This is a genomic window from Streptomyces sp. NPDC029164 (genome assembly GCF_055563995.1).
Genome location: NZ_JBVHWW010000007.1, coordinates 56901 through 113498 on the forward strand (window position 1 = coordinate 56901; position 56598 = coordinate 113498).

A 56598-nucleotide genomic window follows, 5' to 3' on the forward strand; every position below is an offset into this window, starting at 1 on the left:
GAGTTCTCGAAGTCCTTGAGGCCCTTGCCCGCGCCCGAGTCGATCCGCGCGACCGTCGCCCAGCCCTCGCCGAGCACCTTCACGTCGCCCTGGCCGTTCGGGCCGCCCAGCAGGCCGTCCAGGCCCGGGAAGGACTCCAGTGCCTTGAACCCCTCGCCCTTGTCGCCCTTGCCCGCCTCGTCCACGCCCTCGGTCAGCTTGGCGCCCTTGGGCGGGGTGAAGGCGAAGGTGTCGGCCGCCGGCTTGGCGAAGTCGACCTTGGTGAAGCCGGCGTCCACGATCGGCTTGCCGCCCTGGGAGGAGAGCAGCTGCACGCGCAGCGGCACGCCGGTCTTGGCGTCCACCGCGATCTGGACCGAGCCGACGGTGGAGCCGCTCTGCTTGGGCTTGAGCACCAGCTGGTAGGCGTCCCGGCCGGCCACCTGCGCGGTGTCGCCCACGCTGACGTCGGTGGTCGGGCCGGCGGCCTTCAGGAGCTCCTCGGCGATCTTCTGGGGGGAGGCGGCCAGCCGGTCGGCCGTCTTGTGCTCCTTGCCGGCGTCCTTGCCGGCGTCCTTGCCGCCCTGCGGGCTCTTCTCGTGGAAGACCTCGTTCGACTTGGAGTCGTAGCCCCACACGTCGTCGCCGTTGTGGATGAGGCTGTACTCGTCCTTGCCGTCCAGGAACGTGAGCTTCTGGCGGTCCGGGCCGTCGGCCGCGACGCGGAAGGTGTGGGTGCCGCTGGCCAGCTGCGCGACCTTGTCCTCCGGGTTGGCGGAGCCGCCGGCGACCCCGCCGCCGCCGAGCAGCCCGGTCGCGATCTTCGGGAGGCCCAGGTCGGTGCTGATCTTGGCCGTGCCCGACAGCTGCTGTACGTCGGAGGCGGCGACCTTCTCGATGAGCTGCTGCGCCGTCACCTTCGGCAGGTCGGGCCCGCCGGCGTTGGCGAAGGCCGGGACCATCGCCACGGTCGCCGCGGCCACACCCGCCACCGCCACCGGTACGGCGTACCGGGCGACCTTGCGAGAAGTCTTCGTGTTCGCTGCCATGTCAGTGCCCTGCCCTCTTGTGTCGACGGCGGCGACCGCCGTGTCGCCGCGCTCACCCGATCTGGTGGGGTTGATGACTCCATCTGACCAAATCACCGGCGCCGGGGCGTCAGTCCCCGGACGCAACTGTGCGTACGACCGTGGGATGACACGGGAAGGGCCCTCCCGCCCGGACCCGTAGGGGTCGCCGGGGCGGAAGGGCCCGTTCCGATACTGCGGGCGCCCGGAGGGCTAGCCGGCGCGGTGCACCACGGCGTCGCAGAGCTCTTCGAGCGCCGACTTCGCGAAGCACTCGGGCAGCGGAGCGAGCGTGGCCCGCGCCTCCTCCGCGTACCGGACGGTGTCGCGGCGGGCCTGCTCCAGGGCGGGGTGCGCCCGCAGCCGGGTCAGCACCTCGGCGTGGCGGGCGTCGTCCGTCAGGTCGCCGTCCAGGAGGCGTACGAGCTCCAGGTCCTCGGGGCGTCCGTCGCGCTCGGCCATCTCGCGCAGCCGCAGCACGGGCAGCGTGGGAATGCCCTCGCGCAGGTCGGTGCCCGGGGTCTTGCCGGACTCGTGCGCGTCGGAGGCGATGTCGAGGACGTCATCGGCGAGCTGGAAGGCGGTGCCGAGCCGCTCGCCGTACTGGGTGAGGATGTCGACGACCGACTCGTCGGCGCCGGCCATGAGCGCGCCGAAGCGGCCGGAGACGGCGATCAGCGAGCCGGTCTTGCCGGCGATGACGTCGAGGTAGTGGGCGACGGGGTCGCGGCCGTCGCGCGGACCGGCCGTCTCCAGGATCTGACCCGTCACCAGCCGCTCGAAGGCCTCGGCCTGGATGCGTACGGCCTCGGGTCCGAGGTCGGCCAGGATGTGCGAGGCGCGGGCGAAGAGGAAATCACCGGTCAGTACGGCGACCGAGTTGCCCCAGCGGGCGTTGGCGCTCTCCACGCCGCGCCGCACGTCCGCCTCGTCCATGACGTCGTCGTGGTAGAGGGTCGCCAGGTGGGTGAGCTCGACCACCACGGCGGACGGAACGATTCCGGGCGCGTAGGGATCCCCGAAGCGGGACGCGAGCATCACCAGCAGCGGCCGGAACCTCTTGCCTCCGGCGCGGACCAGGTGCTGTGCGGCCTCGGTGATGAAGGGGACTTCGCTCTTGGTGGCCTCCAGCAGACCCGCCTCGACGGCGGCCAGTCCGGCCTGGACATCGGTCTCAAGAGCCTGGTCCCGCACGCTCAGTCCGAACGGCCCGACGACGGTCACGAGGGGTACTCCTGTCTGCTGACGATCACGCTGACGATCACATGGATTGTCGATGTGTCGCTGCCATCACTCAAGCCAGCGTATCGGGTCTGTTTTCGATCACCGAGAGCGCCTTCCCGGCCACCACCCGAGCACTGTCCGATACGCACCGGTATGTTCTGAAGGAGCCGAAACAACCGGAGCATACGTTTTGCCCAGAACTGCGACCGACAGGGACGAGCCCGCGGATCCGGCGGACGACCAGCCGCCGCCCCGCGACGACCACGCCATCCCCAGCCACCCGCTCGGCCTCGCCACGCTCTCCGGTCCGGAGGTCTGGGAGCGCTTCTCCTTCCTCGGCATGCAGGCGATCCTCGTCCTCTACTCCGCGGACGCGGTGGCGAACGGCGGCCTCGGCATGGCCCCCGGCACCGCGGCCTCCGTGTCGGCGGCGTACGGGACCATGGTCTACCTCGTCTCCGTCGCCGGCGGATGGCTCGCCGACCACATCCTCGGTTCGTACCGGACCGCGCTCTGGGGCGGCATCCTGATCGCCTGCGGCCACTACGCCATGGCCGCGCCGACCGCCGCCATGACCTGGGTCGGCCTCAGCCTGATCAGCGCGGGCACCGGCCTGCTCAAGCCGAACGTGGCCACCATGGTCGGCAAGCTGTACCGGACGGACGACGACCGGCGCGACGCGGGCCTGGTCCAGTACGTGCTCGGCCGCCGCCACCTGGCCGGACGCAAGCACTCCGCCGAGTACGCCCTGGCGCCCGCGGCGATGTGCGGGGCCGTGTGGCGGATCGTCGGCGGCTGCCTCGCCTTCGCCGCTCTCGCCACCCTTCTGGCGGCCGCCGGCCGGCTGACGACGGACCGCTTCGTGGACCCGCTCACCCTCGTCTCGGTGATCGCCCCCGTCGTCTACTTCGCGGTGATGTTCCGCCAGCCTGAGCGGCGCCGCCGCGGTGGCGGTGGGCCTCGCCGTGATCGCGCCGGCCCCGTGGCTGCGGCGCACGACGCACCCCGTCCACTGAGGTCCATGGAGGTGGCTCAGGCATGATCATCCGTACCGCGTTCCCGTACGAGACCACCCACGAGGATGTCCGGATCCCGATGGCCGACGGCGTGGAACTGTACGCGCGCGTCTGGCGGCCGGTGACGGACGAGCCGGTTCCGGCACTGCTGGAGTACCTTCCGTACCGGCTCACCGACTGGACCGCGCCGCGCGACTGGCAGCGCCACCCCTGGTACGCGGGCCACGGCTACGCCTCGGTACGCGTGGACGTGCGCGGCCACGGCTGCAGCGGCGGCCGTCCCGGCGACGAGTACGACGCCCGGGAGCTGGCCGACGGGGTGGCGGTGGTGGAATGGCTGGCGGCGCAGCCGTGGTGCACGGGCTCGGTGGGAATGTTCGGGATCGCCTGGGGCGGCTTCAACTCCCTCCAGATCGCCGCCCTCGCCCCGGAGGCGCTGAAGGCGGTCGTCACCGTCTGCTCGACGGACGACCGCTTCGACAACGACGTGCACTACATGGGCGGCTCGGTCCTGGCCGTGGACATGCACGCCTGGGCGGCGACCATGCTGGCCTTCGCCTCCCGGCCGCCGGACCCGCTGTTCGTCGGCGACGGCTGGCGGCAGCAGTGGCTGGACCGGCTGGAGGCGGTCGAACCGCCGGTCCACACCTGGCTCTCACACCAGACCCGCGACGCCTACTGGCGCCACGGCAGCGTCTGCGAGGACTACGGGGCGATCGGCGCGGCGGTGCTCGCGGTGGGCGGCTGGCACGACCCGTACCGGGACACCGTGCTGCGGCTGGTCGAACACCTGCCGTCCGGGCGGGTACGGGGTCTGATCGGGCCCTGGTCGCACCAGTACCCGGACCGAGGGCTGTCCCCGGGACCTGCGATCGGCTTCCTCCAGGAGACCCTGCGCTGGTGGGACCACTGGCTGCGGGGCACCGACAACGGGGTGATGGACGAGCCGCTGCTGCGTGCCTGGATCAGCGACTCCCACCCGCCGGCGACGGTCTACGAGGAGCTCCCGGGCCGCTGGGTCGGCGAGAAGGCCTGGCCGTCGGCATCCGTGATCCCCGTCCCGTACGTCTTCCAGGGCGCGCCGGTGGACGTCGCCTCCCCGCAGCACACCGGGATGGACGCGGGCCGCTTCTTCCCCTTCGGCAACGACGCCGACCTGCCGCCGGACCAGCGGGAGGAGGACGCGAAGTCGGCCTGCTTCGAGTTCCCGGTGGGGAGCGGGGAGCCGGTGGAGATCCTGGGCCGGCCCTCGGTGACCCTGCGGCTGCGGCTCGACGTGCCCTACGGGCAGGTCGTGGCCCGGCTGTGCGACGTCGCCCCGGACGGGGCCTCGACGCTGGTCACGCGGGGCGCGCTGAACCTGTCCGCCCGCCAGGGCCGGGACCGGGCCGTGCCGTGGCCGGTGGGCTCCTACGAGGACGTCACCTTCGAGCTGAACGGCATCGGCCACGCCTTCCCGCCCGGGCACCGGATCCGGCTCGCCGTGTCCTCCGCGTACTGGCCGTGGATCTGGCCGCGGGCCGGGTCGGAGGCCGGCTGGACCCTGGACCCGGCGGGCAGCGCGCTGACCCTGCCGGTGCGGGCGGGCTCCGCGGCGGACGGCGGGATCGCCTTCGAGCCTCCGGAGCAGGCGCCGCCGCTGGGGGTCGCCTTCCCGGCCACGCTGGACGAACCGCGCCCGGACCGGCTGGTCGTACGGGACGTCGCGCGCGGGACGTGGCGGCTGGAGGTGGACCCGCGGTACGGGGGCACGCGGGTGTACCCGGACGGCCTGGAGTTCAGCGAGGACGCGGAGGAGGTGTACGAGATCCAGGACGCCGACGCGCTGTCCGCGCGGGCCCGGTCCCAGTGGCGGATCCGGCTCCACCGGCCCGAACTGGGCTGGGACGTGCGGGTGGAGACGCGGTCGGAGATCTCGTGCGACGAGGGCGGCTTCGTGACGTCGAACGAGGTGGTGTGCCGGGAGGGGGGCGAGGTGGTCTTCCACCGGACGTGGGAACGCCGGTTGCCTCGGGCGGCGGGCTAGGCGGGTCCAACCGCCCTGGCGGGCGGCCCTGGGGCTCCGCCCCGGACCCCGCGCCGCAAACGCCGGCGAGGCTTCGAGACCGGGGCCGGCGGTCAGCCGTAGAGGCGCTCCAGGACCACCGCGATGCCGTCGTCCTCGTTGGACAGGGTGATCTCGTCGGCTACCGCGACCAGCTCGGGGTGGGAGTTGGCCATGGCCACCCCGTGCGCGGCCCACGCGAACATCGGGACGTCGTTCGGCATGTCCCCGAAGGCGATCGTCCCGGCCGGGGACGCCCCCAGGACTTCCGCCGCCCGCGCGAGCCCACTGGCCTTGTCGATGCCCGGCGGCTGGAGTTCCACCGTGTGCTCCCCCGCCATCGTGACGTTCACCAGGTCCCCGACCACCGCCCGCGCCACCCGCGTCAGCTCGTCGTCGTCCAGCTCCGGGTGCTGGAGCAGCACCTTGTTGATCGGGGCGGTCCACAGGTCCGAGCGCCGCGGCACCGACACCGTCGGCAGGTGCGGGTGCCACATCCGGTAGCCCGGCCCTATCAGCATCTCCGCGTCCAGTCCCTCCTGGTTGACCGCCGCGTAGACCTCGCCGATCTCCGCCTCGATCTTGCCGAGGGCCACCTCGGCCAGTTCCCGGTCCATGGAGACGGAGTGCAGCAGGCGCCCGCGCGCCGCGTCGTACACCTGCGCGCCCTGCCCGCACACCGCGAGCCCTGTGTACCCGAGGTCGTCGAGGACGTGTCGGACCTGTGGGACCGGGCGGCCGGTGACGATGATGTGCCGGGCGCCGGCCGCGCGGGCCGTCGCGAGGGCCGTGTAGGACCGGGCCGAGACGGTGTCACCGGCGCGCAGCAGAGTCCCGTCCAGGTCGGTGGCGATCAAGGCATAGGGGAGGGCCGGAGGCGGCGCGGAAGTCACGGCGCCAAGGATACGGACCCCTTTGGACAAGTCCTACAAATAGAGCGCGAATCCGGCCTCCCGCACGCCCCATCCGTCACTTTGACGCGCTCCCGCGTCGAGCAGGACAGGGGCGGGGCAGGGAAGTGCACAACCCCGACCGTAGAGCCCCCGCTCGACCGCACGTACCAAAAGATCAGATATGACCGGAACTGTGGATACCTGACCACGAGCGTCGTCCCGGGGTGTGTTCCATCTCCGCCCGGGTGCCCGCGCTTTCCCGCAGGATCCTGAGTAGCGTGTCCCGCACCGTGTCTACCGGGACACCCCCGGACCGCGTCGAAAGCGAGGCAGTACCCCATGCCCCAGCAGAGCCCCCTCGATGTCCCCGAGGGCGACCCGTTCGGGCCGCACAACCTCCCCTACGGCGTCTTCTCGACCGCCGCGGACGACCGGCGGCGGGTCGGCGTCCGCATCGGCGGATTCGTCCTCGACGCGGGGGCGGCCGCGGCCGCGCTCGGCTCCCCGTTCGCGGGACTGCTCGGGCGGTCCTCCCTCAACCCGCTGCTGGCCGCCGGCCACACCGCCTGGCGCGACGTGCGCCGCGCGCTGACCGCCTGGGTCACCGACCCCGGCCACCGCCCCACCGTCGAGCCGCACCTGGTGCCGCTCGACGAGGTCACCCTGCACCTGCCGTACGAGGTAGCCGACTACGTCGACTTCTACGCCAGCGAGCACCACGCCACCAACGTCGGAAAGATGTTCCGCCCCGACGGCGACGCGCTGACCCCCAACTGGAAGCACCTGCCGATCGGTTACCACGGCCGCTCCGGCACGATCGTGGTCTCCGGCACCGACGTCGTACGCCCCAGCGGCCAGCGCAAGGCGCCCACCGACCCGGCGCCCGTCTTCGGCCCGTCGGTCAAGCTCGACATCGAGGCCGAGGTCGGCTTCGTCGTCGGCACCCCCTCCGAGCTGGGCCGGCCGGTGGCGCTGGGCGACTTCGAGGAGCACGTCTTCGGGCTGTTCCTCCTCAACGACTGGTCGGCGCGCGACATCCAGGCCTGGGAGTACGTGCCGCTCGGCCCCTTCCTCGGCAAGTCCTTCGCCACCTCCGTCTCCGCCTGGGTCACCCCGCTGGAGGCCCTGGACGCGGCCCGGGTCGCCCCGCCCGCACGCGACTTCCCGCTCCAGCCCTACCTGGACGACGCCGACCTCGACCGCCCCGGCGGCTTCGACCTGCGCATCACCGTCTCGATCAACGGGCAGGAGGTGGCGCAGCCGCCCTTCGCCACCATGTACTGGACGGCCGCCCAGCAGCTCGCCCACATGACCGTCAACGGCGCTTCCCTGCGCACCGGCGACGTCTTCGGTTCCGGCACCGTCAGCGGCCCCGAGGTCGGCCAGCGCGGCTCGCTGCTGGAGCTCACCTGGAACGGCCGCGACGCCATCGAGCTCACCGACGGCAAGCGCACCTTCCTGGAGGACGGGGACACCGTTACCCTCACCGCCTGGGCCCCCGGCCCGGACGGCACCCGCGTCGGCCTCGGCGAGGTCGCCGGACGCATCGTGGGATCGCGCTAGTCCGACAGCGTACGCCGGGACGGCGGTGGCGGCCCCGGCCACCACCGCCGTCCGCGCATGTGCGGCCCCCGTTCGGAGGCGCGCCGCGTGCGCCCGGCGGGCGCGGCCGGGATGGTGGACGGACGAATGGAAGCGGGAACCCGTACCCCGTACCCCCACCGCCAGGAGCCGCCGCCATGTCCGTACGCAGCCTGAAGACCCTCGTCACCTGCGCGGCCGCCGTGTCGCTCGGCCTGGCCGCCGTTGCCCCGGCTCACGGGGTCGAGGGCCCGGCTCCCGATCCGCGCGACGCGAAGGCGATGCGGGACATGGCCACGGCGATCGCGGTGACGGCCAAGTACGCGGACGAGCGGGAGGCCCTCAAGGACGGGTACGTCCCCCACGGCGAGGAGTGCATGACCAACCCGTTCGGGGTCGGCGCCATGGGCTACCACTACGTGAAGCAGGCCAACTGGGGTTCGAAGGACCCGGCCAGGCCGACCGCGCTCCTCTACAGCAAGGACAAGGACCGGAACGGCCGCCGCAAGCTCCAGACCGTGGAGTGGATGTCCACCGACCGGGACCAGGACCTGAAGACCGCCGACGACCGTCCGAGCATGTTCGGCCTTCCCTTCGACGGGCCCATGCCGGGCCACTGGGCGGGCATGCCCAAGCACTACGACCTGCACATGTGGGCGTACAAGGAGAACCCGGCGGGCCGCTTCCACAACTGGAACCCGGCGCTGAACTGCCCGAAGAAGGCGCCCACCCCGGCGAACCCCGGGCACGGGCACGGCCGCTAGTCCGCACCTGCGCAGTCAAGTGCCATGCGCATATGACTCACCCATAAGGACGGCTTCTCCGGGAATCCCGGGCGATACGCTGGTCGGACTCGCGAGAGTCCGTGGCATGGGAGCACTACCGATGAGCGTCGATCCCGAGACCCCCGAGCAGGAGCCCGCCCCGCGCTGGCCCGTCCCGCCCTCGGGCGGGTGGACGGCCGACGACCTTGACCGGCTTCCCAACCTGCCTCCGCACACGGAGCTGATCGACGGGAGCCTGATTTTCGCGAGTCCGCAAACCCGTTTCCACATGCGGGCCCTGCGATTCTTCGAATGGCAACTCGAATCACTGGTTCCGGACGGACTCGAAGTGATGAGAGAGTTCACCATCGACATCGACCGGCTGAACCGTCCCGAGCCGGACGTCCTCGTCGTCGATGAGGAACTGGCCCGGGGCCCCGAGCAACAGACACGGATCCCCGCCGCGTCCGTCCGGCTGGCCATCGAGGTCGTCTCCCCCGATTCGATCGGCCGGGACCGCGAGACCAAGCCGGCCAAATACGCCCGGGCAGGAATCCCCCACTACTGGCGGGTCGAGAACAAGAACGACCGAGCAGTCGTCTATGTGTTCGAATTCGAACCGGCCACGCGTGTCTACGTCGCAACGGGCATCTTCCACGACCGGCTGAAGGTCGCGGTTCCCTTCCCCATCGACCTGGACCTCACCACCATCAAACCGAAGGGGCTACCGGAGTAGACCCGCGCACAACCAAGGGCCCGGCCCCCCGAAGGGGGCCGGGCCCTTGGCCATTGCACGGACCGGTCAGCGGACGAACGTGCTCGCCTGCCCCGCCAGGTCCAGGAAGTACTGCGGGGCCACGCCCAGGACCACGGTGACCGCGACGCCCACCGCGATGGTGGTCATCGTCAGCGGCGAGGGGACCGCCACCGTCGGGCCGTCGGCCTTCGGCTCGCTGAAGAACATCAGGACGATCACCCGGATGTAGAAGAACGCGGCGATCGCGGACGAGAGGACACCGACCACGACCAGCGCGCCCGCGCCGCCCTCCGCCGCCGCCCGGAACACGGCGAACTTGCCCGTGAAGCCCGACGTCAGCGGGATGCCGGCGAAGGCCAGCAGGAACACCGCGAAGACGGCCGCCGTCAGCGGCGAACGCCGGCCGAGCCCCGCCCACTTGGACAGGTGCGTCGCCTCGCCGCCCGCGTCGCGCACCAGCGTGACCACCGCGAAGGCGCCGATCGTCACGAAGGAGTACGCGCCCAGGTAGAAGAGGACGGACTGGACGCCCTGCGCCGACGTCGCGATCACACCGGCCAGGATGAAGCCCGCGTGCGCGATCGAGGAGTAGGCGAGGAGCCGCTTGACGTCGGTCTGGGTCACGGCGATCACCGCGCCCGCCAGCATCGTGACGATGGCGATCGCCCACATCACCGGCCGCCAGTCCCACCGCAGGCCCGGGAGCACCACGTACAGCAGCCGCAGCAGGGCGCCGAACGCGGCGACCTTCGTCGCGGCGGCCATGAAGCCGGTGACCGGTGTCGGGGCGCCCTGGTAGACGTCCGGGGTCCACATGTGGAACGGGACCGCGCCGACCTTGAAGAGCAGGCCCATCAGGATCAGCGCGCCGCCGATCAGCAGCAGCGCGTCATTGCCCATGGTGGAGGCCAGCGCCGGGTCGATCTTCGTGACCGTGCCGTCGACCACGTCGGCGATCACCGCGTACGAGACCGAGCCCGCGTACCCGTAGAGCAGCGCGATGCCGAAGAGGAGGAAGGCGGAGGAGAAGGCGCCCAGCAGGAAGTACTTCACCGCGGCCTCCTGCGACATCAGCCGCTGGCGGCGGGCGACGGCGCAGAGCAGGTACAGCGGGAGGGAGAAGACCTCCAGCGCGATGAACAGCGTCAGCAGGTCGTTGGCCGCCGGGAAGATCAGCATCCCGGCGATCGCGAACAGGGCCAGCGGGAAGACCTCGGTGGTGGCGAAGCCCGCCTTGACGGCGGCCTTCTCGCTCTCGCTGCCCGGTACGGACGCCGCCTGGGCGGCGAAGGAGTCCACCCGGTTGCCGTGCGCGGCCGGGTCGAGGCGCCGCTCGGCGAAGGTGAAGATCGCGACGACCGAGGCCAGCAGGATGGTGCCCTGCAGGAACAGCGCCGGACCGTCGACGGCGATGGCGCCCATCGCGGCGATGTGGGCCTTGGTCGACCCGTACCCGCCGGCCGCGAGGCCGACGACCGCAGCGAAGGCCGACGCCAGCGCCGCGACGGCGAGGAACAGCTGCACGTAGTAACGGGACTTGCGGGGCACGAAGGCCTCCACGAGGATCCCGAGGACCGCCGCGCCCACCACGATCAGCGTGGGCGCGAGCTGTGCGTACTCGATGGTCGGTGCCGGGATCCGGTCGACCGGTGCCTCGGCCGCCAGTGTCCACAGGCTGTGGGCGGAAGTCAGTGTGCTCACTTCGCCGCCTCCCCGTTCTTCGCTTCCACGTCCACCTCGGGCTGCGGGTCCGTCTGCTTCACGTCCGACATGGTGTGCTCCACCGCCGGGTTGACGATGTCGGTGAGCACCTTCGGGTAGACGCCCAGCCCGATCAGCAGCGCGATCAGCGGGGCGACCACCAGCAGCTCCCGCAGGCGCAGGTCCGGCATCGTGCGGACCTCCTCCTTCACGGGGCCGGTCATCGTGCGCTGGTAGAGCACCAGCGTGTAGAGCGCGGCGAGCACGATGCCGATGGTGGCGATGATGCCGACGACCGGGTACCGGGCGAACGTGCCGACCAGAACCAGGAATTCGCTGACGAAGGGTGCGAGGCCCGGCAGCGAGAGGGTGGCGAGGCCGCCGATGAGGAAGGTGCCGGCGAGGACCGGGGCCACCTTCTGGACGCCGCCGTAGTCGGCGATGAGCCGCGAGCCGCGCCGCGAGATCAGGAAGCCGGCCACCAGCATCAGCGCCGCCGTCGACAGGCCGTGATTGACCATGTAGAGGGTGGCGCCGGACTGGCCCTGGGAGGTCATCGCGAAGATGCCCAGGATGATGAAGCCGAAGTGCGAGATCGAGGCGTAGGCGACCAGCCGCTTGATGTCCCGCTGGCCGACCGCGACCAGCGCGCCGTAGACGATGCTGATCAGGGCCAGGACCAGGATCACCGGCGTGGCCCACTTGCTGGCGTCCGGGAAGAGCCCGAGGCAGAAGCGGAGCATCGCGAAGGTGCCGACCTTGTCGACGACCGCGGTGATCAGGACGGCCACCGGGGCCGTGGACTCGCCCATCGCGTTCGGCAGCCAGGTGTGCAGCGGCCACAGCGGGGCCTTCACCGCGAAGGCGAAGAAGAAGCCGAGGAAGAGCAGCCGCTCGGTGTTGGTCGCCATGTCGAGCGTGCCCGCGGCACGGGCGGCGGTGATCTCCTGGAGCGAGAAGTTCCCGGCGACCACGTACAGCCCGATGACCGCGGCCAGCATGATCAGGCCGCCGACCAGGTTGTAGAGGAGGAACTTGACCGCCGCGTACGAGCGCTGCGCGGCCGCGTTCTCGTCGGTGCCGGAATGGGCCCGGTCCCCGAAGCCGCCGATGAGGAAGTACATCGGGATGAGCATGGCTTCGAAGAAGATGTAGAAGAGGAAGACGTCGGTGGCCTCGAAGGAGATGATCACCATCGCCTCGACCAGCAGGATCAGGGCGAAGAAGCCCTGGGTCGGCCGCCACCGGGAGCTCTTGGTCTCCAGGGGGTCGGCGTCGTGCCAGCCGGCCGCGATCACGAAGGGGATCAGGAGCGCGGTGAGCCCGATGAGCACCACCCCGATCCCGTCGACGCCCAGTTCGTAGCGGACGCCGAAGTCGGCGATCCAGGGGCGGGATTCGGTGAGCTGGTAGCGATCACCGCTCGGGTCGAAGCGGACCGCGACGAGCACGGCCAGGGCCAGCGTCGCCAGCGAGAAGAACAGCGCGAGCCACTTGGCGGCGGTCCTGCGGGCGGCCGGGACGGCCGCCGTCAGGATCGCGCCGACCGCGGGGACCGCGGCCGTCACCGTCAGAAGCGGGAAACTCATTTCACACCGCCCTCATCAGCAGGGTCGCGGCGATCAGGACCACCGTGCCCCCGAACATCGAGACCGCGTAGCTGCGGGCGTAGCCGTTCTGCAGTTTGCGGAGCCGGCCCGAGAGCCCGCCGACCGAGGCGGCCGTCCCGTTGACCACACCGTCGACCAGGCTGTGGTCGACGTACACGAGCGAGCGGGTCAGGTGCTCCCCGCCGCGCACCAGCACGACGTGGTTGAAGTCGTCCTGGTACAGGTCCCGGCGGGCCGCCCGGGTGAGGAGCGAGCCGCGCGGGGCGACGACCGGGACGGGCCGGCGGCCGTACTTCGCCCAGGCGATGCCGATGCCGACGACCAGGACCACCATGGTCGAGGCGGTCACCGTCATGGCACTGACCGGCGGGTTGCCGTGCTCGTAACCGGTGACGGGCTCCAGCCACTTGAGGAAGCGCTCGCCGATCTCGAAGAAGGCGCCGGCGAAGACCGAGCCGAAGGCCAGGATGACCATCGGGATGGTCATCGACTTCGGGGACTCGTGCGGGTGCGGCGGGTGGCCCTCGGCGTCCGGCTGCCAGCGCTTCTCGCCGAAGAAGGTGAGGAGCATGACGCGGGTCATGTAGAACGCGGTGATGCCGGCGCCCAGCAGGGTCACGCCGCCGAGGATCCAGCCCTCGGTGCCGCCCTTCGCGAAGGCCGCCTCGATGATCATGTCCTTGGAGAAGAAGCCGGACAGGCCCGGGAAGCCGATGATGGCCAGGTACCCGAGTCCGAAGGTGGCGAAGGTGACCGGCATGTACCTGCGCAGGCCCCCGTACTTGCGCATGTCGACCTCGTCGTTCATCCCGTGCATCACGGAACCCGCGCCGAGGAAGAGGCCGGCCTTGAAGAAGCCGTGCGTCACCAGGTGCATGATCGCGAAGACGTAGCCGATCGGGCCGAGGCCGGCGGCGAGGATCATGTAGCCGATCTGCGACATCGTCGAGCCCGCCAGGGCCTTCTTGATGTCGTCCTTCGCGCAACCGACGATCGCACCGAAGAGCAGCGTGACCGCGCCCACGACGGTCACCACGAGCTGCGCGTCCGGCGCCCCGTTGAAGATGGCGCCCGAGCGGACGATCAGGTACACGCCCGCGGTCACCATGGTGGCGGCGTGGATCAGGGCCGAGACCGGGGTCGGGCCCTCCATCGCGTCACCGAGCCAGGACTGCAGCGGGACCTGCGCCGACTTGCCGCAGGCGGCCAGCAGCAGCATCAGGCCGATCGCCGTCAGCGTGCCCTCGGAGGTCTCGCCCACCGAGGCGAGCACCGGCCCGAAGGTGAAGGTCCCGAAGGTGGTGAACATCATCATGATCGCGATCGACAGGCCCATGTCGCCGACGCGGTTGACGAGGAAGGCCTTCTTCGCGGCGGTGGCCGCGCTGGGCTTGTGCTGCCAGAAGCCGATCAGGAGGTACGAGGCGAGGCCCACGCCCTCCCAGCCGAAGTACAGCAGCAGGTAGTTGTCGGCGAGGACCAGCAGCAGCATCGCCGCGACGAACAGGTTGAGGTAGCCGAAGAAGCGGCGGCGGCGCTCGTCGTGCTCCATGTACCCGATCGAGTACACGTGGATGAGCGTGCCCACCCCGGAGATCAGCAGGACGAAGGTCATCGACAGCTGGTCCAGCTGGAAGGCCATGTCCGCCTGGAAGCCCTCGACGGGGATCCAGGTGTACAGGCGCTGGTACAGGGTCCGGTCGTCGCCGCTGCGCGACAGCATGTCCGCGAACAGGACGGCGCCGATCCCGAAGGAGACGGCCGCGAGCAGGGTGCCGATCCAGTGACCGACCTTGTCGAGGCGCCGTCCGCCGCACAGCAGCACCACCGCTCCGAGCAGGGGCGCTGCCACCAGCAGCGCAATCAGGTTCTCCACAGCGACCCCTTACAGCTTCATCAGGCTGGCGTCGTCGACCGAGGCCGAGTGGCGGGTACGGAACAGCGACACGATGATCGCCAGGCCGACCACGACCTCCGCGGCGGCGACGACCATCGTGAAGAACGCGATGATCTGGCCGTCGAGGTTGCCGTGCATCCGCGAGAAGGCGACGAAGGCGAGGTTGCAGGCGTTGAGCATCAGCTCGACGCACATGAACAGCACGATCGCGTTCTTGCGGATCAGCACGCCGGTCGCGCCGATGGTGAACAGCAGGGCCGCCAGGTACAGGTAGTTGACCGGATTCACTTGGATGCCTCCTCGCGGCCGAGGCGCTCCGCCGACGCCTGCTCCAGCGCCTTCAGGTCGTTCAGCGCCTCGCTCGACACGTCACGGATCTGACCGCGGGCGCGCAGCGTCTTGCTGACCGTCAGCTCGGACGGGGTGCCGTCCGGCAGCAGACCGGCCACGTCCACCGCGTTGTGCCGGGCGTAGACGCCGGGCGCGGGCAGCGGCGGGAGCTGCACGCCCTCACGGACGCGCTTCTCGGCCAGCTCGCGCTGGGTGGCGGCCCGTTCGGTGCGCTCGCGGTGGGTGAGCACCATCGCGCCGACGGCCGCGGTGATCAGCAGCGCGCCGGTGATCTCGAAGGCGAAGACGTACTTGGTGAAGATCAGCTGCGCCAGGCCCTCGACGTGTCCGGCGGAGTTGATCCGGCCGAGCCCGTTGAAGTGGGTCAGGCCGGCGTTGGCGATGCCGGTGATCAGCAGGATGCCGAAGCCCAGCCCGCACAGGGCGGCCAGCCAGCGCTGCCCCTTGATGGTCTCCTTCAGGGAGTCGGCGGCGGTGACGCCGACGAGCATGACCACGAAGAGGAACAGCATCATGATCGCGCCGGTGTAGACGATGACCTGGACGACGCCCAGGAAGTACGCCCCGTTGGCGAGGTAGAAGACCGCCAGGATGATCATCGTTCCGGCCAGGCTGAGCGCGCTGTGCACGGCCTTCTTCATCAGGATCGTGGCCAGCGCGCCGATGACGGCGACCGTGCCGAGGACCCAGAACTGCACGGCCTCGCCCGTGGAGGTGAGGCTTGCCGCGAGGGTGCTCACGCCTGCACCTCCTCGGCCTGGGGCCCGTCCACCGACTCGTCCTCGGGCTTCTCGCCCTTGGTGACCGCGACCTGCCGGACCGTGCCCGGGGCCGCCCCCGTCACCTGCCCGCGGTAATAGTCGGTGTCCTCCGTGCCGGGGTACATCGCGTGCGGCGCCTCGACCATGCCCTCGGTGAGGCCGGCGAGCAGCTGCTCCTTGGTGTAGATGAGCGACTCGCGGCTGGCGTCGGCCAGTTCGAACTCGTTCGTCATGGTCAGGGCCCGGGTCGGGCAAGCCTCGACGCACAGCCCGCACAGGATGCAGCGGGCGTAGTTGATCTGGTAGACGGCGCCGTACCGCTCCCCCGGGGAGTAGCGCTCCTCCTCGGTGTTGTCCGCGCCCTCCACGTAGATCGCGTCGGCGGGACAGGCCCAGGCGCACAGCTCGCACCCGATGCACTTCTCCAGACCGTCGGGGTGCCGGTTGAGCTGATGCCGTCCGTGGAAGCGCGGGGCGGTCGTCTTCTGCTGCTCCGGGTACTGCTCGGTGAGGCGCTTCTTGAACATGGCCTTGAAGGTCACGCCGAAGCCCGCCACCGGGTTCTGCCACTTGTCGTCGTCGGACATCTCTCAAGCCTCCTCTCGGTCACTGTCAGTATTCGTCCCGCCACTGACAATCAGCTCCCGCTCGCTGCGAGGCCGCCTGCGGGGTACGGGTGCCAGGTGCTGGCCGGGCTTGGGCGGTACGGGGAATCCGCCCGCCAGCGGGTCGAAGGGCACGGCGTCGTCGACGGCCTCGGCGGCCTGCGCCTTCTCGCGCTTGTCACGGAAGACGTCCGCGACGAAGGAGAGCAGCAGGATCGCCACGACCCCGCCGCCGACGTAGAGGACGATCTCGCTGAAGTCGTACGCCTCGTTGCGCAGCGCCCGGACGGTCGCGACCAGCATCAGCCAGACCACGGAGACCGGGATGAGCACCTTCCAGCCGAGCTTCATCAGCTGGTCGTAGCGCACGCGCGGCAGCGTGCCGCGCAGCCAGATGAAGAAGAACAGCAGCAGCTGCACCTTGAGGACGAACCAGAGCATCGGCCACCAGCCGTGGTTCGCGCCCTCCCAGAAGGTGCTGATCGGGTACGGGGCCCGCCAGCCGCCCAGGAAGAGGGTGACCGAGACCGCCGAGACGGTGACCATGTTGACGTACTCGGCCAGCATGAACAGCGCGAACTTGATGGACGAGTACTCGGTGTTGAAGCCGCCGACGAGGTCGCCCTCGGACTCCGGCATGTCGAAGGGGGCGCGGTTCGTCTCGCCGACCATCGTGATGACGTAGATGATGAAGGACACCGGCAGCAGGACGATGAACCAGCGGTCCTCCTGCGCCTCGACGATCGCCGAGGTCGACATCGACCCGGAGTAGAGGAAGACCGAGGCGAAGGCCGCGCCCATCGCGATCTCGTAGGAGATCATCTGCGCGCAGGAGCGCAGTCCGCCGAGGAGCGGGTACGTGGAGCCGGAGGACCAGCCCGCCAGCACGATGCCGTAGATGCCGACCGAGGCCACCGCGAGGATGTAGAGCATCGCGATGGGCAGGTCGGTCAGCTGCATGCTGGTGCGCTGGCCGAAGATGGAGACCTGGTCGTCCGCGGGCCCGAAGGGGATCACCGCGATGGCCATGAAGGCCGGGATCGCCGCGATGATCGGGGCCAGGACGTAGACCACCTTGTCGGCGCGCTTGACGATGAGGTCTTCCTTGAGCATCAGCTTCACGCCGTCGGCGAGCGACTGGAGCATGCCCCAGGGCCCGTGCCGGTTGGGGCCGATGCGCAGCTGCATCCAGGCGACGACCTTGCGCTCCCACACGATGGAGAAGAGCACGGTCACCATCAGGAAGGCGAAGCAGAACACCGCCTTGAGGACGACGAGCCACCAGACGTCCCGGCCGAACAGGGACAGGTCCTCGGCGGCCAGTTGTACGAAGTCACCGTGTACCGCGTTCACGCGTCCACCTCCGCAGTGGTGTCGCCGGCGCCGGCCGGGGTCGCCGGGCCGATGCGTACGAGGCTGCCCGGGCGGGCGCCGGCGTCGGCGAGGACGCCGGAGCCGGTGGAGTTCAGCGGGAGCCAGACCACGCGGTCGGGCATCTCGGTGATCCGGAGCGGGAGTTCCACGGAGCCGGCCGGGCCGGTGACCGCGAGGACGTCGCCGTTCTTGACGCCCGTCTCGGCGGCCGTGGCGGCCGACAGCCGGGCGCTCGCCTCGTGCCGGGTGCCGGCCAGGGCCTCGTCGCCTTCCTGGAGCCGGCCCAGGTCGAGGAGGAGCCGGTGGCCCGCGAGGACCGCCTCGCCGACGCCCGGGCGGGGCAGCGGCGCGGTGTCGGCGGCCTGTTCGGCGGCGCGCTCCCCGGCCCACGCGCCGAGCGCGTCGAGCTCCCGGCGTACGGCGTGTACGTCGGGCAGCGCGATCGGCCGGTCGGCGGCGTCGGCCAGCATGTGGAGCACGCGGGCGTCGGCCGGGGCGAGCCGGCGGGTCATCTGGTCGGGCTTGAGCGCCGCCTCGAACGGGCGGACCCTGCCCTCCCAGTTGATGAACGCGCCGGACTTCTCGGCCACCGCGGCGACCGGGAGGACCACGTCCGCGTGGGCGGTGACCTCGCTGGGCCGCAGTTCCAGGGAGACCACGAAGGCCTCCTGGAGGGCGATCCGCGCGCGGACCGGATCCGGCAGGTCGGTCACCTCGACGCCCGCGACCAGCAGGGCCGAGAGCTCGCGGGAGGCCGCGGCCTCGACGATCTGGCCGGTGTCGCGGCCGTAGCGGTGCGGGAGTTCGTCCAGGCCCCAGGCGGTGGCGACCTCGTCGCGGGCCCGCGGGTCGGTGGCCGGGCGGCCGCCCGGCAGCAGGGACGGCAGCGCGCCCGCCTCGACGGCGGCCCGCTCACCGGCCCGGCGCGGGATCCACACCAGCTTCGCGCCGGTCGCGGCGGCCGCCCGTACGGCGGCGGTCAGCGCGCCGGGCACCCCGGCGAGCCGCTCGCCGACCACGAGGACGGCGCCGGGCTCGCGCAGCGCGTCGGCGGCGACGGACCCGCCCGCCTCCAGGCCGGTCCGGGAGGCGAGTGCGTCCAGCCACTCGGGCTCGGTGCCGGGGGCGGCGGCCAGCAGCGTGCCGCCCGTCTTCTCCAGGCCGCGGGTGGCGAACGGGGCGAGGGCGAAGGTCCGCTGCTTGTGCTTGCGGTGTGCCTTGCGCAGCCGCAGGAAGACGCCGGGGGCCTCCTCCTCCGCCTCGATGCCGACGAGGAGGACGGCCGGGGCCGCCTCCAGCGAGGCGTTGGTGACGCCCTTGCCGTCGAGGTCCTTGCCGGTGCCGGCGACGGTGGCGGCCAGGAACTCGGCCTCCTCCGCACTGTGCACGCGGGCCCGGAAGTCGATGTCGTTGGTGTCGAGCACCACCCGGGCGAACTTCGCGTACGCGTAGGCGTCCTCGACGGTGAGCCGGCCGCCGGTGAGCACCCCGGCCCGGCCGCGCGCGGCGGCGAGCCCGTTGGCGGCGGCCTCCAGGGCCTCGGGCCAGCTCGCCGGCTCCAGCACCCCGGCGGCGCTGCGCACCAGCGGGGTGGTGAGCCGGTCCGGGCGCTGTGCGTAGCGGAACCCGAAGCGGCCCTTGTCGCAGATCCACTCCTCGTTGACCTCGGGGTCCTCCGCGGCGAGGCGGCGCAGCACCTTTCCGCGGCGGTGGTCGGTACGGGTCGCGCAGCCGCCCGCGCAGTGCTCGCACACGCTCGGGGAGGAGACGAGGTCGAACGGGCGGGAGCGGAACCGGTACGCGGCCGAGGTGAGGGCGCCGACCGGACAGATCTGGATGGTGTTGCCGGAGAAGTACGACTCGAAGGGGTCGCCCTCGCCGGTGCCGACCTGCTGGAGCGCGCCGCGTTCCAGCAGCTCGATCATCGGGTCGCCGGCGATCTCGTTGGAGAAGCGGGTGCAGCGGGCGCACAGTACGCAGCGCTCGCGGTCCAGCAGCACCTGCGTGGAGATCGGGACGGGCTTCTCGTAGGTGCGCTTCCTGCCCTCGAACCGCGATTCGGCGTTGCCGTGGGACATCGCCTGGTTCTGCAGCGGGCACTCGCCGCCCTTGTCGCAGACCGGGCAGTCCAGCGGGTGGTTGATGAGCAGCAGCTCCATCACCCCGCGCTGGGCCTTGTCGGCGACCTCGGAGGTCAGCTGCGTCTTGACGACCATGCCGTCGGTGCAGGTGATGGTGCAGGAGGCCATCGGCTTGCGCTGGCCCTCGACCTCGACGATGCACTGGCGGCAGGCGCCGGCCGGGGAGAGGAGGGGGTGGTCGCAGAACCGGGGGATCTCGATGCCGAGCTGTTCGGCGGCCCGGATGACGAGGGTGCCCTTGGGCACGGACAGTTCGGCGCCGTCGATGGTCAGCGACACCAGATCCGCGGGCGGAACGGCCGCGTCTCCTCCGGAGGCGGCCGTAGTGGTGACGGTCATGCGTTCACCTCCGTGTCGGCCCAAAGGGTCGACTTCCTGGGGTCGAAGGGGCAGCCCTTGCCCGTGATGTGCTGCTCGTACTCCTCGCGGAAGTACTTGAGCGAGGAGAAGATGGGGCTGGCCGCGCCGTCACCGAGGGCGCAGAAGGACTTGCCGTTGATGTTGTCGGCGATGTCGTTCAGCTTGTCGAGGTCGGACATGACGCCCCTGCCGGCCTCGATGTCGCGCAGCAGCTGGACCAGCCAGTACGTGCCCTCGCGGCACGGGGTGCACTTGCCGCAGGACTCGTGGGCGTAGAACTCCGTCCACCGGGTCACGGCCCGCACCACGCAGGTCGTCTCGTCGAAGCACTGGAGCGCCTTGGTGCCGAGCATCGAGCCGGCCGCGCCCACGCCCTCGTAGTCGAGCGGGACGTCGAGGTGCTCGTCGGTGAACATCGGGGTGGAGGAGCCGCCCGGGGTCCAGAACTTCAGCCGGTGGCCGGGCCGCATGCCGCCGCTCATGTCGAGGAGCTGGCGCAGGGTGATGCCGAGCGGGGCCTCGTACTGGCCGGGGCCGACGACGTGCCCGGACAGCGAATACAGCGTGAAGCCGGGGGACTTCTCGGTCCCCATCGACTTGAACCAGTCCTTGCCCTTGTTCAGGATCGCGGGAACCGAGGCGATGGACTCGACGTTGTTCACGACAGTGGGGCAGGCGTAGAGCCCCTCGACGGCAGGGAAGGGGGGACGCAGCCGGGGCTGACCGCGCCGGCCTTCGAGGGAGTCGAGCAGCGCCGTCTCCTCGCCGCAGATGTACGCGCCCGCGCCCGCGTGCACCGTGATGTCGAGGTCGAGCCCGCTCCCCAGGCCGCTCTTCTCCCTGTCCGCAGCCTTCCCGAGGTAACCGGCCTCGTACGCCTCGCGCACCGCCTCGTGCAGGCGCCGCAGAACCGGCACGGCCTCGCCGCGCAGGTAGATGAAGGCGTGCTGCGAGCGGATCGCGTAGCACGCGATGATCATTCCCTCGATGAGGGAGTGCGGGTTGGCGAAGAGGAGGGGGATGTCCTTGCAGGTTCCCGGCTCCGACTCGTCCGCGTTCACGACGAGGTAGTGCGGCTTCCCGTCGCCCTGCGGGATGAACTGCCACTTCATCCCGGTGGGGAAGCCGGCGCCGCCGCGTCCGCGCAGGCCCGAGTCCTTGACGTACGCGATGAGGTCGTCCGGTGTCATCGCGAGCGCCTTGCGCAGGCCCTCGTAGCCCTCGTGGCGCCGGTAGGTCTCCAGCGTCCACGACTGCGGCTCGTCCCAGAAGGCCGACAGCACGGGCGCGAGGAGCTTCTCCGGGCTCGTGCCTCCGCCGGCCGACGGCCGGGAGGTGCTGCCCCCATTGCTCAGTTCGGAGGACACGGTCATCCCTCCCCTCCCTCGGTGGTGGTGTCGCCACGGGTCTCGCCGTGCGCCTCGGACCTTGGGTGCACGATCGAGGCGTGCGGGGACTCGCCGCGGGCGATGCGCAGTCCGATCAGGGAGGCGGGACCGGCGCCGCCGGTCGCCTCGACCGCGCCCTGGCGCTCGTCAGGGAACCCGGCCAGGATCCGGGCGGTCTCCTTGTACGTGCACAGCGGCGCGCCCCGGGTCGGCGAGACCTCGCGGCCGGCCAGCAGGTCGTCCACCAGGGCCTTGGCGGACGCGGGGGTCTGGTTGTCGAAGAACTCCCAGTTGACCATCACCACGGGGGCGAAGTCGCAGGCCGCGTTGCACTCGATGTGTTCGAGGGTGACCTTGCCGTCGGGGGTGGTCTCGTTGTTGCCGACCCCGAGGTGCTCCTTGAGTTCCTCGAAGATGGCGTCCCCGCCCATCACCGCGCACAGGGTGTTCGTGCACACGCCGACCTGGTAGTCGCCGGAGGGCTTGCGCCGGTACATCGTGTAGAAGGTCGCGACGGCCGTGACCTCGGCGGTGGTCAGGCCCAGCACCTCGGCGCAGAAGCGGACTCCGGTGCGCGAGACGTGGCCCTCCTGTGCCTGGCACAGGTGCAGCAGCGGCAGCAGGGCCGAGCGGCTGTCGGGGTAGCGGGCGATGACATCCTTCGCGTCCGCTTCGAGGCGCTCGCGTACCTCCGCCGGAAAGTCGGGGGCCGGCAGCTGGGGCATGCCCAGCGAGACCCCTTGGTTCTGAGGACTGGCGGTCATCGGTCGACGCCTCCCATCACGGGGTCGATGGAGGCGACGGCGACGATGACGTCGGCGACCTGGCCGCCCTCGCACATCGCGGCCATGGCCTGCAGGTTGGTGAAGGACGGGTCGCGGAAGTGGACCCGGTAGGGGCGGGTGCCGCCGTCGGAGACGACGTGCACGCCGAGCTCGCCCTTGGGCGATTCGACGGCCGCGTAGGCCTGTCCGGCCGGTACCCGGAAGCCCTCGGTCACCAGCTTGAAGTGGTGGATGAGGGCCTCCATGGAGGTGCCCATGATGTTCCTGATGTGGTCGAGCGAGTTGCCGAGGCCGTCGGGGCCCATCGCCAGCTGCGCCGGCCAGGCGATCTTCTTGTCGGCGACCATCACCGGGCCCGGCTCCAGGCGCTCCAGGCACTGCTCGACGATCCGCAGCGACTGGCGCATCTCCTCCAGGCGGATCAGGAACCGCCCGTAGGAGTCGCAGCTCTCGGTGGTCGGCACGTCGAACTCGTAGTTCTCGTAACCGCAGTACGGCTCGGACTTGCGCAGGTCGTGCGGCAGGCCGGCGGAGCGCAGGATCGGGCCGGTGGCGCCGAGCGCCATGCAGCCGGTGAGGTCGAGGTAGCCGACGTCCTGCATGCGGGCCTTGAAGATGGGGTTGCCGGTGGCGAGCTTGTCGTACTCCGGCAGGTTCTTCTTCATCGTCTTGACGAATTCGCGCAGCTGGTCGACGGCGCCCGGGGGCAGGTCCTGCGCGAGGCCGCCGGGGCGGACGAACGCGTGGTTCATGCGCAGCCCGGTGATCAGCTCGAAGATGTCGAGGATCAGCTCGCGGTCGCGGAAGCCGTAGATCATGATCGTGGTGGCGCCCAGCTCCATGCCGCCGGTGGCGATGCACACCAGGTGGGAGGAGAGCCGGTTGAGCTCCATCAGCAGGACGCGGATGACGGTGGCGCGGTCCGGGATCTGGTCGGTGATGCCGAGCAGCTTCTCGACGCCGAGGCAGTACGCCGTCTCGTTGAAGAACGGCGTCAGGTAGTCCATGCGCGTCACGAAGGTGGTGCCCTGCGTCCAGTTCCGGTATTCGAGGTTCTTCTCGATGCCGGTGTGCAGGTAGCCGATGCCGCAGCGGGCCTCGGTGACCGTCTCGCCGTCGATCTCCAGGATCAGGCGGAGCACCCCGTGGGTGGACGGGTGCTGGGGGCCCATGTTGACGACGATCCGCTCGTCGTCGGCCCTGGCCGCGGACTGGACGATCTCGTCCCAGTCGCCGCCGGTGACGGTGTAGACGGTGCCCTCGGTCGTCTCGCGCGCGGATGCGTGGTCGGCGGAGGCGTGGTTTGACGTGGACATCAGCTGTACGACCTCCGCTGGTCGGGAGCCGGGATCTGGGCGCCCTTGTACTCGATGGGGATGCCGCCGAGCGGGTAGTCCTTGCGCTGCGGGAAGCCCTGCCAGTCGTCCGGCATCATGATCCGGGTCAGGGCCGGGTGCCCGTCGAAGATCAGGCCGAAGAAGTCGTACGTCTCGCGCTCGTGCCAGTCGTTGGTCGGGTAGACCGGGACGAGCGACGGGAGGTGCGGGTCGCTGTCCGGGACGGACACCTCCAGCCGCACGATCCGGCCGTGGGTGAGCGAGCGCAGGTGGTAGACGGCGTGCAGCTCGCGGCCCTTGTCATCGGGGAAGTGCACCCCGGAGACGCCGGTGCAGAGTTCGAAGCGCAGGGCGGGGTCGTCGCGCAGGGTGCGCGCGACCCGGACGAGGTGCTCGCGGGCGATGTGGAAGGTCAGCTCGCCCCGGTCGACCACCGTCTTCTCGATGGCGTTCTCGGGGAGCAGGTCCTGCTCCTCCAGGGCGCCTTCGAGCTCGTCGGCCACCTCGTCGAAGTAGGAGCCGTACGGGCGGCTGGTCGCGCCGGGCAGGGCGACGGTGCGCACCAGGCCGCCGTAACCGCTCGTGTCACCGCCGTCACTGGCGCCGAACATGCCCTTGCGAACGCCGATGACCTCGGGTCCCTGGTCGCGCGGCGCGGGGACGTTGCCGCCGTTGCCGCCGTTCTCGCCCGTGGTGCCGTTCTCCGGCTCTTGGGTCTCGCTCACCGGAGCAGCCCCTTCATCTCGATGGTGGGGAGGGCCTTGAGGGCCGCCTCCTCCGCCTCACGTGCCGCCTCTTCCCGGTTCACGCCGAGCTTTCCGCCCTGGATCTTCTGGTGGAGCTTGAGGATCGCGTCCAGCAGCATCTCGGGGCGCGGCGGGCAGCCGGGCAGGTAGATGTCCACCGGGACGATGTGGTCGACGCCCTGGACGATCGCGTAGTTGTTGAACATGCCGCCCGAAGAGGCGCAGACCCCCATGGAGATGACCCATTTGGGAGCGGGCATCTGGTCGTACACCTGCCGCAGCACCGGCGCCATCTTCTGGCTGACCCGGCCGGCCACGATCATCAGGTCGGCCTGGCGCGGGGAGCCGCGGAAGACCTCCATGCCGAAGCGGGCCAGGTCGTACCGGCCCGCTCCGGTGGTCATCATCTCGATGGCGCAGCAGGCCAGGCCGAAGGTCGCCGGGAAGACGGACGACTTGCGCACCCAGCCCGCGGCCTGTTCGACGGTGGTCAGCAGGAAGCCGCTCGGCAGCTTCTCTTCCAGTCCCATGGAAAATTCAGCCCCTCAGTCCCATTCCAGGCCGCCGCGGCGCCACACGTAGGCGTAGGCGACGAAGACGGTGAGCACGAAGAGCAGCATCTCGACGAGCCCGAAGATCCCCAGGGAGTCGAAGGTGACGGCCCAGGGGTAGAGGAAGACAACCTCGATGTCGAAGACGATGAAGAGCATCGCCGTCAGGTAGTACTTGATGGGGAAGCGGCCGCCGCCGGCCGGCATCGGTGTCGGCTCGATGCCGCACTCGTAGGCTTCGAGCTTCGCCCGGTTGTACCGTTTTGGGCCGATCAGCGTGGCCATGACCACGGAGAAGATCGCAAACCCTGCGCCGAGGGCGCCGAGCACGAGGATGGGCGCGTACGCATTCACGCTCCTCGCTCCTTCCAGTCGTCCTTGACCGTTGGACCGCCGCCGGCACCGCGTGCGCCGCCTCGCGAAGATCACGCTTCAATCGAGCGCTTGCATGTGAGGCAGTTCACAAGCCGGACTGATGCGCATCCTATGCCCGCTCGTCTGTGATCTGCGACACGGGTTGCAACACCGAGTTTGTGATCTCCACCACCCGACGAACGATCATGAAGTTCACCGAGTGGTGATCTTCATACGTGAAGCATCCACATGATTACCAAAGGTGACATCCGGGCCCGTTACCGCAGGTAGAGAGCGCGCAGCACTATCAAACGATGGCCGGTGCAGGCAAATTGGCACGACGCGCGCGGCGGTGATAAAGGATCGGCGTCGCCCGGTCGGGGGAGGGGGTGCGTACGGAGGTGGACGCGGGGCAGACGAGGGGGCGAGGGGCGCCCCGAGCGCGTGCATCCGTTCACGAACCTCCCGGCCTCTTCACAGGAAGGTCACGGACGGGGCACAGCGTCCGCATCGCGTGACACTCCTGTGACCTGCGCCACTCTGAATCTGCGCTTCCGAAAGAGGGCTTGGCCATCTGTGCGGAGGGATGGTAGGTCGTGGATCATTTCGGACTTATTTCAGAAACCCCATGATCACAGCCTTGTGAAGGCCTGTCCGTTTCGCCCGTTACGGCGTCAATAAGGAGCCGGGCGCGCCCGGTTAGCACCGTTCGCGGGCAACTGTGGCGCAACCCACGTTTCTTGAAGGGACCCCGGGCACCCTGATAGCGGTTGTCCTCATGTCCCACACCGCTCACATACCCAGCCACCGGAAGCCCCGTCGTAGCGCCTCGAAGCTCGCGGTCCGCGCCGGAGTTGCCGGTGGCGTCCTCAGCACCCTGGCCATGGCCGGCACCGCGAGCGCGTCCCCGTCCGAGCCCGTGGCCGAGACGACGCTCGAAATGCCGGTCCTCAACCTGGATCTGGCCGCCGAGGTCTCCTCTGCCGTCACCACGGCAGCCGAGAACACCCGTCTGGCCGCCGTCGAGGGCGAACTGACCGCCCAGGAGGAGAGCGCCCGCACCGGCGCCGCCGCCGAGGCGAAGCAGGCCAAGGAAGAGGCGCAGAAGAAGGCCGACGAGGAGAAGAAGGAGAAGGAGGAGGCGGACCGCAAGGCCGCGGCCGAGCGCGCCACCCGCTCCTCCGCCCGCGCTTCCCTCAACAGCACCTCGGCCTCCGGCTCCGGTTCCGGCTCCGCCGCCTCCCAGGGCACCGGCACCGTCACCGCCCCGGCCACCGGCTCCGCCGCCGCGATCGTCAACTTCGCCCGCGCGCAGGTCGGCAAGGCGTACGTCATGGGCGGCACCGGCCCGTCCTCGTTCGACTGCTCCGGCCTCGTCCAGGCCGCCTACCGCCAGGCCGGCATCTCCCTGCCGCGCATGTCCCAGGCGCAGTCCTCGGCCGGCACCTCGGTGTCCCTGAACGCCCTTCAGCCGGGCGACATCCTGTACTGGGGCTCCAAGGGCAGCGCGTACCACGTCGCCATCTACGTCGGCGGCGGCAAGTTCGTCGGCGCGCAGAACCCCAGCACGGGCATCGTCGAGCGCAACCTGAGCTACGACAAGCCGACGGGCGCCGTCCGCGTCCTCTGATCCTCCGGATCGTCACCACGGTACGAAAGGGCCGGTACTCCCCCGCTCGGGGGTGGAGTACCGGCCCTTCGGCCCGCCTCAGACGAGGCTCGCCGCCAGCTTGAAGCGGGCGTCGCGCTGCTTCTCGTAGAGCGCCAGCGTCTCGGCGTGCTCCTCGACGAGACGCTCCTGGTAGGCCTTCTCGACCGCGGCCCAGATCCCGACGAGGTTCACCTCGCGCTTGCACGCGACATCGGCCTTGGCGGCCGTGACGGCCTTCGCGCCGCCCTTGTCGTCCTGCAGGCCCAGCTTCTCGATGACCTCGTACGGTGTCGCGACCCCGCCGTATCCCGATGTGTCCATGCATGCCGCCCAGTTCTTCAGCATGCCGACGACCCGGGAGTCCTGCCGGGACCGCTCGTGAGCCTCCGAGGCCAGCCCGAACGTGAAGAGCAGGTCCACGCTGTCCTTCGTCGGCGCGTACAGCTTCCGGTAGCCCTCCCGCGCGCACCCGCCGGCCGGCACCTTCTGCCCGCCCGCCATCAGGCCGCTGTCGAGCTGCGCGGCCTCCTCCTCGGTGTTCGCGTCGGGGATCCTGCCGCCCTGGGCTCCCGGCTGTTCGCCGTTCATCACGACGTAGGCGCTGTCGCTCAGCTGCGGTGCCGGAGGCTTGGCCGGCATCCCCTCCCCCGCGGACTTGTCGTACCCGTGGGCCGCCGCGTGCACCGGATCGGCCAGGCCGAAGAGGTACCGGTGCCGGTCCTCGGCCGCCCCGCCGCCGGACGGCGCGGCCGCCTTCACCCCCTCGTACGTGAACCCGTACCGGGCCATGCACCGGGAGACCAGCATCTGCTGGACCTGACCCATGCGGATCCGCTCGGCTTCGGTGTCCGTGTACGCGTCCATCGGGAAGGAGAGCGCGGCCGTCGCCGGATTGGACTCGACGGGGCCGAGCTCCGGTTCGCCGCCCTCCGCACCGCCGGCGCCGGAGCATCCGGCCAGCACCGTGGCCAGCAGGACGGCCGGGGCGACGAGACGGAGGCGCCGGGCGGTGCGCATAACGCGGAACTCCTTCGTCCGGATCAGGGGTGGAGGGTGAAGGTGGCCGAGCTGATCTTGTTCTTGAAGGTGGCCGAGGCGTTGCCCGAGTAGTTCGACGGGACCTCGCCGACATTGCCGTCGATGTTCGCGTCGGTGGCGACCTTCCAGGCGTACACGTCGCGGTTCTTGTACGACTCGGTGTTGTCGTTCACGAGGGCCCCGGCACCCGTGCACCCGCTCTTGAAGTAGTTGTCGTTGAAGTTCAGGTCCTCGCCGTACAGGTCAAAGACACAACCGGACTGATTCTGGTAGTAGAAAAGACCGAACTCGTGGACTTCCAGATTTCCGTCCTTGCCCATGGCCGCCGCCGGTCCGGCCGCACCCAGGAGAATCGCGCCCATCGATACGGCGGCGACGCCGCCCGTGGTCAGCGCACGGAATGCCTTGTTCATGGTCTGCTCCTCTGCAGGTGAAATGGTGACGCCGAGCCGGAACATGATCACGACTCGCCGTCCGGCCGGGATTCAACAGGTCACGGCGCCCGAAATCCAAGTCCTTCTCACCTGATGGACAGTCATGTCTGGTTACTGTCCAGGAACTTGTGCGCGCACTTTCCGCTCTCTACTATCGCCCGGCGCGCACTCCTCGCACTTCTCGCACGGGCGCGCCGATCCCACTTCTACCGCCGCAAGGGAACTCCCGTCGTGCACGCACGCTATTTCGCTCCACTGCTCCTCATATGCATTTCACTGACGGGATGCGGCGGCGGGGACAACGAACCCCAGGCGAGCGACAGTCCGCCGCCCACCGCCGAGGAAATCGCCTACTACGACTGCCTGAAGAAGCAGGGCGTGGCCATCGTCCACACCGATTACGGCGCGCCCCGCGAGGACAAGTCGAAGCCCTGGAACGAGGAGGCGCACAAGGTCTGCGAGCCGATGCTGCCGCCCCCGGCGAAGCCCCAGCCGGCCGCGCCGGAGCAGGTCGCCGCCGCGCAGAAGGAGTCCGCGTGCCTGCGGGCCGAGGGCGTGTCCTGGTACCCGGACCCCGATCCGGTCACCGGTGAGACCGACCAGACCAAGGGCACTCCCGAGCAGTGGTCCGCGCTCAAGCGCGACCACCTGGACGCGTTGAAGAAGTGCCGGACGGAGAGATGAGCGAGCTCGACCACGTCGTGGAACACACCGAGCACACGGAGATCCCGGAGGACGACCGCAGCGGGCTCGCGCGGGGCCGGCGCGTGGTGCTCGGAGTCGTCGGCGGGGCCGCGCTGATGGCGATCGGGGGGCTGCTGGCCACCACGCTCGTGAAGTCCCCCGCGCAGGTGGCCGCGGAGACCGGCCCGCCCGCGCAGGGGGCCCTGACGGCGGAGGTCGAACGGCGGGTCCTCGCGCGGACCCTGGTGATGCGCGGCTCCGTCGTCGCCGACCAGAGCGTCGAGGTGTCCCCGCAGGGGATCCGCTCCGGTGACGGCGCGGGGTCCGGGGCGGCCATGGTGACCAAGCTGCCGCCGAAGGCCGGGGATCCGGTCACGGCGGGGCAGCTGATCGCCGAGGTCTCCGGGCGGCCGGTGTTCACCCTGCACGGCACGCAGCCGATGTACCGGGACCTCAAGCCGGGCGCCACCGGGGACGACGTCGCGCAGGTGCAGCGGGCGCTGCGCGAGCTCGGGCACGGCACCGGCTCCGACCCGAAGGGCGTCTTCGGGGCCGGTACGAAGGCCGCGCTCGCCGCCCGCTACCGGGCCATCGGGTACGAGCCGCTGCCCGCGGTCGCCGACGGCGGCGCGGCGCTCAAGTCGGCGCGGGAGGCGGTCCGGTCGGCGACGTGGGCCGTCGAGGACGCGAGTGGCTCCGCCGGTTCCGCGGGTCCGGGCGGCGGCGCCACCACCGGGCCGGGCCCGTCGGGCGCCCCCGCAGACGCCGGCTCCGGCTCCGGCTCCGGCTCCGGCAAGGGCGGTACGGCGGCGGGTGCGGGAGCGGGAGCGAGCGGCGGCTCCGGCTCCGGGCGGGAGTTGGTGCGGGCCCGGCAGGCCCTCACGGAGGCGCAGGCCGCGCTCGCGGCCGCCGAGGCCGCCGACGGGCCGATGCTGCCCGCCGCCGAGACCGTGTTCCTGGGCTCCTTCCCGGCCCGCGTCAGCTCCGTCGGCGCCCGCGCGGGCTCCCCCGTCTCGGGCCCGGTGCTCACGCTCTCCGCCGGGGAACTCGTCGTCGAGGCCTACCTCAAGGACGACAAGAAGCAGCTGCTGCGCCCCGGCATGGCGGTGGTGGTCTCCTCCGAGGTCTCCGGCACCGACGTCCGCGGGAAGGTGGCGCTGGTGGCCGCCGAGCGGTCCGCCGCGCAGCCCGCCGGCCGGCCCCAGCAGCAGGACCAGGGCCAGAACGCCAAGGGCGGCGGGGACGCCGCCGGCGGGGGCAGCGGCGGCGGAGCCGATCTCGGCTACCGGATGGTGGTCCGCGCCGACCAGCCGCTGCCCGCCGGCTTCGCCGGTCAGGACGTCCGGCTGACCATCGAGTCGGCCTCCACCGACGGCGAGGCCCTCGTGGTCCCGGTCACCGCCGTGTCGGCCGGCGCGGACGGGCGTACGGTCGTCACCGCCGTGTCCGCCGAAGGCGTCCGGCGGCGCATCGAGGTCCGCACCGGCACCAGCGGCGACGGCTTCGTGGCCGTCACCCCGGCCCAGGCGGGCTCCCTCGTGGCCGGCACCCACGTGGTGATCGGGGTCGCGCCCCGCGGGACCCGCGAGAACCGCGGGACGGCCAAGTGAGGCTCCTGCCCCGGCGCTCCCGCGCCGCCTCCCCGGGCGCCGAGGCACCCGAGCCCCGGCCGGGAGCCGAGGCCGGCACCGAAGCGCCCGCCGTCGAGGCCGCCCCCGTGATCGAGTTCCGCGGGGCCGGCCTCACCTACCCCGGGCCGCCGCCCGTCGAGGCCCTCCACCCCTGCGAGCTGCTCGTCCGGCGCGGCGAGTTCATCACCGTCGTCGGCCCCTCCGGCTCCGGGAAGTCCACCTTCCTCAACGTCGCCGGACTGCTCGACTCCCCCACCAGCGGCCGGTACCTCCTCGACGGGATCGACACCGCGGCCCTCCCCGACCGGGAGCGCACCGCCCTGCGCGGCCGCCGCATCGGCTTCGTCTTCCAGTCCTTCCACCTGCTGCCCCACCGGTCCGCCCTGGAGAACGTCACCCTCGCCATGCTCTACACCGGAATTCCGCGCGCCCAGCGCCTCGTACGGGCCCGCGAGGCCCTGGACCAGGTCGGTCTCGGGCACCGGGCCGGCGCCGTGCCCGGGCGGTTGTCGGGCGGCGAACGGCAGCGCGTGGCCATCGCCCGCGCCCTCGTCGGACGGCCCTCGCTGCTGCTGTGCGACGAGCCGACCGGCAACCTCGACTCCGCCAACGCGGCCTCCGTCCTCGGGCTGCTGGACGACCTCCACGGCGCCGGGATGACCGTCCTCGTCATCACGCACGACCTCGAAGTGGCCCGGCGCGGCCGCCGGACCGTCACCATCCGCGACGGGCGGCTGCACCTGTGAGCACCGTCGCACCGACCCGGCTGTCCGTACGCGACGCCCTGTCCGAGGCCGTCGCCGGCATGCTGCGCCGCCCCGGCCGGGCCGCCCTCACCGCACTCGGCACCGTCCTCGGCGTCGGCAGCTTCGTGGCCGTCCTCGGCCTCACCGCCACCATCTCCTCGCAGATCGACGGCCGGTTCAACGTCCTGACCGCCACCGAGGTGAGCATCGAGGACGTCGCCGGGCAGCAGGACGAGTTCGCCGGGCCCGGCTTCCCCGCCGATGCCGAACGGCGGCTGCGCGCGGTCGCGGGCATCGAGCACGCCGGGGTGATGTGGACGGTACGGCTGGACTCGCGGACCTCCGTCGGCCCGCTGCCGTCCGGCGCCGGCGAGGCCACCACCGGCGCGGCCGTCGTCGCCGCCTCCCCCGGGGCCGTCGCCGCCCTCGTGCCGACCCTCCAGCAGGGGCGGCTCTACGACGAGTTCGCCGAGCGCGGCCACGAACGCGTCGTCGTCATCGGCAGCGGGCTCGCCGCCCGCCTCGGCATCACCACCCTGGCCACCCGGCCCGCCCTCTACATCGGCCAGGAGCCCTTCACCGTGGGCGGCATCGTCGCCGACCTGGAACGCCGTCCCGAGCACCTGATGTCGGCCCTCGTCCCGCGCACCACCGCGGAGCAGCTGTGGGGTCCGCCGTCGCCCGGCTCCGCGAGCATGCTGATCTCCACCGAGCTCGGGGCGGCACGGCAGGTCGCCGACCTGGCCCCGCTCGCGCTGCGGCCCGACCACCCCGAGTACCTCAAGGCCGTCCCGCCGCCGGACCCGCGCACCCTGCGCTCCGGCGTCACCTCCGACCTGAGCGCGCTCTTCCTGCTGCTCGCCGGGATCTGTCTGGTCATCGGGGCCGTCGGGATCGCCAACACCACGCTCGTCGCCGTGCTGGAGCGGACCGGCGAGATCGGGCTGCGGCGTGCGCTGGGCGCCCGCGGCCGGCACGTCTCGGCGCAGTTCCTCACCGAATCCGCGGCCCTCGGGGCCCTCGGCGGGCTGGTCGGCACCTCGCTGGGCGAGCTGACCGTCGTCGCCGTCTCCCTCGCCCGGGACTGGACCCCGGTGATCCACCCGGTCACCGTCGCCGCGGCCCCGCTCGTCGGCCTGGTCACCGGGCTGCTGGCCGGCCTCTATCCCGCCTGGCGGGCGGCCCGTGTCGAACCGGCCGAGGCCCTGCGAAGATAGCGGCGGCGCCCTGACCGTCAGTGCGACCCGCCCCCGGAGGTGGTGGTCCCGTGAACCCGAAGCCGTACGAGTCCCACGGCACCGGCGACCCCGCGGGCGACCCCACCGCCGTCCCGGCCGCGCTCGGGCTCGGGCTGCTCGCCGTGGGGGGCTGGCTGCTGACGACCGCCCGCCCCTGGCAGAAGCCGGGGCACCCGCTCACGCTGGGGCTCGGCTGGACCGCCTCGGCCGCGCTGCTGGTGTGCGGGCTGGTACTGCTGGCGAGGTGCGTCCGTACGGTGCACGGCCGCCCGGACACCGACCCGGACGCGGCTGCCGCCGAAGCCACGGCCCCGGACGCGCACACGCACACGCACACGGAGGACTGAACGGGCGGCGCCCGCACGGGGCGCCGCCGTCCGCCGGCCGGGTCAGGCCTTCGGGGCCACCTTCGAGAGGCCGTTGATGATGCGGTCCATCGCGTCGCCGCCCGTCGGGTCGGTCAGGTTGGCCAGCATCTTCAGCGTGAACCGCATCAGGACCGGGTGGGTCAGGCCGCGCTGCGCGGCGATCTTCATCACCTTCGGGTTGCCGATCAGCTTCACGAAGGCGCGACCCAGCGTGTAGTAGCCGCCGTAGGTCTCCTTGAGCACCTTCGGGTAGTTGTGCAGCGCCAGCTCGCGCTGGGCGGGGGTGGCCCGGGCGTGCGCCTGCACGATGACGTCGGCCGCGATCTGGCCCGACTCCATGGCGTACGCGATGCCTTCGCCGTTGAACGGGTTGACGAGCCCGCCCGCGTCGCCGACCAGCAGCAGGCCCTTGGTGTAGTGCGGCTGCCGGTTGAAGGCCATCGGCAGGGCCGCGCCGCGGATCGGCTGCGTCATGTTCTCGGGGGTGTAGCCCCAGTCCTCGGGCATGGAGGCGCACCAGGCCTTGAGGACCTCGCGCCAGTCCAGCTCCTTGAAGGCGGAGGAGGAGTTGAGGATGCCGAGGCCCACGTTGGAGGTGCCGTCGCCCATGCCGAAGATCCAGCCGTAGCCGGGCAGCAGCCGGTCCTGCGCGCCGCGCCGGTCCCACAGCTCCAGCCAGGACTCCAGGTAGTCGTCGTCGTGCCGGGGCGAGGTGAAGTACGTGCGGACGGCGACGCCCATCGGGCGGTCCTCGCGCCGGTGCAGGCCCATCGCCAGCGACAGCCGGGAGGAGTTGCCGTCGGCCGCGACGACGAGCGGGGCGCGGAAGGTGACCGGGGTCTTCTCCTCGCCCAGCTTCGCCTGCACGCCGGTGATGTGGCCGGTGCGCGGGTCGCGTACGGGCTCGCCGACGTTGCAGCGCTCGTACAGGCGGGCGCCGGCCTTCTGCGCCTGGCGGGCCAGGGTCTCGTCGAAGTCGTCGCGCTTGCGGACGAGTCCGTAGTCCGGGAAGGAGGCGAGTTCCGGCCAGTCCAGCTGCAGCCGCTGGCCGCCGCCGATGATGCGCAGACCCTTGTTGCGCAGCCAGCCGGCCTCTTCGGAGACGTCGATGCCCATCGCCACCAGCTGCTTGGTGGCGCGCGGAGTGAGGCCGTCACCGCAGACCTTCTCGCGCGGGAACGCCGTCTTCTCCAGCAGCAGGACGTCCAATCCGGCCTTGGCGAGGTAGTAGGCGGTGGTCGAGCCGGCGGGCCCGGCCCCGACGACGATCACGTCCGCGGAGTGTTCGGAGAGGAGCTCGGTCACTGCGGGGTCTCCCGAAGGCTCGATAAAGGGTGCCCAACGGCACCGGACATGTGCAGTCTATGCAGCGAGAGAGATCGCGATCCGAAGGGTGCCTCCGATGACCACCTCGCCGACCCGGCCGCTTCCCGCCGTACAGCTCCGCGTGCCCACGGACGAGGACGCGCACGCCTGGCACGCGGCCTTCGCCGACCCCGACGTCATGGAGTTCCTCGGTGGTCCCGCGGAACTGTCCGCGTACGAGGAACTGTCCGCGCGCCAGCGCATGCACGACGCACAGCTCGGCTACTGCCTGTGGACCCTGCTGGACGGGGAGGGCGTGGTGATCGGCTTCACCGGCGCGCAGCCGTGGCCCGCGGAGAAGTCGTGGGGGCCGGTCGGCGAGATCGAGATCGGCTGGCGGCTGGGGCGCTCCGCGTGGGGGCGGGGCTACGCGTATGCCGCTGCGCTGGCCACGCTGGACCGGGTGCGGGCGGCCGGTGTTCCGCACGTGGTGGCGATGATCGACGCCCGCAACGCACGGTCCGTGGCGGTGGCGGAGCGGCTCGGGATGGAGCTGGCCGAGGAGTTCACCACTCCGGGTGGCAACCCGGGGCGGCGCTACGAGCTGGCGTTCGGCCGGGGCTGACCGGGGCCGCTGCGCGGAGCCTTCTCCCTGCGGGGCGAGTGAGCGGGCTCCGCCCGGCCCTGGGGCTCCGCGCCGGACCCCGCGCCACGCCGGCGCGGCTGAGATTTCAGAAGACGGAGAGGCCCGTCAGGGTGGTGAAGCGGTCAAGCGCGGCTACGCCCGCGACCGAGTTGCCGCGGGCGTCGAGGCCCGGGCTCCAGACGGCCAGGACGCACCGGCCCGGGACCACCGCCACGATCCCCCCGCCGACCCCGCTCTTCCCCGGCAGGCCGACGCGGTACGCGAACTCGCCCGCCGCGTCGTACGTCCCACAGGTCAGCATCACCGCGTTGACCTGCTTCGCCTCGCTGCGCGTCAGCAGCCGCGAGCCGTCCGCCCGCAGTCCGTGCCGGGCCAGGAAGCGTCCGGCGCGGGCCAGGTCGGCGCAGCTCATCTCGATGGAGCACTGCCAGAAGTAGTGCTCCAGCAGTGCCGGCACCGGGTTGACGATGTTGCCGTACGAGGCCATGAAGTGGGCGACGGCGGCGTTGCGGTCGCCGTGCGACTGCTCGGAGGCCGCGACCTCGGCGTCAAAGCCTATGTCCGGGTTCTGGCTCTCCTGCCGGAGGAACTCCAGCAGTTCGCTGCTCGCGTCGCCCGTCAGGGTCTGGAGCACGTCGGTGACCACGAGGGCGCCCGCGTTGATGAACGGATTGCGCGGAATGCCGTTTTCGTACTCCAGCTGTACGAGCGAGTTGAACGGGTTGCCCGAGGGCTCCCGGCCGACCCGCTCCCACAGGCTGTCGCCGCCCTCGGCCAGGGCGAGGGCGAGCGCGAAGACCTTGGTGATGGACTGCGCGGAGAAGGGGACCTGCCAGTCGCCCACCCCGAAGACGTTCCCGTCGAGGTCGGCGACCGCCATCCCGAACTGGTCCGGGTCGACGGAGGCGAGCGCCGGGATGTACTCGGCCGGTGTGCCGCTGCCCAGCAGCGGGGCGATGTCCGCCAGGATCCGCTCCAGCAGCCCACCGTAGTCAAAGGGCGCGGTGTCCACCCTCAGGCCTTGGTGCCCCGGTGCAGGGCCACGATGCCGCCCGTCAGGTTGCGCCAGGCGACCTTGGACCAGCCGGCCTTCTGCAGCAGCCCGGCCAGCGTCGGCTGGTCGGGCCACTCGCGGATGGACTCGGCGAGGTACACGTACGCGTCGGGGTTGGACGACACGGCGCGGGCGACGGGCGGCAGCGCGCGCATCAGGTACTCGGTGTAGACCGTCCGGAAGGGCGCCCAGGTGGGCTGCGAGAACTCGCAGATGACGACCTGCCCCCCGGGCTTGGTCACCCGGTACAGCTCACGCAGCGCCCCGTCGGTGTCCTGGACGTTGCGCAGGCCGAAGGAGATCGTCACCGTGTCGAAGACGCCGTCCTTGAACGGCAGCTTCGTCGCGTCCCCGGCCGTCAGCGGAAGCCACGAGTTCCGCTTCTTGCCCTCCCTGAGCATGCCCAGGGAGAAGTCGCACGGGACGACGTACGCGCCGCTCGCCGCGAAGGGCAGCGAGGAGGTCGCCGTACCGGCGGCCAGGTCGAGGACCTTCTGCCCGGGGCGCGCGTCGACCGCCTTCGCGACCTCCTTGCGCCACACCCGGTCCTGGCCGAGGGAGAGGACGTCGTTGGTCACGTCGTAGTTCGCCGCGACCCTGTCGAACATGGAGGCGACTTCGTGCGGCTGCTTGTCCAGGGAGGCCCTTGTCACTGGCGTTCGCCCCTCGGTGTGCGATGCGGATCGGCGGGTACGGCCCCATCCTCTCAGGCCGCGCCGCCCCCGACGGCCGCGGCTCCACCCGTACCCCGAGTGGCGGACCCGTTCCCCACCGTAGAACTGGTCCGAAGGACAGTTGCGCCGCGCCCCCGCGTACGCGTTGACTGCCACGGTGCGGCCCGGTGAGGGTCACCCACCGGATCAGAGCCCAGTCGTGGCCGGTCCGGCAGTGGCCGCCGCGAACAGAGGGCTCCACGATGCCGGCAGGCCATTCCACCGGTCGTTCCCGCCGCAACGGCCCGCGCGCCAGGCGCCGGGCCGAGCGGCGCAAGCGGCTGCGCCGCACCATACTCCTCGGCTCGGCCGCGCTCGTCGCGGTCTCGGCGACCGCGTACGCGCTGATCCCCCAGGACGAGGCCACCACGGCCGCCGGGGGCCGGACCGCGGTCCAGCCGGAGCCGACGGACGGGGAGTCCGCCGACGAAGGCGGGAACGCGGTCCCCAACGGCGGCAAGCCGTCCCCCGCCCCCTCCCCGTCCTCCGCCGCACCCTCCCAGAAGCCGTCGGGCACGCCGTCCGGCACCGCGACGCCCGCCCGGCCGGGCGTCTTCACCGCCTCCAGCACCGCCGGCACGGCGAAGGGCAAGGGTCCCGCGCTGCGCTGGCGGATCGAGGTCGAGGAGGGCAGCGGGGTCGACCCGGAGGCGGCCGCCCGCTCGGTCGAGGCGATCCTCTCGGACCCGCGCGGCTGGACCCGGGACCCGGCCTACGGCTTCCAGCTCGTCGGCGCGGGCCAGCCGGTGGACTTCACCGTCAAGATCGCCACGCCCACGACCACCGACCGGCTGTGCGACGTGGTCACCCCCGAGCTCATCGGCGAGACCAACTGCCGCGCCGGCCACACCGTGGTGGTGAACCTCAAGCGCTGGCAGGAGGGTTCACCGCAGTTCAACGGCCCGGTGGAGGAGTACCGGGCGCTGATCGTCAACCACGAGGTCGGGCACGAGATAGGCCGCGAGCACGAGACCTGCCCGGGCCCCGGCAAGCCCGCACCTGCGATGATGCAGCAGATCAAGGGCCTGCTCGGCTGCAAGGCGAATGCGTGGCCGTTCGACCCGAATGGAACCTACCTGTCCGGTCCACGCGTCCCATAAGGGGGAGAGCCGTCCGCAGGAGGGCGGTTCGGGGGGAGTGGAATTCGTGCGCGTCGTCAGCTTCAGCGTCCCCACGTGGTTCCCCTCGTACGAGTCGTACGGAGAACCGGCCGGGCCGCAGACGACGGACGAGCCCCGGCCCGCCGACGCGCAGTCCACCGAGGCCCTGTTGACCGAGCAGGAGTCGGCCGTGTTCCTGTGCCTGGCCACCGGCGCCTCCAACAAGGAACTCGCCGTCGAGCTGCAACTGTCCGTCAGCACGGTCAAGTTCCACGTGGTGAACATAAGAGCCAAGCTCGGCGGCATCAGCCGCCTCCAGGCCTGCCTCCTCGCGGCCCTCGCCCGCGAGGACACCCGGCGCACCGAGGACGAACGCCTCAGCGGCGGCGGTGGAGCAGTCGCCCACCGATGACGGTGGCCACGCAGGTGGTCGCTCCCCGGGCGAGCAACTCGGCCTCGTCCGCCACGGCGAAGACCGCGAAGCGGGCCACGACGCCCGGCTCCAGCAGCCCGTGGAAGGCCTCCCCGGCCGTGTCCCGGCCGGCGAGGGGATCCAGGGCGGGCGGCCCCTCGCAGGCGGCCGGCGGCAGGATCACGAGCCCCGAGCGGCTCACCGCCGTGCGCACCGACGCGACCGTGAAGCGGCCGCACACCGCGACCACCCCGCGCGCGAGGAGCTTCTGCGTGCCGCGCCGGGCACTGTTGCCCCAGCGCGCCTCGGTCATCTTCAGGGCCTCCAGCGCGGCCTCACCGGTGATGGGGTCGGCGCCGAGCTCGGGGACCTCGTACGGATCGTCCGGGTAGTACGTCCGCTCCAGCAGCTCGTCCGCCCCGCGCACCCGCAGCCCCGGGGTGAGCACCCCGGGCCAGCGACGGGTGCGGGCGTGCGCAAAGGCCGCGGCGAGGTCCTCGTACGGTCCCACGCGGGCGATCCGGTCGCCCTCGACGAGGACCGCGCCACCGGGCAGCGGTGCGCGGCCCGGCCCGGATACGAGGAGTTCGGCGGTGTGGAGCGTCAGCATCGTCTCGGACGCGTCAGTTCGTGGAGATGAGCTTCAGTTCGGGGTGCGCCGTGCCGCCTTCGATGGCGGTGGACGAGATGTGCGAGACGACGCGGTCGTCGACCGGGTCGTTCGCCGGGTCGTCGTGCACCAGCAGGTGCTCGTAGGTCGTCGCGCGCTGCGCCGGGGTGCGGCCCGCCTTGCGGATCAGCTCGATGATCTCCTGGCGGTTGGAGCGGTGCCTGGCACCGGCCGAGGAGACGACGTTCTCCTCCAGCATGATCGAGCCGAGGTCGTCGGCGCCGTAGTGCAGCGAGAGCTGGCCCGCCTCCTTGCCGACGGTCAGCCAGGAGCCCTGGATGTGGGCGATGTTGTCGAGGAAGAGGCGCGCGATCGCGATCATGCGCAGGTACTCGAAGATCGTCGCCTGGGTGCGGCCCTTGAGGTGGTTGTTCTCGGGCTGGTAGGTGTACGGGATGAAGGCGCGGAAGCCGCCCGTACGGTCCTGCGTGTCCCGGATCATCGCGATGTGCTCGATGCGCTCGGCGTTCGTCTCGCCGGTGCCCATCAGCATCGTGGAGGTGGACTCCACGCCCAGCTTGTGGGCGATCTCCATGATCTCCAGCCAGCGCTCGCCCGACTCCTTGAGGGGGGCGATCGCCTTGCGCGGCCGCTCCGGCAGCAGTTCGGCGCCGGCGCCCGCGAAGGAGTCCAGGCCGGCCGCGTGGATCCGCTGGATGGCCTCCTCCGCCGAGACGCCCGAGATGCGGGCCATGTGCTCGACCTCGGACGCGCCGAGGGAGTGGATGACCAGCTGCGGGAAGGCCTTCTTGATGGCGGAGAAGTGGTGCTCGTAGTACTCGACGCCGTAGTCCGGGTGGTGACCGCCCTGGAACATGATCTGCGTGCCGCCGAGCTCGACGGTCTCCGCGCAGCGGCGCAGGATGTCGTCGAGGTCGCGGGACCAGCCCTTCTTGGCGTCCTTGGGGGCCGCGTAGAAGGCACAGAACTTGCACGCCGTGACACACACGTTCGTGTAGTTGATGTTCCGCTCGATGATGTACGTCGCGATGTGCTCGGTACCGGCGTAGCGGCGGCGGCGCACCGCGTCGGCCGCCTGGCCCAGCGCGTGCAGCGGCGCGTGGCGGTAGAGGTCGAGCGCCTCTTCCTTGGTGATCCGGCCCCCCGCGGCGGCGCGGTCGAGGACAGACTGGAGAACGGCCTGGTCGGTCACCGGTGAGTCACCTTTCGGCGGTGTGTCTGTGTCAAGGTCCGGACCGATCCAGCCTACGCCAGGGGTTCCGGCGCCCCGTCACGGGCTTCGGGTCAGGTCGCCCTCGGGGTTCCCCGCGGGGCTGTCGCCGGACTTGTAGTGCAGCGTCCCGTTGGCGTTGAGGGTGAAGCGCTCGTCGGCGGAGCCGTTGGAGCAGATCCCCGGAGCCGGGTTGCGGTTGCCCGAGGTGTCCAGGACGAGCGAGCGGTCGGTGGCGGAGGACAGCTTCCAGTCACCGCTGCAGTCGGTGCCGAGGACCGCCAGGACCGACTTGTCCCGGGCGACGACCTCGCCGGTCTTCCCGCCCTTGATGGTGATCTCGAACTCGGTGGAGGCCCCCAGCCGGGCGGTGGTGACGGTGCCCTTCCACGTGCCGATGAGCTCCTTGGGGACATCGGTGCGGGTCCCGGAGGGCGCCGCGGAACTCGCGCTCGGCGCCCCCGAGAGCTGAGTGGCACCCGGAGCCGCCGGACCGGAGGTGCGCGGGCCGCCGTCCGAGGCGACGTCCCGCCCCTTGTCTCCCTGGCCGGGCAGCAGGCCCATCCCGTACAGCCCGCCGGACAGCCCCGCGAGCACGGCGGCCGCGGCGAGGACGACGGTGCAGCTGAAGCGGCGGCCGGCCGCCCTGACGCTGACCTGCCGGCCCGCCGTCCCGTCCGCGGCGGTCCGCTGCCCGGGCAGCGGACCGCCGGCGGTGGGACCGGAGGGGCCGTACGGGCCGGCGCCGCCGGCGCCCGAGCCCGCGGTCTCGGTCGGGGCCCCGAACACCCCGGGCGCCGAGCCCTGGTTCCCGTGGGACTGGTACGGGCCGGGCGCGGCGAAGCCGGCGCCCGCCGGGCCCCCGTACGAGGCGGCCGTGAACGGCACCGGCCCCGACGGGGCGTCCGCCGTGACGCCGCCCCCGTACGACGGGTCGGGCGCCCCGAAGCCGGCCGCCGGCCCGGACCCGCCCCCGGCGGAATCGGCGTCGAGGTCCAGCAGTGCCACCGCGGCCCGGCTGGCCTCCTCGACCAGCGGCGCGGGCAGCCAGCCGGGGGCGCCCAGCGCACCGCCGAGGGCCGCCGCGACCGCCTCCGGGGAGGGCCGCTCGGCCGCCGTCTTGGCCAGGCAGGCCGCGATCAGCTCGCGCAGCTCCCCGGCCGGCACCGCGCCGAGCTCGGGCGGCTCGTGCACCACCTTGTAGAGGAGGGTGGCCGAGTTGTCCCCGGTGAAGGGCGGCCGCCCGGTCGCCGCGAAGGCCAGGACCGCGCCGAGCGAGAACACGTCGGCCGCCCCGGTGATGCCCTTGCCGAGGATCTGCTCGGGCGACATGTAGCCGGGCGAGCCGACGGAGACGCCGGTGGAGGTGAGCGAGGCCGTGCCGTCCGTGGCCCGCGCGATCCCGAAGTCGATCAGCCGCGGCCCGTCGAGGGTGATCATCACGTTCGACGGCTTCACGTCCCGGTGGACGAGGCCCAGCCCGTGCACGGCCACCAGGGCGCGGGCCAGACCGGCGCCGATGGCCCGTACCGAGGACTCGGGGAGCGGACCGTGCGCCGCCAGCGCCCGGTCCAGGGAGGGTCCGGCCACGTACCCGGTGGCCACCCACGGCACCGGCGCCTCCGGGTCCGCGTCCAGCACCGGCGCGGTCCACTCGCCGCCCACCCGCCGGGCCGCCTCCACCTCGCGGCGGAACCGGGCCCGGAACTCCTCGTCGGCGGCGAAGTGCGGGTGCACGATCTTGACGGCGACGGTCCGGCCGCCCGCACTGCGCCCCAGGTAGACCCGGCCCATGCCACCCGCGCCGAGCCGGCCGAGCAGCCGGTACGCGCCGATGGTCCGCGGCTCACCGGCTTCGAGCGGCTGCATCGCGTCCCCCAATTCCCCGTGATCGCGGGCGCCTTGTGCCACCCGGCCGAGCAGCAGCCTAGGCCGTACCGTCGCGGGGGAAGGCACCTGTCACCCTTTTGCATTTCCCTTCCGCGATGGGAAATGCAAAAAGGCGTGAATTCCCGGGAAACTTCACATTCGCCCGCCCGGCCCGATGGGCTACCGCTCGGTAAACCCGGTCAGCACTCCTGGACCACCGAGCTCAGCAGCTCCACGGCCACATCCGCGGCATACCCCGTCGTGGGTCCCGTGCGGCGCGCGAATTCCCGTACGCCGGCGAGCTGATCGGGGCCGAAACGGAAGTCGAGCGTCGTGAAGTACCGCTCCAGCAGGTCCGCGTCGAAGGCTTCCCAGCGGGCCGCCTGCTCGGCGACCTTGGCGACCTCTTCCAGGGAGACGTCCCGGGAGGCGAGGAAGGCCTCGTGGACCTCGCGCACGACGCCGGGCTCACGGGCGAGGTAGTCCTTGCGGGCGGCCCAGACGGCGAAGACGAACGGCAGTCCGGTCCACTCCTTCCACATGTGCCCCAGGTCGTGCACGGTCAGCCCGAGCCGGGGCGCGTCGTGGAGGGAGGCCCGCAGCGCGGCGTCGCCGATCAGTACGGCGGCGTCCGCCTCCTGCATCATCACGCTCAGGTCGGGCGGGCAGGTGTAGTAGTCGGGACGTACCCCGTACTGCTCGGAAAGCAGCAGCTGAGCGAGTCGTACGGACGTACGAGAGGTCGAGCCGAGGGCGACGCGGGCTCCGTCGAGCTGCTCCAGGGGCACCTGCGAGACGATCACGCAGGACATCACGGGACCGTCGCAGCCGACCGCGATGTCGGGGAAGGCGACGAGCTGGTCGGCGTTGCGGAGGAACTCCACGAGGGTGATCGGACCCATGTCCAGGTCGCCCTGGACGAGGCGTTCGCTGAGTTTCTCGGGGGAGTCCTTGGTCAGCTCCAGGTCCAGCAGCGTGCCGGTTCTGGCCAGGCCCCAGTAGAGGGGAAGGCAGTTCAGGAACTGAATGTGGCCGACGCGGGGCCGGCTGCGGTAGACGTCCACATCGCGAGACTAGCCCCCGCATCAGCGTCAGCCTTCGGGCGGGTCTCAAACGTCCGGGTGACGTGATCTTTCCCTCTGGTCTCCGCCGCAGGGTGCGTGCTAGGCTCGACGCAAGTTGCAGTTTGGTTTCCCTTGCAGTACGAGGCCTGCGGAGAATGTGACCCGCAGGCTTTTGTAGTTTTCAGACTTCTTAGCAGGTTCTGGAGCAGGGCGACCCTTTGGCCCATAGGAGGGCTCATGGCTACCGGAACCGTGAAGTGGTTCAACGCTGAAAAGGGCTTCGGCTTCATCGCCCAGGACGGCGGCGGCCCGGATGTCTTCGTCCACTACTCCGCGATCAACGCCTCTGGCTTCCGCTCCCTCGAGGAGAACCAGATGGTGAACTTCGACGTCACGCAGGGTCCGAAGGGCCCGCAGGCGGAGAACGTCACCCCGGCCTAGTCGCCTGGGCCAACCTGTCGCGGGTTGGAAATGCAGTATCCAAGGAGCCCTGTCACCTCTGCGCGAGCGGAGCGGCAGGGCTCCTGCCTTTCCCCTCCCGGGGTGGGGGGCCGGTGTACGGCAAGTGGCCCCCGGCACCTTGACGGTGCCGGGGGCCACTTGCCGTACGGGCCGGGCCCGGGCCGGCGGTCCCGCCGCGGCGGACCGGGGCGGGACGACGCCGGACGGACCGGGGCCGTGCGGCCGGGGCCGCGGCCGGCCGGGCCTGAGGGGCCTGCCGGGGTGCCTGCCGGGGTCGGTTCGCCGGCCGGTTGGGGCCTCGGGGTTACGCGGCCGGGGTGGGGGCGGTGATCTTGATGTCCAGGATCAGGATCACGTTCTCCTTGGTGGTCAGGCGCAGGGAGTACGTGCCCGGGGCCACGTCCGTGGTGAAGAGCTCCGGCAGGACGATCTTGCCGTCGGCGCCCGTCTTGGGGAGCACGCGGCCGAAGACCTTCTTGCCGTCCTCGTCCTTGAAGTACGGGGCCTTCGCGGTCGCCGGGTCCACCGGGACCCACTTGCCGTCCGCGTCCTTCACGACCAGGTCGGCGATTGTCTCCGTACCGGCGACGGCCTTGCCCGCGGCCGTGGCGAGGACCTCGACGCCCTTGAGGCTCGTACCGGCGACCGCCTCCAGCGACTTCGAGCCCTCCGGGCGCGACAGCTTGTCGGCGACCGTGACCGTGACCGTGACGCGGCCCTCGAAGGTCTCCGTGAGCCTGGTCGTGGTGTCGTAGGCGGAGGCGCGCAGCTTGAAGGTGCCCGCCTTGGGGCCCGCCTTCAGGCCGGGCGCGGCGGCGATGCCGTCGGCGCCCGTCTTGATCACCAGGGACTCCTTCGCGCCGAAGAGCGTGCCGCCGGTGGTGTCCTCCTCGACCGCGAAGATCACCTCGCGGTCGGCGGCGGGCTTGCCGTCGCTCAGGAGCAGCTTGATCTTCGGAACCACGGTGAAGGCCGCGCCGGCCTCGGCCGTCATCCCGGGCCCGTCGAGCACCGTCAGGTCCTGCAGGTGCGCGGCCGGCTTCTCCGGGGTCGGAGTCGGGGTCGGCGTGGGCGTCGGGGTGGGCGTCGGGGTGGGGGTCGGGGTGGGGGTCGGCGTCGGGCTCGGCTTGGGCGTCGGAGTCGGCGTGATCGGGGTCTGCGGGGTCGGCAGGGTGCCCGGCTGCGCGGGCGGGTAGTTCCCGGCCGGCGGGTTCGGGACCTCGGCGACGCCGCCGTCCTGGTACTGCCGCATGTAGCCGAGCACGGTGTTCACGTACTCGCGGGAGTTGTTGTAGCTGAGGATCGCCGCGTCGAGCTTGGCCTGGTTCGACAGGTCGCGGTCGCCCGCGCACAGGTAGAGCCCGGCACCCAGCGCGGCGTCGTAGATGTTGTTCGGGTCGCGCTTGGCGTCGCCGTTGCCGTCGGCGCCCCAGGTGGCCCAGGTGGACGGGATGAACTGCATCGGGCCGACGGCGCGGTCGTAGACGGCGTCCGCGTCCCACTCGCCCTTGTCGGTGTCCCGGATCTCGGCGAAGCCGTTGCCGTCGAGGCGGGGTCCGCGGATCGGCTTCTCGGTGTAGCCGTCGGCCTTGAGCCCGTAGCCGGACGCGTGGACGGACTCGACCCGTCCGATGCCGGCGAGCAGTTGCCAGGGCAGCTTGCAGCCGGGGAGCGCGGCCGCCACCGAGAGCTCGGCGCGGTGATAGGCGTCGAGGGCGGTCGCGGGTATCCCGCTGACCCCCTCCTGCGCGCCCGCGCCCGCGCCGGCGGGCGGCGGGTCTGCGACGATGTCGGGCAGGTCCAGCCGGGCGTCACCGCGGTCGGTGGCCTGCGGGCTGTCCGGCGTCGGCTCGGACTCGCCCGCGTCGGCGGTCGACGGATTGGTCACGACCGCGGCGGTGGTCAGGCTGGCCGCGAGGGCGGCCGTGCACAGGACCTTGCGCGAGGTGTTGACGAGGTGACGGTGAAGCGGCTTCACAGTGCGGCGATCCCCCCAGGAGCCGTCAAAGGTATACGGCAGGTCTAGCCGTGAATATCCACTGTCTATCAGGTATTCCAACCCGACTCGCCGTCCCGCCGACAGATGTGACGCACCATTCGTCTCGGCTTCACCGGGGTCTCGCGGCCGAACGGCCGGATCCCCCAACTCCCTGACCGGAATGCCCCGATCGGAAGTGATTTCCGATCGGAGCTCCGGTGTGAACCGCTACGGCGGGGTGTAGGTGAGGTAGCCGAGCAGGTCGGTGATCACGTGGTTGCTGCCGCCCCAGCTGTTCCGGATGCCGACCTTGCCGCCCCCGACGGGGGTGATGACGTGGTTCGGAACGGTGTCGCCGGGCCGGACGTTGGCCGGCGAAGTCGACGACGACGTACCCCTGGCCGGAGTTGAGCCGGGCGAGGACCTTGCCGTCGGCGCCGAGGGGCACGGTGACGATGTGGGACGAGGTGCCGCCCGCGCGGACGTTCGCGTGCGAGGCCGCCGGGCGCGGCTGGCCCGAGGGCCAGACGTTCAGGTGGGTGTCCGGGGTGACAGTGCCGGCCCGCACCGGGGCGCCCGCGGTACGGGTGTCCAGGGCACGGAACGGGCCCACGGCCACGCACCCCGCTGGGCGAGGGTCTGGTCGACGGGCTCCGGCTCATGATCATGCCGGTGCTCCTGGGCGGCGGTAAGTCGATCTTCCCGGCGCACGGCGGGCTGCGCACCCTCGAACCGGCCTCCCCGGCCATCGGCCCGACGGGCGTCCACGTGTGCATCCACCGGCCGATGACCCGGGCTCAGGCCGGGCGGGCGGGGGCCTGCGGCGGCCGTTGACGCATATGGCCGTCACGGCGCGCGACGTCATATGACCCTATGTAACTTCACAGGTGACCCGCTTCCCGCCGCGGCAGACCGTGCCGAGGCATGCCACGAGAGGTGCCCATGAGGCGCACTGCACGAAGTGACCAAGACGGTTCCCCGCCCGGCCGCACCCCGCACCGAGGATGGCGACGACTCGCCGTCGCGGCCCTGGCCCCGCTGCTGGCCCTGTCGGCCACGACCGCGACGGCCCAGGGCGTGTGGGTGACCGTCCCGAACCTGCCGACGGCACGGGCCGGGCTGGCGAGCTCGGCGGCGGACTGCCCCGAGGGGCTGCGCGGCACCTGCGTGTACGCCGCCGGCGGCAGCGAGGCCCCGGAGAAGTTCGAGGCGTACAGCCCCTCCAGCGGCACGTGGGCCACGCTGCCGGCGCTGAAGACACCCCGCGGACAGGCAGCGGCGACGACCGCCCCCTGTCCCAGCGGGGTACGAGGCGACTGCGTCTACGTCCTCGGGGGCATCGGCACAGCCGCCAGGGTCGCCGAGGCATACAGCACGGAGACCAATGCCTGGCTGTCCCTGCCCCCCCTGCTGGAGGACCACACCAACGCGGGGGCGGCCACGGCCCCCTGCCCCGAAGGCCTGCGCGGCACGTGCGTGTACGTCTTCGGCGGCAACGACACCGGCACCGCCGAGGCGTACAACCCGGCCACCAACCACTGGGCCACCGTGGCGAACCTGCCGACCCCGCGAAGCAATCACGCCGGCGCGTCCGCGCGCTGCCCCGGGGACCCGAACCCGCGGAACGTCTGCGTGTACGCCATCAGCGGGACCAACGCCAACCCCCTCTCGGTGGACTTCTACAACCCCGTCAACAACCAGTGGGGGCCCGCGGCCGAGATCCCGACCGCCCGCAACCTCGGGAGGGCGGCAACGGCCCCCTGCCCTGACGGCATGAGCAACGGCTGCATCTACGTGGTGGGTGGCGCCACGTCCCCGAACACGGTCGAGGCCTACACCCCGGTCACCAACGCCTGGGTGACGCTGCCCTCCACTCCGACTGGTCACATCAACCACGGCGTGGCTGCGGCGCCCTGCCCCAAGGACACGAAGCACCACTGCGTGTACGCCATCGGAAGCCTGGTCCCCGGCGAGACCCCCACCGCCTCGGGCGTGACCGAGGCCTTCGCCATCGAGCGCCAGAGCGGCAGGCCCCAGCCGAGGCCGGAGCCCACCCCCGCGCCCACGGCCCCGAACGGCCCGCGTCCGGACCCGGCACCGGCCCCGCTGCCCAAGCCCGACGTGAAGCCCCGGCCCGAGGTCAAGCCCCGGCCCGAGGTCAAGCCGCAGCCCGACGTGAAGCCCTGGCCGAAGCCCGACGCCAAGCCGGCGCCCAGGCCCCCGGCCGAGAACCCCCAGACCGACCCCGCACCCGACGCGGGTGTCGACCCGGACCTCGACTCCGACCTCGGGCTCGACCCGGATCTCGACGTACCGGCCGACGACACGGAAGACGCCCGCGGCGTCCGTTAGTCACTCCCGTCACTTCCGTTCCTCCCGTCCCCCTCGTCACATTCGTCACCTTGGGGCGGCGCCACCACGGCGCCGGCCCTGCGCGTCGTACGGCCGACCGGGTAGCACTCCGGCATTTCGTTCGTCACGCTCAGCAATCATCAAATAATCCTATGTAACTTCGCGATGCCCCCTTTCCGCCGCGGCAGATCGTGCCGGGGCCGCCACGAGAGGTGCCCGATGAGGCGCATTCAGCGAAGTGACCGACAGGACTCCCCACCCGGCCGGACCAGACGCCGCCCCGCCTGGCGACGACTCGCCGTAGCGGCCCTGGCTCCCCTGCTGGCCCTGACGGCCACCACCGCGACCGCCCAGGGCGTCTGGGTGACCGTCGCGCCGCTTCCGACGGTCCGCGCCGCCCACGCGGCCGCGTCGGCGGACTGCCCGGAAGGGCAGCGCGGCACCTGCGTCTACGCCATCGGCGGCAGCGAAGCCGGCATCGACAGCGGCAAGGCCGAGGCGTACAGCCCCGCCACCAACACCTGGGCCACGCTGCCCCCGCTGAAGACCCCCCGCTCCCGCCTCTCCGCGACGACGGCGCCCTGCCCCGGCGGGGTGAGGGGCGACTGCGTGTACGCCCTCGGCGGCACCGCCCCCCTGGGCGACTCCTCGAATGCCGTGGAGGCGTACAGCACGGAGACCGGTGTCTGGCTGAGCCTGCCCTCCATGCCGACCGTCCGATCCGGATCGGCGGCGGCCACCGCGCCCTGCACCGAGGAGCTGGGTCTGCGGGGCACGTGCGTGTACGTCTTCGGCGGCAGCGTGGCTGCCGGCACGGGTCTCCCCACCGTGGAGGCGTACAGCCCGGCCACCAACCACTGGGCCACGGTCACCTCGCTGCAGATCGGCCGGTACGGCCATGGCGGCACCGCCGCGCCCTGCCCCGCAGATCTCGGCCTCCGGGGCACCTGCGTGTACGCGATCGGCGGATCGGGGGCAGGCGCCCTCTCCTCGGTGGAGGTCTACAGCCCGGTCCAGAACGGCTGGCGGTACCTCCCCGACATCCCGACCGGCCGCGACGACGGGCCCGGCGCCGCCGCCGCACCCTGCCCCGAGGGCATCAGCAACGGCTGTGTGTACGTCCTCGGCGGCGCCGGCGCCGGCGGCCTGCTGAACAATGCCGAGGCCTACAGTCCCGCCTCCAACGCATGGGTGACGCTGCCTTCGATCCCCACGGGCCACCGGCAAACGGCCGCCGCCGCGGCGCCGTGCCCCAAGAGGGCGAAGAGCCCCTGCGTGTACGTCGTCTCCGGCTTCATCGACAGCACCACGGCCGCGGGGACCACCGAGGCCTTCGCGATCGAACGCCCGCCCGGCAGGCACCGGCCGCAGCCCACACCCACCGGGCCTCCGACCACCACTGCCCCGGGCCACGGCCCCGTCACCCTCCCCGCCCCCGACCCCGCCCCCGACTCCGCTCCCGCTCCCGCTCGGTAGGCCGCGTCGCGCCGAGGTCGGTCACCGGGCATCCGCGCCCGTGCCTGTGCCCGCGCCCGTGCCCGTCAGGTCCGCCCAGACGGTCTTGCCCGGCGCCCTCGGCGCCACGCCCCACTCCCGCGCCAGCGCCTGCACCACCAGCAGCCCCCGGCCGCCCTCCGCCGACCACGGATCCACCACCGGGGGCTCCTCGGGCGGCCGCGCGTCGTCCCGGGTGTCACTGACCGCCACCCGCACGTGCTGCCTTCCGTCGTAGCCCATCCGCAGCTCGAAGTCCCGTCCGGGCACCCGCCCGTGCATTACGGCATTGGCGGCGAGCTCCCCGACGACGAGCCCCACGTCGTCGGAGAGCGCGCAGCCGTAGGGCACGCCCCAGAAGGCCAGCTGCGCCTGCGCGAGCCGCCGGGCGAGCCGGGCCCCGCGGCGCGTCGAACTGAACCGCTGCCGGAAGGCCAGTGCCATGTCACTCAATTCGGTCGTCACCTCACCGAGCGTGGCGACCGCGCCTTACGCTTTCCAGTGACGGCGGCGCTACGACGGTGATCCGTAGGGACGTCGGCCTGTTCGTGTACGGCCCGTACGGATGAGGGCGGTTCAGCCGATGAACGACCTGTCAGACCGCGAAGAACGCCCCGAACGCCCGGTGGAGGCGGACGGCACGGCCCACCTGTTCCGCGCCCTGGGCAAACAGATCAAGACCCTCCGCGAGGCGGCCGGCCTCCTCCAGAAGGAACTCGCGGCCCGCCTGAACGTCGGCGAGGACCTCATCGGCGCGATCGAACGCGGCGTCCGCACCCCCCAGCCGGACCTCCTGGAACGCGCGGACCGCATCCTCCAGGCGCGCGGGGTCCTGCTGGTGGCGATCCCGGAGGTCAAGGAGGCACTGAAGCGGGCGCGGACGCGGCATCCGGATTGGTTCCGGAGCTATGCGGAGGCGGAGGCCGCTACGCAGGCCTTGCACGAGTACGCGCACCAAGGCGTGCCGGGCCTGTTGCAGACGGAGCGTCACGCGCGCGAGATCTTCACCCAACGCCGTCCACTGCTGGACGAAGCGACGATCGAGAAGCGCGTACAGGACCGGCTGGCCCGACAGCAGATCTTCGAGCGCTGGCCCTCCCCCACCTTCAGCTTCATCCTCGACCAGAACCTGCTGGAACGGCCGGTGGGCGGCCCAGAGGTACACAGTGAACAACTTCATCGCTTCCTGCACATCGGCCGGTTGCGCACGGTGGAGCTCCAGGTGCTGCCCTACACGCGCGGTGCGCATGCCGCGATGGACGGCTCGTTCACCCTGCTCCACCCCAAGGGCCGCCAGCAGATCGCCTACCACGAGGCGTACGGACGCCCGCACCTGATCACCGACCCTGATCAGGTACGCATCATGGCCGAGCGCTGTGGGATCATCCGGGCACAGGCGCTCGCGCCCGACGAGTCCCTCGCCCTGATCGAGAAGATGCTGGGAGAACTCCGATGAACACCACCGACCTGGCCTGGTTCAAGAGCAGTTACAGCAGCGGCGAGGGCGGCAACTGCGTCGAAGTCGCCCTCGGCTGGCAGAAGTCGAGCTACAGCGATGGCGAGGGCGGCAACTGCGTCGAGGTCGCCGCCTGCCCCACCACCATCCACGTCCGCGACTCCAAGGTGACGGCCGGCCCCCACCTCTCGGTGACCCCCGCCGGCTGGACCACCTTCTTGGACGGGATCACCGCGGCCCGCCTGCCGGAGTAGGTAGGTCCGGCAGGCGGGGTCGGCAACGGCTACCGCCAGACGACGACCCGCCACTGGACCGGCCAGGTTGCCCGCGAGCTCCCGGCCGCGTTGATCACGACCGGGTCGGCCTGGTCGAGGCCCGTGGGGACCGCAAGCGCGGTGGCCTTGCCCTGCGCGTCCCACGTCACGGCGTTCTCGTCGGAGGTGCCGACGCTGGTGCCCGCATCGTTGATGCCCCGGACGAAGGTGTGGCCGTTGCCGGCCAGCAGCTGGAGTTCGGTGACGGCGGTGCAGGTTCCGCTCCAGCGCACGACCACGTCGGAGTTGTTGACGCTCACCGCCCGCGCCCGGGGCCTGGGGCGGCAGGGCCTTGATCTTCTTCCCGTGCGGGGCGCGGACGGCCTTCCCCGTCCGCGGGCCGGCGCTCGGTGCCGCCTCGGAGGAGGGCATCGGGGGCTCTCTCGGGGGACGCTCTCGGGACCGTCAAAGGATGAACGTGGCGATGGCGACCAGCATGCCGGCCACCGCACCGAGCACCATGGCGGCGAACAGGCCGACCATGCCCGCGAGGAAGTAGACCTCGCCGTCAGCGACCCTGCCGTGGCGCGCGCAGGAGAACAGCCAGGCCGCCAGCGTCAGGAACGGCACGAGGAGCAGGCCGGTGGCGGTGCTGAAGTTGAACACGGCGCTGCCCGAGAGCTCGTAGGCCCTGCCCCGGGCCGTCCGGACGTCCACGTCGGTGCCGAACCGATACTTCTCGTCGGCCGTGTCCAGCACGATCTCGTGCCCCTCTTCCCCGGACCGCCGGGGGGTGTACCAGCCCGTGCAGTCGGTGCCGGTCGCGTAGCCCTCCGCGTCGGTGGCCTCGTAGCACTTGTGGATCGAGACGACCCCGTCCACGGGCCCGAAGCCGAGCACGGCGGCCATCTGGGGCCCCGGCAGCAGCCACACCAGCCACCCCGCCACCGCGAGCGTCACGACCACCCCGGCCCCAGCCGCCCCCTGCCCCATCCTCCGCACGGCAGCGCGCACAACGCCCCCTCCCTCTCCCCTGGCCCGATACCCGCGCGGGGCGGGGCGTAACGCGGGGGGGGCGATACGCGCGGCGGGGCTTCGGGGGCGGGATCTCGGCGGGGCGGAATCGGAGAAGCGCGGGTGGGGTTTCCCGTCAGTCTCATCGTCCTTCCGTGGCGGGCCGGCCCCTCAAGGGCGCTCCTTCGTCGCGTCGCTACGCGATGGCCTACGGCCACCCTTGACCGACCGACCCGCCACGGAAACCCGAAGACAGCCGAGAAACCCCAAAAGAACGGGCCGGGCGATCCAAGCAGGGACGGCCCCATCACAGATACGCGGGCAGGGGTCCCGGTGCGCACCACATCGCTACGCGCTTCGCACGTCTCAGCGTCCGCCAGCCGTCCTGGGCTGGACATAAGCCGCCAACGATCGCTACGCGCTCCGCGATCACGGCGACTGCGATCCGCCTGTGGCCGGACATAGGCCGCCAACGATCGCTACGCGCTTCGCGGTCACGGCGACTACTGACCGGCTGGGGCAATTCCTATGTCTTTCGGCTGGTTGTGGGCGCTGACCCGGGTGCAGTTCGGTGGGGCGGTGTTCAGGGGTCAGAGGTGGAGCTCGGGTGGGAAACCGGTCCAGCGGAGTTCGGCGGGGAGGTGCCGCATGTCGTTGGAGAAGAGGACTGCGGCGGGTCGATCGGGTGCGTAGCGGATGACCGTCAGGGCGGCGTTGGCGTGGTTGAGGCCGAGCCAGCGCCACTTCGGAGCGTGCATGGCGTCGCGGACGAGCCAGGCGACCAGGAAGTTGTGGGTGACGACCAGTTCGTGGCGGTCCTCTTCGCCGTCCACCGGACCGGTGAACAGGTCCATCGCCTCGCGGACCAGTGCGGGTCCCCGCTCCCGCTCCTCGGCACTGGCACCTTCGAGAAAGCGCAGGTAGAAGTCGGCGGAATCGGCTGGCAGCTCGTCCCTCTGCGGCATGTACGGGACGTAGTCACCGGCAGCCTCCGAGAGGTGCAGAGGAACGTCCTTCAGCTGCTCGCCGATCAGCTGTGCCGTCTGTTCGGCCCGGGGCAACGGGCCGTGATGCACCGCCGCGAGGGGGACGTCTTGGAGGCGTCGGCCGAGGAGTGTGGCCTGCCGGCGGCCGTCCGCCGTCAGCCCGCTCTCGTCCGGCAACGCCTCACCGTGCCGGACGAGATAGAGGTACCGCGCTGCCATGCCGGTCATGCCGAACTCCCCCGAGACGCTATCGATCTTGTGCACCACTGGACGCCACCCCCTCCAGTGCCGGTTCCCCGAACCGAGGGCGTGTGCTCAGCGAGTCCGTCGCCGACCAAGCAGGCGGCTCTGCTCCTGTTTCAGCGCGGCGAACCCCCGCCGTGCGTATGCGGCTATCTCTTCGCTGGGGAAGGCCACGATGGAGAGGTGCTCGTCGTAGCTCCCCTGGTCCCAACGAGCGGCCGTGATGTCGTAGCCAGACACGTGCGCGCACAGCTGCAGCAGGATGGGTGGCATCTCCGACTCGCTCAGGAGATCAGCGTGTCTGATGACGAGGTCCCGCATGGCCCGGATATTCGGGAGAAAGACGGTCCTGACCCACAAACGCCACTCGGCGAGCTCCTCCTCGGACGGTGGCCGCTCATGCGCGAAGGGCGACTTGCCGTCAGGACGGGCATTGCGCTCCATGAACGCGTCGAAGATGCGGCTGTTCGCCTCGGTGAGCGCGAAGAGCGGCCCGTAGAAGTCGCTGAGTTGGCGATTCAAGCGGGCCAGCCGCTCTTGGCGCTGCGCCAGGCGCAAGCCGTTGAAGTAGGTGGCTGCGTATCCGACGAACGCCAGAGCGATAGTCACAACTGCGGTGGTCATGAAGCGCGATGCTAGTCACGCCCCTCGGTCAGCAGATCAGGACCGCCGCGATCCCCATGACGGCCCATGTCCGGCCACGGCCGGAGCGTAGTCGCCGTCCTACCGGAGCGCGTAGCGATCGATGGCGGCCTATGTCCAGCCCAGGACGGCTGGCAGACGCTGCGACGTGCGGAGCGCGTAGCGATCGCATGCGGCCTATGTCCGACCCAAGGCGGCCGGCGGACGCTGAGACGTGCGGAGCGCGTAGCGATCGGTGGCGGCCTATGTCCAGCCCAGGACGGCTGGCAGACGCTGCGACGTGCGAAGCGCGTAGCGATCGGGTGCGCACCGGAACCCCCGCCCGGAAGGCGCCGCCGAGGCCGTCCCTGCTCCGATCGCCCGGCCCGTTCTTTTGGGGGTTTCTCGGCTGTCTTCGGGTTTCCGTGGCGGGTCGGTCGGTCAAGGGTGGCCGAAGGCCATCGCGTAGCGACGCGACGAAGGAGCGCCCTTGAGGGGCCGGCCCGACACGGAAGGACGATGAGACCGACGGGAAACCCCACCCGCGCTTCTCTGATCCCGCCCAGCCCGAAGCCCCGCCCCCGAAGCCCCGCCTCGCGTAGCACCCCCTCACCCCCTCACCCCCCGTACAGCCCCGCGATCACCTCCGCGTAGCGTTCCGCCACCGCCGCGCGGCGGAGTTTCAGGGTGGGGGTCAAGGTGCCCGCGGCTGTCGTGAAGTCCTCCGGGAGGATGTGGAAGGCGCGGATGCGGGCCGGGCGGGAGACCGTGGCGTTGGCTTCGGCCACCGCGGCTTCGATCAGGGCGTGGACCGCCGGGTGCGTGGCCGGGGTGGGGCCCGGGTCGAGGCCCTCGCGCGCCGCCCAGGCCTCGATCTCCTCCGCGTCCAGGGTGATCAGGGCGACGGGGTAGGGGCGGCGGTCGCCGATCAGGACCGCGCGGGAGACGTAGCGCGAGCGCTGGACGGCGAACTCGACCTCCGTCGGGGTGAGGTTCTTCCCGGTGGAGGTGATGATCAGCTCCTTCTTGCGGCCGGTGATGCGGAGGTAGCCGTCGGCGTCCAGTTCCCCGAGGTCGCCGGTGTGGAGCCAGCCCTCCGCGTCCAGGGCCTGCGCCGTCGCGGCGGGGTTCCCGTGGTAGCCCGGGAACACCATCGCCCCGCGCGCCAGCACCTCGCCGTCCTCCGCGATCCGTACCGCGCAGCCCGCGATCGGGCGGCCGACCGTCCCGTGGCGCACCGCCTGCGGGTGGTTGAGGGTGATGACTCCGCCCGACTCCGTCATCCCGTACCCCTCGAAGAGGGTGATCCCGCAGGCCCGCAGGAAGTCCTGGGTCGCCGGGGCGATGGGGGCGCCGCCGGTGAGCGCCCACTTCAGCCGGCCGCCGAACGCGTCCCTGACCAGGGAGTAGAGGGACTTCTCCGCCGCCTCGTACTCCGCCCGCCGGTCCTCCGGCAGCCGGCCGTCCGCCGCGAGGACGCCCACGCGTACCGCCTCCTCGAAGCGTTCGCGGCCGCCCTCCCGGGACTCCGCGAGCGCGAGCACCACCGAGTGCAGTTTCTCGAACAGCCGGGGGACGGAGGGGAGATGGGTCGGTGCGACCTCCGCGATCTCCGTGAGCACGTCCTCGATGCGGCCGCCGAAGTAGCACAGCTCGCCGCCTTCCAGCAGGGTCGTGTACTGGATCAGCTGGGCGAGCATGTGCGCGAGGGGCAGGTACAGGTACGTGGAGTCTCCCGGCCCGCCCTTGATGAGGGGGACGGTGGCGTCCTGGATGGCGCCCAGGTTCCCGTGAGTGAGGCGGCAGCCCTTGGGCAGGCCCGTCGTGCCCGAGGTGTAGACGATCGCCGCGTCCGCGGCGGGGGTCACCGCCGCCGCCCGGCGGGCCAGATCGGCCTCGGCCTCCGGGCCCGTGGCCCGCCCGGGCAGTTCGTCCATCAGGACCACCCACCGCAGCGCGGGCAGTTTCGCCCGGAGCGCCTCGACGCGTTCCGCCTGTCTCCCGTCGTCGCAGACCACGACGACCGCCTCCGAGTCCGACAGGACCCAGGCGAGTTCCTCCTCCCCCGCCGTCGGGTAGACGGGTACGAGGACCGCGCCCGCCGCCAGCACCCCGAAGTGCGTGTACGTCCACTGCGGACGGGTCTCCGCCAGTACGGCGACCCGTTCCCCGGCGGCCACGCCCGGGCCTCCGAGCAGCGCGCACCCGACGGCCCGTACCTCCGCGGCCAGTTCTCCGTACGTACGGGTCTGCCACCCGCCGTCGGGCGAGCGGAACCGCAGGGCCGTCTCCGGCCCGTACCGCTCCTCGGTCCACTGGGTGAACACCGCCAGCGTGCTCGGCCGACCGTCCATCGCATGCCCTCCGGGGGAGTTGGTGACCCCCGACGCTAGGCAGCCGTACGGCCGCCGCGGCATGACCGGAAGCGTCACCCCTGCTGACCCGAGCGCTCACCGGTCCGCGCACGTCCGTATCGCCCCGCGCCGCGGCGGGCTACCGTCGAAGGCATGGGGAGGCGGACGATCACCGTGCACCATGTGCGCGCCCTGCTCGCGGGGGCGCGGGGCAGCGGCGTCGACACCGTGCCGCTGCTCCAGGAGGCGCAGATCCCGCCGCTGCTGCTGGGCGATGACCGGGCGCGGATCACGCCCGCGCAGT

At 71.5% G+C, this 56598-nt stretch carries 53 protein-coding genes and 1 pseudogene (2 of these 54 running past the window's edge); 21 read left to right on the plus strand and 33 right to left on the minus strand.

The window, feature by feature from the left end:
* Together ACZ4VT_RS09070 and ACZ4VT_RS09075 are read right to left on the minus strand one after the other, a co-directional pair.
* A protein-coding gene (locus ACZ4VT_RS09070; protein WP_467947911.1) for a LolA family protein crosses the window boundary here: on the minus strand, positions 1 to 1028 show its 5' portion. Its footprint begins 196 nt before the window's first position; only the first 1028 of its 1224 coding nucleotides appear in the window; the start codon lies at positions 1026 to 1028; the stop codon falls past the left edge of the window.
* A 231-nt stretch (positions 1029 to 1259) separates the two neighbouring features.
* Entirely contained in the window at positions 1260 to 2270 is a 1011-nt protein-coding gene (locus ACZ4VT_RS09075; protein WP_319722222.1) for a polyprenyl synthetase family protein, read from the minus strand.
* Between the two features lie 190 nt (positions 2271 to 2460).
* Here ACZ4VT_RS09075 and ACZ4VT_RS09080 point away from each other — a divergent pair.
* Both ACZ4VT_RS09080 and ACZ4VT_RS09085 read left to right on the plus strand, forming a co-directional pair.
* A pseudogene (locus tag ACZ4VT_RS09080) lies at positions 2461 to 3201 on the plus strand (POT-type proton-dependent oligopeptide transporter); the annotation flags it as partial.
* 107 nt (positions 3202 to 3308) lie between these two features.
* Entirely contained in the window at positions 3309 to 5312 is a 2004-nt protein-coding gene (locus ACZ4VT_RS09085) for a CocE/NonD family hydrolase (protein ID WP_467947913.1), read from the plus strand.
* A 92-nt stretch (positions 5313 to 5404) separates the two neighbouring features.
* Here the strand turns inward: ACZ4VT_RS09085 and ACZ4VT_RS09090 are convergent, their stop codons facing one another.
* Positions 5405 to 6223 carry an HAD family hydrolase gene (locus tag ACZ4VT_RS09090; protein WP_467947915.1) on the minus strand — a complete coding sequence of 273 codons (819 nt, stop codon included), beginning with the start codon at positions 6221 to 6223 and terminating at the stop codon, positions 5405 to 5407.
* Between the two features lie 339 nt (positions 6224 to 6562).
* On the opposite strand from ACZ4VT_RS09090, the gene fahA reads away from it, so the two are divergent.
* The 3 genes from fahA (at position 6563) to ACZ4VT_RS09105 (ending at position 9304) form a co-directional block, all read left to right on the plus strand.
* The gene (gene fahA / locus ACZ4VT_RS09095) at positions 6563 to 7786 is read left to right on the plus strand and encodes a fumarylacetoacetase (protein WP_467947917.1); all 1224 of its coding nucleotides are present in this window, start codon (positions 6563 to 6565) and stop codon (positions 7784 to 7786) included.
* 176 nt (positions 7787 to 7962) lie between these two features.
* On the plus strand, positions 7963 to 8568 hold the full coding sequence (locus ACZ4VT_RS09100) for a hypothetical protein (protein WP_467947919.1): 606 nt from the start codon (positions 7963 to 7965) through the stop codon (positions 8566 to 8568).
* Between the two features lie 121 nt (positions 8569 to 8689).
* Positions 8690 to 9304 (plus strand): Uma2 family endonuclease, encoded by a 615-nt coding sequence (locus ACZ4VT_RS09105; RefSeq protein WP_467947921.1) that lies wholly within the window; start codon positions 8690 to 8692, stop codon positions 9302 to 9304.
* 66 nt (positions 9305 to 9370) lie between these two features.
* Here the strand turns inward: ACZ4VT_RS09105 and nuoN are convergent, their stop codons facing one another.
* The 14 genes from nuoN to ACZ4VT_RS09175 are packed head-to-tail and all read right to left on the minus strand — an operon-like array spanning position 9371 to position 25286.
* Entirely contained in the window at positions 9371 to 11026 is a 1656-nt protein-coding gene (gene nuoN, locus ACZ4VT_RS09110; protein WP_467947923.1) for an NADH-quinone oxidoreductase subunit NuoN, read from the minus strand.
* Positions 11023 to 12615, minus strand: coding sequence for an NADH-quinone oxidoreductase subunit M (locus tag ACZ4VT_RS09115; RefSeq protein WP_362805811.1), 1593 nt, complete (start codon positions 12613 to 12615; stop codon positions 11023 to 11025). The genes nuoN and ACZ4VT_RS09115 overlap by 4 nt, the downstream gene beginning before the upstream one ends.
* A 1-nt stretch (position 12616) precedes the next feature.
* Positions 12617 to 14512 (minus strand): NADH-quinone oxidoreductase subunit L, encoded by a 1896-nt coding sequence (gene nuoL / locus ACZ4VT_RS09120; protein ID WP_467947926.1) that lies wholly within the window; start codon positions 14510 to 14512, stop codon positions 12617 to 12619.
* Positions 14513 to 14521: 9 nt separating this feature from the next.
* A complete protein-coding gene (gene nuoK / locus ACZ4VT_RS09125) occupies positions 14522 to 14821 on the minus strand; it encodes an NADH-quinone oxidoreductase subunit NuoK (RefSeq protein WP_030653455.1) in 300 nt (99 codons plus the stop codon).
* Entirely contained in the window at positions 14818 to 15624 is an 807-nt protein-coding gene (locus ACZ4VT_RS09130) for an NADH-quinone oxidoreductase subunit J (protein WP_467947927.1), read from the minus strand. The genes nuoK and ACZ4VT_RS09130 overlap by 4 nt, the downstream gene beginning before the upstream one ends.
* A complete protein-coding gene (nuoI, locus tag ACZ4VT_RS09135) occupies positions 15621 to 16232 on the minus strand; it encodes an NADH-quinone oxidoreductase subunit NuoI (protein WP_388475544.1) in 612 nt (203 codons plus the stop codon). The genes ACZ4VT_RS09130 and nuoI overlap by 4 nt, the downstream gene beginning before the upstream one ends.
* Before the next feature lie 3 nt (positions 16233 to 16235).
* Positions 16236 to 17603 carry an NADH-quinone oxidoreductase subunit NuoH gene (nuoH, locus tag ACZ4VT_RS09140; protein WP_467947929.1) on the minus strand — a complete coding sequence of 456 codons (1368 nt, stop codon included), beginning with the start codon at positions 17601 to 17603 and terminating at the stop codon, positions 16236 to 16238.
* Complete coding sequence (locus ACZ4VT_RS09145; RefSeq protein ID WP_467947931.1) at positions 17600 to 20104, minus strand: NADH-quinone oxidoreductase subunit G; 2505 nt, start codon at positions 20102 to 20104, stop codon at positions 17600 to 17602. Before ACZ4VT_RS09145 ends, nuoH begins: the two co-directional genes overlap by 4 nt.
* A complete protein-coding gene (gene nuoF / locus ACZ4VT_RS09150; RefSeq protein ID WP_467947932.1) occupies positions 20101 to 21498 on the minus strand; it encodes an NADH-quinone oxidoreductase subunit NuoF in 1398 nt (465 codons plus the stop codon). Before nuoF ends, ACZ4VT_RS09145 begins: the two co-directional genes overlap by 4 nt.
* A complete protein-coding gene (nuoE, locus tag ACZ4VT_RS09155) occupies positions 21495 to 22277 on the minus strand; it encodes an NADH-quinone oxidoreductase subunit NuoE (RefSeq protein WP_467947934.1) in 783 nt (260 codons plus the stop codon). Before nuoE ends, nuoF begins: the two co-directional genes overlap by 4 nt.
* Positions 22274 to 23614: an NADH-quinone oxidoreductase subunit D gene (locus ACZ4VT_RS09160; RefSeq protein ID WP_467947935.1), complete on the minus strand. Its 1341-nt coding sequence runs from the start codon at positions 23612 to 23614 to the stop codon at positions 22274 to 22276. The genes nuoE and ACZ4VT_RS09160 overlap by 4 nt, the downstream gene beginning before the upstream one ends.
* Complete coding sequence (locus tag ACZ4VT_RS09165) at positions 23614 to 24360, minus strand: NADH-quinone oxidoreductase subunit C (RefSeq protein WP_467947937.1); 747 nt, start codon at positions 24358 to 24360, stop codon at positions 23614 to 23616. Before ACZ4VT_RS09165 ends, ACZ4VT_RS09160 begins: the two co-directional genes overlap by 1 nt.
* On the minus strand, positions 24357 to 24911 hold the full coding sequence (locus tag ACZ4VT_RS09170; RefSeq protein ID WP_266381642.1) for a NuoB/complex I 20 kDa subunit family protein: 555 nt from the start codon (positions 24909 to 24911) through the stop codon (positions 24357 to 24359). The genes ACZ4VT_RS09165 and ACZ4VT_RS09170 overlap by 4 nt, the downstream gene beginning before the upstream one ends.
* A gap of 15 nt (positions 24912 to 24926) precedes the next feature.
* A complete protein-coding gene (locus tag ACZ4VT_RS09175) occupies positions 24927 to 25286 on the minus strand; it encodes an NADH-quinone oxidoreductase subunit A (RefSeq protein ID WP_030010013.1) in 360 nt (119 codons plus the stop codon).
* Positions 25287 to 26064: 778 nt separating this feature from the next.
* On the opposite strand from ACZ4VT_RS09175, the gene ACZ4VT_RS09180 reads away from it, so the two are divergent.
* Positions 26065 to 26916, plus strand: a complete 852-nt coding sequence (locus ACZ4VT_RS09180; protein WP_467947939.1) for a C40 family peptidase — start codon at positions 26065 to 26067, stop codon at positions 26914 to 26916.
* A gap of 78 nt (positions 26917 to 26994) precedes the next feature.
* Here the strand turns inward: ACZ4VT_RS09180 and ACZ4VT_RS09185 are convergent, their stop codons facing one another.
* The gene (locus ACZ4VT_RS09185; RefSeq protein ID WP_467947941.1) at positions 26995 to 27954 is read right to left on the minus strand and encodes a hypothetical protein; all 960 of its coding nucleotides are present in this window, start codon (positions 27952 to 27954) and stop codon (positions 26995 to 26997) included.
* A gap of 23 nt (positions 27955 to 27977) precedes the next feature.
* On the minus strand, positions 27978 to 28388 hold the full coding sequence (locus ACZ4VT_RS09190; RefSeq protein WP_467947943.1) for a hypothetical protein: 411 nt from the start codon (positions 28386 to 28388) through the stop codon (positions 27978 to 27980).
* A gap of 252 nt (positions 28389 to 28640) precedes the next feature.
* On the opposite strand from ACZ4VT_RS09190, the gene ACZ4VT_RS09195 reads away from it, so the two are divergent.
* The 5 genes from ACZ4VT_RS09195 (at position 28641) to ACZ4VT_RS09215 (ending at position 33055) form a co-directional block, all read left to right on the plus strand.
* Positions 28641 to 29093, plus strand: a complete 453-nt coding sequence (locus ACZ4VT_RS09195; RefSeq protein ID WP_467947945.1) for a YdgH/BhsA/McbA family protein — start codon at positions 28641 to 28643, stop codon at positions 29091 to 29093.
* A complete protein-coding gene (locus ACZ4VT_RS09200) occupies positions 29090 to 30703 on the plus strand; it encodes a hypothetical protein (RefSeq protein WP_467947947.1) in 1614 nt (537 codons plus the stop codon). The genes ACZ4VT_RS09195 and ACZ4VT_RS09200 overlap by 4 nt, the downstream gene beginning before the upstream one ends.
* Before the next feature lie 107 nt (positions 30704 to 30810).
* The gene (locus ACZ4VT_RS09205) at positions 30811 to 31470 is read left to right on the plus strand and encodes an ABC transporter ATP-binding protein (protein WP_467948151.1); all 660 of its coding nucleotides are present in this window, start codon (positions 30811 to 30813) and stop codon (positions 31468 to 31470) included.
* Positions 31467 to 32687 (plus strand): ABC transporter permease, encoded by a 1221-nt coding sequence (locus ACZ4VT_RS09210; protein ID WP_467947949.1) that lies wholly within the window; start codon positions 31467 to 31469, stop codon positions 32685 to 32687. Before ACZ4VT_RS09205 ends, ACZ4VT_RS09210 begins: the two co-directional genes overlap by 4 nt.
* Positions 32688 to 32737: 50 nt before the next feature.
* A complete protein-coding gene (locus tag ACZ4VT_RS09215; RefSeq protein ID WP_467947951.1) occupies positions 32738 to 33055 on the plus strand; it encodes a hypothetical protein in 318 nt (105 codons plus the stop codon).
* 42 nt (positions 33056 to 33097) lie between these two features.
* Here ACZ4VT_RS09215 and ACZ4VT_RS09220 read toward each other — a convergent pair whose 3' ends face one another.
* Positions 33098 to 34381, minus strand: coding sequence for a geranylgeranyl reductase family protein (locus ACZ4VT_RS09220; protein WP_467947953.1), 1284 nt, complete (start codon positions 34379 to 34381; stop codon positions 33098 to 33100).
* Between the two features lie 97 nt (positions 34382 to 34478).
* Here ACZ4VT_RS09220 and ACZ4VT_RS09225 point away from each other — a divergent pair, with 97 nt between their 5' ends.
* A complete protein-coding gene (locus ACZ4VT_RS09225) occupies positions 34479 to 35006 on the plus strand; it encodes a GNAT family N-acetyltransferase (RefSeq protein WP_467947955.1) in 528 nt (175 codons plus the stop codon).
* 106 nt (positions 35007 to 35112) lie between these two features.
* On the opposite strand, the gene ACZ4VT_RS09230 is transcribed toward ACZ4VT_RS09225, so the two are convergent.
* Both ACZ4VT_RS09230 and ACZ4VT_RS09235 read right to left on the minus strand, forming a co-directional pair.
* Entirely contained in the window at positions 35113 to 36009 is an 897-nt protein-coding gene (locus ACZ4VT_RS09230) for a glutaminase (protein WP_467948153.1), read from the minus strand.
* 32 nt (positions 36010 to 36041) lie between these two features.
* Positions 36042 to 36734: a demethylmenaquinone methyltransferase gene (locus ACZ4VT_RS09235; RefSeq protein ID WP_467947957.1), complete on the minus strand. Its 693-nt coding sequence runs from the start codon at positions 36732 to 36734 to the stop codon at positions 36042 to 36044.
* Positions 36735 to 36997: 263 nt separating this feature from the next.
* On the opposite strand from ACZ4VT_RS09235, the gene ACZ4VT_RS09240 reads away from it, so the two are divergent.
* Positions 36998 to 37894: a DUF3152 domain-containing protein gene (locus ACZ4VT_RS09240; RefSeq protein WP_467947958.1), complete on the plus strand. Its 897-nt coding sequence runs from the start codon at positions 36998 to 37000 to the stop codon at positions 37892 to 37894.
* A 46-nt stretch (positions 37895 to 37940) separates the two neighbouring features.
* The gene (locus ACZ4VT_RS09245) at positions 37941 to 38306 is read left to right on the plus strand and encodes a response regulator transcription factor (RefSeq protein WP_467947960.1); all 366 of its coding nucleotides are present in this window, start codon (positions 37941 to 37943) and stop codon (positions 38304 to 38306) included.
* Here the strand turns inward: ACZ4VT_RS09245 and ACZ4VT_RS09250 are convergent.
* The 4 genes from ACZ4VT_RS09250 to ACZ4VT_RS09265 form a co-directional block, all read right to left on the minus strand.
* The gene (locus tag ACZ4VT_RS09250; protein ID WP_467947961.1) at positions 38272 to 38916 is read right to left on the minus strand and encodes an imidazolonepropionase-like domain-containing protein; all 645 of its coding nucleotides are present in this window, start codon (positions 38914 to 38916) and stop codon (positions 38272 to 38274) included. The genes ACZ4VT_RS09245 and ACZ4VT_RS09250 overlap by 35 nt on opposite strands.
* Positions 38917 to 38929: 13 nt before the next feature.
* The gene (gene mqnC / locus ACZ4VT_RS09255; protein WP_467947963.1) at positions 38930 to 40129 is read right to left on the minus strand and encodes a cyclic dehypoxanthinyl futalosine synthase; all 1200 of its coding nucleotides are present in this window, start codon (positions 40127 to 40129) and stop codon (positions 38930 to 38932) included.
* Positions 40130 to 40207: 78 nt separating this feature from the next.
* Positions 40208 to 42016, minus strand: coding sequence for a serine/threonine-protein kinase (locus ACZ4VT_RS09260; protein ID WP_467947965.1), 1809 nt, complete (start codon positions 42014 to 42016; stop codon positions 40208 to 40210).
* A gap of 200 nt (positions 42017 to 42216) precedes the next feature.
* Positions 42217 to 43080 (minus strand): menaquinone biosynthetic enzyme MqnA/MqnD family protein, encoded by an 864-nt coding sequence (locus ACZ4VT_RS09265; RefSeq protein WP_319727705.1) that lies wholly within the window; start codon positions 43078 to 43080, stop codon positions 42217 to 42219.
* A 237-nt stretch (positions 43081 to 43317) separates the two neighbouring features.
* On the opposite strand from ACZ4VT_RS09265, the gene ACZ4VT_RS09270 reads away from it, so the two are divergent.
* Complete coding sequence (locus ACZ4VT_RS09270; protein WP_030162033.1) at positions 43318 to 43521, plus strand: cold-shock protein; 204 nt, start codon at positions 43318 to 43320, stop codon at positions 43519 to 43521.
* Positions 43522 to 43846: 325 nt separating this feature from the next.
* Here ACZ4VT_RS09270 and ACZ4VT_RS09275 read toward each other — a convergent pair whose 3' ends face one another.
* Entirely contained in the window at positions 43847 to 45520 is a 1674-nt protein-coding gene (locus tag ACZ4VT_RS09275) for a lytic transglycosylase domain-containing protein (RefSeq protein ID WP_467947967.1), read from the minus strand.
* Positions 45521 to 46180: 660 nt separating this feature from the next.
* On the opposite strand from ACZ4VT_RS09275, the gene ACZ4VT_RS09280 reads away from it, so the two are divergent.
* The 3 genes from ACZ4VT_RS09280 (at position 46181) to ACZ4VT_RS09290 (ending at position 49348) form a co-directional block, all read left to right on the plus strand.
* Positions 46181 to 46354: a hypothetical protein gene (locus ACZ4VT_RS09280; protein ID WP_467947969.1), complete on the plus strand. Its 174-nt coding sequence runs from the start codon at positions 46181 to 46183 to the stop codon at positions 46352 to 46354.
* 108 nt (positions 46355 to 46462) lie between these two features.
* The gene (locus ACZ4VT_RS09285) at positions 46463 to 47872 is read left to right on the plus strand and encodes a Kelch repeat-containing protein (protein WP_467947971.1); all 1410 of its coding nucleotides are present in this window, start codon (positions 46463 to 46465) and stop codon (positions 47870 to 47872) included.
* 219 nt (positions 47873 to 48091) lie between these two features.
* A complete protein-coding gene (locus tag ACZ4VT_RS09290; protein ID WP_467947973.1) occupies positions 48092 to 49348 on the plus strand; it encodes a Kelch repeat-containing protein in 1257 nt (418 codons plus the stop codon).
* A gap of 21 nt (positions 49349 to 49369) precedes the next feature.
* On the opposite strand, the gene ACZ4VT_RS09295 is transcribed toward ACZ4VT_RS09290, so the two are convergent.
* Positions 49370 to 49810, minus strand: a complete 441-nt coding sequence (locus ACZ4VT_RS09295) for an ATP-binding protein (protein ID WP_467948155.1) — start codon at positions 49808 to 49810, stop codon at positions 49370 to 49372.
* A gap of 139 nt (positions 49811 to 49949) precedes the next feature.
* Here ACZ4VT_RS09295 and ACZ4VT_RS09300 point away from each other — a divergent pair, with 139 nt between their 5' ends.
* Positions 49950 to 50822, plus strand: coding sequence for a helix-turn-helix domain-containing protein (locus tag ACZ4VT_RS09300; protein ID WP_467947975.1), 873 nt, complete (start codon positions 49950 to 49952; stop codon positions 50820 to 50822).
* A complete protein-coding gene (locus tag ACZ4VT_RS09305) occupies positions 50819 to 51076 on the plus strand; it encodes a DUF397 domain-containing protein (protein WP_467947977.1) in 258 nt (85 codons plus the stop codon). Before ACZ4VT_RS09300 ends, ACZ4VT_RS09305 begins: the two co-directional genes overlap by 4 nt.
* Positions 51077 to 51105: 29 nt before the next feature.
* Here ACZ4VT_RS09305 and ACZ4VT_RS09310 read toward each other — a convergent pair whose 3' ends face one another.
* The 5 genes from ACZ4VT_RS09310 to ACZ4VT_RS09330 form a co-directional block, all read right to left on the minus strand.
* Complete coding sequence (locus ACZ4VT_RS09310) at positions 51106 to 51396, minus strand: hypothetical protein (protein WP_467947979.1); 291 nt, start codon at positions 51394 to 51396, stop codon at positions 51106 to 51108.
* A gap of 145 nt (positions 51397 to 51541) precedes the next feature.
* Positions 51542 to 52036: a hypothetical protein gene (locus ACZ4VT_RS09315; protein ID WP_467947980.1), complete on the minus strand. Its 495-nt coding sequence runs from the start codon at positions 52034 to 52036 to the stop codon at positions 51542 to 51544.
* 644 nt (positions 52037 to 52680) lie between these two features.
* Positions 52681 to 53304 carry a histidine phosphatase family protein gene (locus tag ACZ4VT_RS09320; protein WP_467947982.1) on the minus strand — a complete coding sequence of 208 codons (624 nt, stop codon included), beginning with the start codon at positions 53302 to 53304 and terminating at the stop codon, positions 52681 to 52683.
* An 87-nt stretch (positions 53305 to 53391) separates the two neighbouring features.
* Complete coding sequence (locus ACZ4VT_RS09325) at positions 53392 to 53943, minus strand: hypothetical protein (RefSeq protein ID WP_467947983.1); 552 nt, start codon at positions 53941 to 53943, stop codon at positions 53392 to 53394.
* A gap of 614 nt (positions 53944 to 54557) precedes the next feature.
* The gene (locus tag ACZ4VT_RS09330) at positions 54558 to 56294 is read right to left on the minus strand and encodes an AMP-dependent synthetase/ligase (RefSeq protein ID WP_467947985.1); all 1737 of its coding nucleotides are present in this window, start codon (positions 56292 to 56294) and stop codon (positions 54558 to 54560) included.
* Between the two features lie 153 nt (positions 56295 to 56447).
* Between ACZ4VT_RS09330 and ACZ4VT_RS09335 the strand changes: the two genes are divergently transcribed.
* Positions 56448 to 56598, plus strand: the start of a protein-coding gene (locus tag ACZ4VT_RS09335) for an AraC family transcriptional regulator (RefSeq protein ID WP_467947987.1). The gene runs 860 nt beyond the window's last position; 151 of the gene's 1011 nt are visible here — the first part of the coding sequence; the start codon lies at positions 56448 to 56450; its stop codon lies off the right edge, out of view.

Excerpts from the sequence above, each read along its gene's own strand:
- ACZ4VT_RS09240 (WP_467947958.1), top strand. The coding sequence starts at position 36,998 with ATGCCGGCAGGCCATTCCACCGGTCGTTCCCGCCGCAACGGCCCGCGC.
- ACZ4VT_RS09185 (WP_467947941.1), bottom strand. The coding sequence starts at position 27,954 with ATGCGCACCGCCCGGCGCCTCCGTCTCGTCGCCCCGGCCGTCCTGCTG.
- ACZ4VT_RS09100 (WP_467947919.1), top strand. The coding sequence starts at position 7,963 with ATGTCCGTACGCAGCCTGAAGACCCTCGTCACCTGCGCGGCCGCCGTG.
- ACZ4VT_RS09280 (WP_467947969.1), top strand. The coding sequence starts at position 46,181 with ATGATCATGCCGGTGCTCCTGGGCGGCGGTAAGTCGATCTTCCCGGCG.
- ACZ4VT_RS09145 (WP_467947931.1), bottom strand. The coding sequence starts at position 20,104 with ATGACCGTCACCACTACGGCCGCCTCCGGAGGAGACGCGGCCGTTCCG.
- ACZ4VT_RS09325 (WP_467947983.1), bottom strand. The coding sequence starts at position 53,943 with ATGACCACCGCAGTTGTGACTATCGCTCTGGCGTTCGTCGGATACGCA.
- ACZ4VT_RS09250 (WP_467947961.1), bottom strand. The coding sequence starts at position 38,916 with ATGCTGACGCTCCACACCGCCGAACTCCTCGTATCCGGGCCGGGCCGC.
- ACZ4VT_RS09260 (WP_467947965.1), bottom strand. The coding sequence starts at position 42,016 with ATGCAGCCGCTCGAAGCCGGTGAGCCGCGGACCATCGGCGCGTACCGG.
- ACZ4VT_RS09330 (WP_467947985.1), bottom strand. The coding sequence starts at position 56,294 with ATGGACGGTCGGCCGAGCACGCTGGCGGTGTTCACCCAGTGGACCGAG.
- ACZ4VT_RS09105 (WP_467947921.1), top strand. The coding sequence starts at position 8,690 with ATGAGCGTCGATCCCGAGACCCCCGAGCAGGAGCCCGCCCCGCGCTGG.
- ACZ4VT_RS09225 (WP_467947955.1), top strand. The coding sequence starts at position 34,479 with ATGACCACCTCGCCGACCCGGCCGCTTCCCGCCGTACAGCTCCGCGTG.
- ACZ4VT_RS09180 (WP_467947939.1), top strand. The coding sequence starts at position 26,065 with ATGTCCCACACCGCTCACATACCCAGCCACCGGAAGCCCCGTCGTAGC.
- ACZ4VT_RS09160 (WP_467947935.1), bottom strand. The coding sequence starts at position 23,614 with ATGTCCACGTCAAACCACGCCTCCGCCGACCACGCATCCGCGCGCGAG.
- ACZ4VT_RS09295 (WP_467948155.1), bottom strand. The coding sequence starts at position 49,810 with ATGGCACTGGCCTTCCGGCAGCGGTTCAGTTCGACGCGCCGCGGGGCC.
- ACZ4VT_RS09300 (WP_467947975.1), top strand. The coding sequence starts at position 49,950 with ATGAACGACCTGTCAGACCGCGAAGAACGCCCCGAACGCCCGGTGGAG.
- ACZ4VT_RS09085 (WP_467947913.1), top strand. The coding sequence starts at position 3,309 with ATGATCATCCGTACCGCGTTCCCGTACGAGACCACCCACGAGGATGTC.
- ACZ4VT_RS09200 (WP_467947947.1), top strand. The coding sequence starts at position 29,090 with ATGAGCGAGCTCGACCACGTCGTGGAACACACCGAGCACACGGAGATC.
- ACZ4VT_RS09115 (WP_362805811.1), bottom strand. The coding sequence starts at position 12,615 with ATGAGTTTCCCGCTTCTGACGGTGACGGCCGCGGTCCCCGCGGTCGGC.
- nuoE (WP_467947934.1), bottom strand. The coding sequence starts at position 22,277 with ATGACCGCCAGTCCTCAGAACCAAGGGGTCTCGCTGGGCATGCCCCAG.
- ACZ4VT_RS09170 (WP_266381642.1), bottom strand. The coding sequence starts at position 24,911 with ATGGGACTGGAAGAGAAGCTGCCGAGCGGCTTCCTGCTGACCACCGTC.
- ACZ4VT_RS09320 (WP_467947982.1), bottom strand. The coding sequence starts at position 53,304 with ATGACCGGCATGGCAGCGCGGTACCTCTATCTCGTCCGGCACGGTGAG.
- ACZ4VT_RS09190 (WP_467947943.1), bottom strand. The coding sequence starts at position 28,388 with ATGAACAAGGCATTCCGTGCGCTGACCACGGGCGGCGTCGCCGCCGTA.
- ACZ4VT_RS09270 (WP_030162033.1), top strand. The coding sequence starts at position 43,318 with ATGGCTACCGGAACCGTGAAGTGGTTCAACGCTGAAAAGGGCTTCGGC.
- ACZ4VT_RS09305 (WP_467947977.1), top strand. The coding sequence starts at position 50,819 with ATGAACACCACCGACCTGGCCTGGTTCAAGAGCAGTTACAGCAGCGGC.
- fahA (WP_467947917.1), top strand. The coding sequence starts at position 6,563 with ATGCCCCAGCAGAGCCCCCTCGATGTCCCCGAGGGCGACCCGTTCGGG.
- nuoF (WP_467947932.1), bottom strand. The coding sequence starts at position 21,498 with ATGACCGTGTCCTCCGAACTGAGCAATGGGGGCAGCACCTCCCGGCCG.
- nuoI (WP_388475544.1), bottom strand. The coding sequence starts at position 16,232 with ATGTCCGACGACGACAAGTGGCAGAACCCGGTGGCGGGCTTCGGCGTG.
- ACZ4VT_RS09285 (WP_467947971.1), top strand. The coding sequence starts at position 46,463 with ATGAGGCGCACTGCACGAAGTGACCAAGACGGTTCCCCGCCCGGCCGC.
- ACZ4VT_RS09290 (WP_467947973.1), top strand. The coding sequence starts at position 48,092 with ATGAGGCGCATTCAGCGAAGTGACCGACAGGACTCCCCACCCGGCCGG.